We start from the raw sequence: 57,671 nt of genomic DNA, 5'->3' as shown, positions 1-57,671 counted from the left end.
CTGAAGCGCCAGCAGGTCTGATGATATTTCGCCACGCTGTTGCGGTGCGCCACGCTGACCAGCGTCACCTCCGGCAATTCGTCTACCAGCAGGCAATACATCAGTTGCTCGGTTTCATCATCCAGTGCGCTGGTGGCCTCATCCAGGAACAACACATCAGGGCGGGTCAGGATAGCGCGAGCAAACGCCAGCCGCTGCTGCTCGCCCGGTGAAAGGCGATGGCTCCAGTTGGCACTGGTATCCAGCCAGCGTTGCAGATGTTTCAACCGGCAGTTTTCCAGCACTTTCAGCAACTGCTCATCACTGTAGTTTTTGTCCTGATGCGGATAACTGAGGGCTTCACGCAATGTACCTATTGGAATATAGCTGCGCTGCGGCAGGAACAGCGTGGAGAGCTGGCCGTTCAGGCCGATCTCACCGGAACCGTAAGGCCAGATCCCGGCGATGGCGCGTAACAGCGTAGATTTGCCACAGCCGGAAGGGCCGACGACCAGTACGCGTTCACCGCGTTTCAGCGTCATGGTTGCGGCACTGAGCAGCGGTTGCCCATCGGGCAACGTCAGGCCAACATCGCGCAGTATCAGTGGGGAACGCTCTTCCTGTTGCAGACTGATACCGCGAGTCTGGTTATGCACTTCGTCTACCGCGGCGTTAAAGCCAGCCAGACGGTTAACGCAGGCTTTCCAGGTGGCCAGATTGGTAAATGCGTCGATAAACCACGACAGCGACCCTTGCACCTGGCCGAACGCGGAGGAGATCTGCATTAGTCCCCCCATCTGGATCGCCCCGGAGAAATAGCGCGGTGCCGCCACCAGCAGCGGAAAGATAATGGCAAACTGGCTGTAGAAGTTGCTGGCGATATTCAACCGCCGGGTGATGCGCATGATTGACCACCAGTTACTGCGGATGGACTCAAAGCGGTTACTAAGCTGTTGTTTTTCTCGCGGCTCACCGTGATACAGCGCGATGGCATCGTTATTTTCACGGATACGGATTAGCCCGAAACGAAAGTTTGCCTCATAGCGTTCCTGGTTAAAGCCGAGCATTACCAGCGGCTTGCCGACCCACCAGATCAGCAACGATCCCAGCACCGCGTACAGCAGGGCAAACCACACCATATAGCCGGGCAGGGTGATGGTATGTTGGGCGATCACGAAGGTCATCGGCCCGCTGATATGCCAGAGAATGGTAATAAACGAACAGAGCGTCACCAGGCTGGAGAGCAGACCCAGCGACAAAGACAAGGTGTACTGGGTCAGGACGTTGAGATCGTCGGATATACGCTGATCGGGGTTATCGATAATCTGCTGTTGTTCGGTATGGTAATAGGCCTGGTGCGCCAGCCACTTAGCCATAAACTTTTCCGTCATCCAGCGCCGCCAGCGCATCTGTAGCCCCTGGGTCAGGTAGATCTTGTAGACCGCCAGTACGATGAAGGACAACGCCAGATAGGTAAATCTCCACAGTTGAGCTTTGAATACCGGGTAGTTTTTATTCTGCAGGGCATCGTAGAACACCTGGTTCCACTGGTTGATCAGCACGCTGATATAGACCAGCCCCAGGGAGAGGCCAACGATGGCGATCAGCATCGCCCAGGCGCGCCATTTTTCTTCCGAAACCCAAAAGGGTTTGATCAACTGCCAGACGGCCTGTTTTTGGGTGGTGCTCGTGTTCATAATAATCCAGAAGGTATCGTTTTCTTCAAGCATGGGCGAGACACGGGTAACAAACAAACCACCACATGTAAGCAGTTTTGACGCCGCTCATGGTTTGAAATACCGCTGGGGATGAAGGAGCAGCCTTTTATGGGCGATGCCATAGCAATCGGGCGATTGCGGTTTTGGCCAAAACGTACGGGACGAGGGGCGTTTTGTTCGGGGGGAATAAAGGTTGATACGTGCGCTTACGCGCACGCATCATTTCAGTTTACGGACGCTTTCAGCAACGTCTGCCAGCCTGCGACATTCCCCAGATATTCCTCTACGGGGATCTGGGTCAGCCGTCCCTGACTATCCTGCAAGGCAAAGGTTGGGAAGCCGTGCCCACGGACTTTGGCAAGCAGTGCGCGGCTGTCAGCAATATGCTGTGCCGTTGGCGCACCGCTGTTGAGCCGCATCTCGGCAATAAAAGCGGCAGAGGCCAGGCCCAACTCTTTGGCCAGCGCTTCCAACACCGGCGTATCGGCGATACGCCGCCCTTCCCGGTAATGGGCTTCCTGAATGCGATGCAGCATATCCAGACCCCGCCCGGCAAGCCGTTCAGCGGCCAGGATCGCGGTGATCGGTGGCTCGGAGTCCATCACTGCCGTCGTGTCCCGCAGCAGGCCGTTAAAATAGCCTTCGCCAAAGGGAAGGCCTGTGAGTTCGGCAATCCGTTTGTCATGCGGCATCACGTAATTGCGCCATTCCTCGCTGATGGTACGGCGGCTATTGCCGGTCATCATGCCGCCAGCGTGCAGGACAACGGTCAAACCCGGGATAGTCTGTGCTGCCTTGGCTAGCGGTGCTGCGCCGTAGCACCAGCCGCACAGTGGATCAAAAATATAATGCAAAGTGCTCATGGTTCGGTTCCCCGTGCAGGCTATTGCGGCCACTTCATTTCACCTTTCAGCACCTTGGCGCTCAGTTCCAGGCTGGAACCGTCTTGCAACTTGGGATAGTGCTGTTTCATTACCGCGATCAGTTCAGCGGAATCCCTGGTCTTTGGCAACTCACCTTCAAGCGTGGTCAGGTAATTGTGGGTAAACGTCACCGACTCCAGCGTTTGCGCTGCTCCCGGCAGGAAATGCCCCGGTACAACGACCTCTGGCTTCAGTGCTTTAATGCTTTCCAGCGTTTGCTGCCAATGGGCGCGTGACTCGACCGTCTGAGTATCCGCAAGCCATGGGTGAATATTATCACCGGCGACCGGGACGCCACCGACTACGGCTTTCAGCTCAGGGATCCATACAAAGGTGCGATCCGGCGTTGGGCCATTGAGCCCTTTTACTTCAACCTGCTGGCCGTCGATGGTAAAGCTGCTGCCCTGTAAGGGTTGCGGCACGATCACGGCCTGCGGAGCATTGTCTTTCAGGATCGGCCCCCAATAGGCCAGTTTACCCGCCTGGGTGGCGTTGATCGCCTTGATCGTTGCCGGTGACGCGATGATTTTTGCCTGCGGGAAGGCGGCTTTAATCACGTCCAGGCCGAAATAGAAATCCGGGTCCGAATGGCTGATATACACCGTGGTCAGCTTTTTGCCGGTGGCCTTGATCTTTTTTACCAGTTCCTGCGCGTCGTTACGTTGGAATTGGGCGTCGATCAGGGCGACTTCGTGTGGACCGCTGACAATCTCGGAAGAGACGGGGAAAACGCTCTTGTCGCCAGGGTTATACACTTCCATCGTCAGCGTGTTGGCTGCGTTGGCAAAGGTGCTGAATGAAACGAAGCCGGTCACGGCCAGAGTCAGTAATGATTGCTTAAACATTTGCAGGTGCCTTTTACAGGTTTGTTGTCGTTGGCCAGATGATAGGTTGCATGAAACGGGAGAAAAACCGGATAATAAGCAATTATTCATTGCGTAAATCGAGCGAATCATGGATCGCATTACCGCAGCAGAGGTTTTTGTCACCATCGTGGAGCGTGGCAGCATGATTGCCGCCGCCGACTCTTTGGCGATGTCGCGGGCTATGGTGACGCGCTATCTGGCGCAGATGGAACAGTGGGCGGGAGCGCGACTGCTGCACCGCACTACGCGCAGGCTCAGCTTGACCGATGCCGGAGAGCGCACTCTGGAACGCTGCCGCCAGATGCTGGCGGTGGCGAAAGACATCGATCTGGTGGAAAACCAGCAGAGTGATGAACTGCGTGGCTTGCTGCGTATCACCTGCTCGCAATCACTCGGCCAAACAGCGTTGGTGGGGGCGGTGGCGCAGTACCTGAAGCGCCATCCTCAGGTCGCAGTGGATCTGCAAATGGACAACCGCGCGGTCAATCTGGTGGAAGAGCGGATCGATCTGGCACTGCGCATCACCAATGAGTTGGATCCCAATCTGATTGCCCGGCCGCTTTCCACCTGCGCCTCGGTGGTCTGCGCGTCACCGGCCTATCTGGCCGCTCATGGCACTCCGCGTCACCCGCAGGATTTAGCCTTGCACAATTGCCTGACCTATTCCTACTTTGGTAAAAGCCTGTGGCACTTTGATGAGCAAGGCGTGAAGTCGGCAGTCGCGGTCAGCGGCAACCTCAGCGCCAACGAGTCGGTGGTGCTGTTGGCGGGGACGCTGCAAGGGGCGGGGATCTCGATGCAGCCTTACTATTCCGCTGCGCCGCTGTTGGCAAAGGGGGAATTGGTGGAACTGTTGCCGGACTATCTGTCGCAAACGATGGGGATCTACGGCATTTACACCTCGCGCCGCCAAATGCCCGCCACCTTGCGCACCATGCTGGACTTCCTGGTGGAATGGTTTGCCACCGATCCCGGCTGGCGGGCCACGCTGCGCTAGCGTTGTATCACCGCAGCCAGTCGGGCAGGCAACTGCTGCGCCTGTTGTTGCAGGTGCTGTACAAAGGCGGTGACCAGTGCGGAAGAAGGGCGGTGCAACGGGCGGATCAGGCTAACGGTAAACGGCACCTCAACGCTGAAAGGCCGCACATGGACGCCATTATTGGCGTAGTCCAGCGCGGTCAGCGGGTTGACGATCGAAATGCCAACTCCGGCTTTGACCATCGCACAGACCGAGGCGGCGCTGTGGGTTTCCATCACCATCCGGCGCTCGATACCCTGTTCGTGGAACAACGCATCCAGCAGTTGCCGATAGCTGTCGGTGCTAGACAGGCTGATAAAGTTTTCTGCGTTGAAGTCCTGCGGTGTCAGTTCGCTTTTGGTGAGCAATGGATGTCCGGCGGGCAGCACACACACCTCATTCATTGTCATCAGCGTCATGCGTTCGGTGCCTGCGGGCGTCAGGGTATTTTCCGTCAGGCCCAAATCGTGGCGCTGCGCTGACAGCCACTCTTCCAGCAATGGCGATTCCTGCGGGATCACGCTGAAACTGACTTCCGGATAACGATCGACAAAAGGTTTGCACACGGCGGGTAGCAGCGACTGAGAAAAGACCGGCAGACAGGCGATGGAAAGCTGCGCCTGCTGGAATTGCCGGATCCCGGCGGCCGCATTCTTGATGCGATCCAGCCCGTAATAGGAGCGCTGCACTTCTTCAAACAGCCGCAAGCCCTGCACCGTGGGGTAAAGACGGCCACGTACGCGGTCAAACAGTTGCAGTTGGATCAGTTTCTCGAAACGGGCCAGTTCGCGGCTGACGGTGGGCTGTGAAGTTTGCAGCAGCGCCGCCGCTTCGGTCAGATTGCCGGTGGTCATTACCGCGTGGAAAATCTCAATCTGGCGTAGGGTAATGGCGTACATGGCGGAACTCCACGGAGAGACAAAGCTATATCATAAATGAATAGACTATGGCGAAATAGATATTTTTCACACCGGAGTTGCTGCGGCATGATAGTGGAAAATTGACTTATGGAAGCCGACCCATGCCACGCGCCCTGAACGACACCTCTACCGCCCTGAACGCCGCCAATCTGCTGGCATTGCCGCAACGCTTTGGTTGCCCGGTCTGGGCCTACGATGCCGATATCATCAGTCAACGTATCGGCCAGTTGCAGCATTTTGACGTGATCCGCTTTGCCCAGAAAGCCTGCTCGAACATTCATATACTACGCCTGATGCGTGAGCAGGGCGTTAAGGTGGACTCGGTATCGTTGGGGGAGATTGAACGTGCGCTAAAAGCCGGTTTTGAGCCGGGCGGCGAAGATATTGTGTTTACCGCCGACGTACTGGATCACGCCACACTGGCGCGCGTCAGCGAATTGAAAATCCCGGTGAACGCCGGTTCTATCGATATGCTGGAACAGCTTGGCCAGGTGTCTGCCGGGCATCCGGTGTGGCTACGCATCAACCCCGGTTTCGGTCACGGCCATAGCCAGAAGACCAATACCGGCGGCGAAAACAGCAAACATGGCATCTGGTATGCCGATCTGCCGCAGGCGGTGGCCAAGGTTCAGCAATACGGCCTGAAACTGATTGGTCTGCATATGCATATCGGCTCCGGGGTGGACTATCAGCACCTGGAGCGCGTGTGCGACGCGATGGTACAGCAGGTGATTGCCCTGGGGCAGGATATCACGGCAATTTCCGCCGGTGGTGGCCTGTCCATCCCTTATCAGCAAGGGGAAGAGGCGATTAATACCGAGCACTATTACGGCCTGTGGAACCGCGCACGTGAGCGAGTTGCCGCACATCTGGGTCATCCGGTGAAGTTGGAAATCGAACCTGGGCGTTTCCTGATGGCGGAAGCGGGCGTGCTGGTGGCCGAAGTGCGTTCGGTAAAACAGATGGGTAGCCGCCACTTTGTGCTGGTCGATGCGGGTTTTAACGATCTGATGCGTCCGGCGATGTACGGCAGCTATCACCATATTTCCCTGCTGCCTGCCGATGGGCGCAATACCGATGATCAACCGCTGCAAGACACCGTGATCGCCGGGCCGCTGTGTGAGTCTGGTGATGTGTTTACCCAGCAGGCGGGCGGCGGCATTGAAACCCGTCCGTTGCCGCAGGTGCGGGTCGGAGATTATCTGGTGTTCCATGATACCGGGGCCTATGGTTCGTCGATGTCCTCCAACTACAACAGCCGTCCGCTGCTGCCTGAAGTGCTGTTTGAAAACGGTGAACCGCGCCTGATCCGTCGTCGTCAGACGATTGAAGAATTGATCGGGCTGGAACTTATTTAAGCGTAGGGGCCTGGCACCACGGATTCCCGCAGTTTTAACTCACCGACAAACGGCGTAAGCGGTTGTAGCGCTTCGCCGTTGATCAGACGCAGAGCCTGGCTGATGGCCGCTTCGATCATCGCGTCGATCGGCAGGTAGATGGTAGACAGGGCCGGTTGCAGATAGGCCGCACTGGGTTCATCGTCAAAGCCAAACAGCGAAACGTCCTCAGGCAGGCGTTTGCCCGCCTGATGCAGGGCCTTCATCGCACCGATGGCCATATCATCATTGCTGGCAAACAGCGCGCTGAACGGGCTGCCGCCAGCCAGCAAGGCATTACAGCTGTGATATCCGCCAGGGACGCTGCTGTCACCGTTGGTGATCAGAGCATCGTTGAACGTAATCTGGTGGTGTTCCAACGCCTGACGATAACCCGCCAGGCGCGATTGGGCAGTGGGTGTGTCGATCGGCCCGGTGATGCAGGCGATCTCACGGTGCCCTTGGCCAATCAGATAATCCACCGCGTTGAAAGCGGCCTGCTGCTGTTCGAAGAACACACAGCGTTCACGGGCCTGCGGCAGATCGCGGTTAATCACCATCACCGGCAGGCTCTCCAGCAGCTCCATCAGGGCGCTTTCGCTCATAAAACGGGTATACAGGATAATGGCGTCGCAGCGGCGATCGGCCAGCAGCCGTACTGCCTGTAATTCATCTTCTGGCGTGTCGTGACCATCGGTGACGATCAGGTGCTTGCCGCTGGCCTCGATCAGTTTGGCAGCCTGGCGCAGCAAGCGGCCAAAGTAGGGGCCGTCAAAGTTGGACACCACCAGCCCAATACTATTGGAGCTTTTGTTAGCCAGCGACTGAGCGAGAAAGTTTGGCCGGTAGCCCAGCTCGTCCATTGCCTTGAACACCGCATCCCGCGTGCTCTTCTTCACCTGGCCGGTGCCATTTAAAACGCGGGAAACCGTGGCTTTGGAAACGCCCGCGCGAATGGAGACATCCAACATGGTGATCATCAATCGCTAACCCCTTCAACGCCCGTTGCGGCAAATATCGCTCAGTTTAGCATAGGGCTAAACATGTTCGACCCCTACAAATTCAGCAACCTATGTTGTTGGGGCACCCGTCCAGTGTTTCGCGTAAACTGAGGGGGCTGCTGGCAGGATGAGCGGCGGGAGAGTTTAAGCTGTTTTTCGAGGATATCAGCGTGTACCGAATCGTCCATTTGGCGGACTATCCGCAGCATCAACAACAGGTTATCGAGTGGCAATGGCAGGCGTTCGGCAGTGAAAACAGCCGGGCATTCTTTGCCAGCGTAGTGGCCAGCAGCCTGCGTCATGAAGGTCTGCCCATCACTTTCATCGCGCTGTTGGATGACCAGCCGGTTGGCACCGTGGGGCTGTGGCGCTGTGATTTGATCAGCCGCCAGGATTTAACGCCATGGCTGGCCGCGCTTTATGTTGCAGAGAGCCAACGCGGCAGCGGGCTGGGGCTGAAATTACAGCAATACGTCCAGGAATACAGCCTGCGGGCCGGGTTCAAGGAGCTGTACCTGTATGCCGACTTTAGCGGCTATTACGAACGCCATGGCTGGCAGCACATTGGTGAGGCGTTAGACTATCCAGACCGCCCAGTACGCCTCTACCACCGCTCGCTAGGCTAATTCTGCTCGAAAACGTTATTGATGCTGGCGACCGAATGGCGGCGTACCAGCGTCGGGCTGAACATGTTGGTGATCTCCGGCAGCGGCTGGTCGTTGGCCAACGCTAGAGCCAGCTCAGCCGCCTGCGTAGCCATCGCGACGACCGGATAGCGGATAGTGGTCAGGCGTGGGCGCAAATAGCGGGAAATCAGCACGTCATCAAACCCAATCAGTGAGATCTGGCCCGGCACATCCACGCTGTTATCACTGAGTACCGAAAGCGCCCCGGCGGCCATCGGATCGTTATAGCAGGTGATGGCGGTAAACTGTTTGCCACGGCCCAGCAGCTCGGTCATGGCCTGCTCGCCACCCACCTCATCCGGTTTACCGTAGGCAATCAGTTTCTCATCCACTGCAATACCATGTTCTTCCAGGGCATCCAGATAGCCTTGCAGCCGATCGGTCGCGTCTGAAATCTGATGGGTGGAGCAGATGATGGCGATCCGCTGATGCCCCTGCTGGATCAGATGGCGGGTTGCCAACCAGGCGCCGTAACGGTCATCCAGCGCCACGCAGCGGGACTCAAACCCCGGCAGTGTACGGTTGATCAGCACCATTCCGGGTATCTGGCGCATCCAGACGGTCAGTTCATCATCGGTCAGTTTCTTGGCATGCACAACTAATGCGGCACAGCGATGGCGTACCAGTTGCTCAATGGCCTGGCGCTCTTTTTCGGCATTGTGGTAACCGTTACCAATCAGCAGAAAGTTATGGGTGGCGTAGGCCACTTGTTCCACGGCTTTTACCATGGCACCGAAGAAGGGATCGGAAACGTCAGAGACAATCAGGCCCAGGGTTTCGGTGGATTGCTGTGCCAGCGCTCGGGCATTGGCGTTGGGGTGATACTGCAATCCCTCCATCGCGGCCAGCACGGCGGTACGTGAACTTTCGCTGGCTTTCGGGGAGTTATTTATTACGCGGGACACCGTGGCGACGGAAACACCCGCCAGCCTGGCAACATCCTTAATCGTGGCCATATCTGCAACACTTCCTGGGTAATCGCTTACATTCCTCAGTTTTGCGGAAAAAACCGCGCGCCGCAAGGGGGGGGATAGATAACTTGTGGTGGCCGTAGCAGAAATACCCGTCAAGCTTGCCTGGGAGCCAAAAGAATAACCATGTCTATCAAGGGCAAAACTACATCGCTGGTTACACTTTGCGCCTGACTGTTGCGATTAGCCGCTGGCGAGAGTTTGGCGAGGCGGGGTAAATTGACTGTCCCAGAGGTATTGATTGGTGAGCAATCGACATACTCTGTATGTTGAAGCCATTTTCAATTGCACCAACCTACGCGGATGCGTAGGTTTTTTTTTGCCCGCCGTATAGTATCCTTCCTCAGACAATTTTTAAGGTCATCAACCCCGAGGGAGAGTGGGATGATATATTCCGTGTTACGTGCGCTGTTTCGCCTGTTGTTTCGTGTTCGTGTCGAAGGTGATGCACGGCACTTTGATCAGCAGAAACTGCTGATCACCCCGAATCACGTTTCTTTCATGGATGGCGCGCTGCTGGCGTTGTTCCTACCGATCAAACCGGTGTTTGCTGTTTACTCCAGCATTTCCGAACGCTGGTTTATGCGCAGGTTGAAGCCTTATATCGATTTCGTGCCACTGGATCCCACCAAACCGATGGCCATCAAGCACCTGGTGCGCATGGTTGAGCAGGGCAGGCCGATCGTGGTATTCCCCGAAGGGCGCATCACGGTGACCGGCTCGTTGATGAAAATTTATGACGGGGCGGCCTTTATCGCGGCCAAATCGGGTGCCACCATCGTACCGGTACGGATCGATGGTCCTGAATTCAGCGTGTTTGGTCGTATGGCTGGCGTGTTTAAACTCCGGGCTTTCCCACAGACCACCATCAGCATCCTGCCGCCAACCACCTTGCCGATGCCGGATGCGCCGCGCGCCAGCAAACGCCGGGAACTGGCCGGTGACAGGCTGCATCAGATCATGATGCAGGCACGTATGGATACCCTCAAGCCGCAAACCTTGTTTGGGGCACTGTTAGCCGCACAGCATCGCTATGGTCGCTTCAAACCCTGTATCGAAGACGTGGGCTTTAAAGAAGACAGCTATCATACCTTGCTCAAAAAGTCGTTGGGCGTCAGCCGCATCCTGGAGCGCTTTACCGCGCCGAAAGAGCATGTTGGCCTGTTATTACCCAATGCCACCATTACCGCTGCCGCCATCTTTGGCGCATCATTGCGGGGCCGGATTCCTGCGATGCTCAATTACACCGCCGGTGTGAACGGGCTGAAAAGCGCGATGACGGCGGCCAGTATTAAAACCATCGTTACCTCGCGCCAATTCCTGGAGAAGGGCAAACTCTTGCATCTGCCAGAGCAGGTACCTGAAGCCAATTGGGTCTATCTGGAAGATTTGAAAGATACCGTGACCCGGGACGACAAGCTGTGGATCCTGCGTCATCTGTTCCAGCCACAGCGGGCGATGGTGCCACAGCAGCCGGACGATGCGGCGCTGATCCTGTTTACCTCCGGCTCGGAAGGCCATCCGAAGGGCGTAGTGCATTCACATGCCAGCCTGCTGGCCAACGTGGAGCAGATCCGTACCATTGCGGATTTCACCCCACGCGATCGCTTTATGTCTTCGCTGCCGCTGTTCCACTCGTTCGGCCTCACGGTTGGATTGATTACCCCGTTAATGACCGGGAGCCGGGTATTCCTCTACCCAAGCCCGTTGCATTATCGCGTGGTGCCGGAGCTGGTGTATGACCGTAACTGCACCGTGCTGTTTGGTACCGCGACCTTCCTCAACAACTACGCGCGTTTCGCTCATCCTTACGATTTTGCCCGCCTGCGCTATGTGGTTGCCGGGGCCGAGAAGCTGGCCGAAAGCACCAAACAGATCTATCAGGACAAATACGGCATCCGTATTTTGGAAGGCTATGGCGTCACGGAGTGCGCTCCGGTGGTGTCGATCAACGTCCCCCTGGCGGCCAAAGTGGGCACCGTAGGCCGCATTATGCCGAAGATGGAAGCGCGGTTGATCAAGATGGCCGGGATCGACAACGGCGGCCGTCTGCAACTGAAAGGCCCGAACATTATGAAGGGCTACCTGCGGGTTGAGCGGCCAGGCGAACTAGAAGCACCGGCAGCCGAGGACGAAAACGGCGTGCTGCAAGCTGGCTGGTACGATACCGGTGATATTGTCAGCTTTGACGAACAGGGTTACTGCACCATTCGTGGCCGCGTGAAACGCTTTGCCAAACTGGCCGGGGAAATGATCTCGCTGGAGAGCGTGGAACAGCTGGCGGTGCGCCTGTCACCGGAAGGGCTACATGCCGCCACGGTGAAAAGTGACAGCAGCAAAGGCGAAGCGCTGGTGCTGTTCACCAACGACGCCAACATTACCCGTGATGCCTTGTTACGGGTCGCTCGCGAACAGGGTACTCCAGAGCTGGCAGTGCCGCGTGATATTCGCCTGGTGAAGGCGCTGCCGTTACTGGGCAGCGGCAAACCGGATTTCGTTACCTTGCGTCAAATGGCTGAACAGCCGGAGAGTGCATCATGAGTGCCACCGATTCCCCACTGCTGTCGCGTTCGATGATCGCGGTGATCTGCGCCCAGTTTCTCTCGGCCTTTGGCGATAACGCCTTGCTGTTTGCTACCCTGGCGCTGATCAAGCAGCAGATGTACCCCGATTGGAGCCAACCGATTCTGCAAATGGCCTTTGTTGCTACCTATATCATCCTGGCTCCGTTTGTGGGGCAGATCGCCGACAGCTTCTCCAAAGGGCGGGTGATGATGGTAGCCAACGGCTTGAAGCTGGCGGGTGCGCTGGTGATCTGCTTTGGGCTGAACCCATTCCTGGGTTATACCCTGGTCGGTATCGGCGCTGCGGCTTATTCACCGGCGAAGTATGGCATCCTGGGTGAGATCACCAGCGGCGACAAGCTGGTGAAGGCCAACGGTCTGATGGAAGCCTCTACCATTGCCGCCATCCTGGTGGGATCGGTAGCGGGTGGTTTGCTGGCAGACTGGCATATTGTGGCCGCATTGGCGGTGTGTGCCGTAGTGTACGCGGCGGCAGTCGTCGCCAACCTCTACATCCCGCGTTTGCCTGCCGCACATAAGGTGGTTTCCTGGCATCCACGCGCGATGGGGAGCACTTTCTTCAACGCTTGCATCGTACTGTGGCGCGATGGCCAAACCCGCTTCTCGCTTATCGGTACCAGCCTGTTCTGGGGCGCCGGGGTTACCCTGCGCTTCCTGTTGGTGCTGTGGGTGCCGGTAGCGCTTGGTATTAGCGATAACGCGACGCCAACCATGCTCAACGCCATGGTGGCAATAGGTATCGTGGTCGGGGCCGGGGCAGCGGCCCGCTTTGTGACGTTGGAAACGGTCAAGCGCTGTATGCCTGCCGGGATCCTGATCGGTATCGCCGTGGCCTTCTTCGCCGTGCAAACCAGTATGCTGAATGCCTATGGCGTACTGCTGGTGATCGGTGTGCTGGGTGGCTTCTTTGTGGTGCCGCTGAATGCGCTGTTGCAAGAGCGTGGCAAACGTTCTGTTGGGGCGGGGAATGCGATCGCAGTACAAAATCTGGGTGAGAACACTGCCATGCTGCTGATGCTTGGCCTCTACTCTCTGGTGGTCAAATTGGGCGTGCCGGTGATTGGCGTCGGGATTGGCTTTGGCGTGGTGTTTGGTATCGCGATCACCGTGCTGTGGGTCTCTCAGTTCCGTTCAAAGGCCTAGCAATAGCCCCTCACCCATAGTTACTGGGTAGACGTTGAGGATGAATACCGTCGTTAAATGGTGGCACATTCGGTTCCCTCTCCCTGTGGGAGAGGGCTAGAGTGAGGGGGATTTATGGCGCTGGAATGGTGAAGCGGCTGTGGATCTCCTCAAGCCCCTGCAACACTTCCTCGTTCAGTACCACATCAAAACTGTCGATATTGATCTTCAACTGCTCCAGCGTGGTGGCTCCCAGCAGGGTGCTGGCGACGAACGGCTGCTGACGCACGAACGCCAATGCCATCTGTGAAGGATCCAGGCCGTGCTTTTTCGCCAGCGCCACGTATTCGGCAATCGCCGCCTGGCTCTGGGCGGAAGAGTAGCGGGTAAAGCGGCTGAACAGGGTGTTGCGTGCTCCGGCCGGTTTGGCTCCGTTGAGGTATTTACCCGACAGCGTACCAAAGGCCAGGCTCGAATAAGCCAGCAGTTCGATGCCCTCATGTTGGCTGATCTCTGCCAACCCAATCTCAAAGCTGCGGTTTAACAGGCTGTAGGGGTTCTGGATCGATACGATGCGCGGTAGCTCGTGTTTTTCTGCCAGTTGCAGGTAACGCATCACGCCCCAAGGGGTTTCGTTAGAGACGCCGATATAGCGAATCTTGCCGGCACGAACCTGCTCGGTCAGCGCTTCCAGGGTTTCCAATAGCGGGATGGTGGCATTTTCATTGCTGTATTGATAATTCAGCTTGCCGAAACAGTTGGTGGTGCGCTGCGGCCAGTGTAGCTGGTAAAGATCCAGATAATCGGTGTTTAAGCGTTTCAGGCTGGCGTCCAGTGCGGCGCGGATATTCTTGCGATCCAAAGCCTGCTGTGGGCGAATGCCAGCGTCATTACCCCGGATAGGCCCTGAAACCTTGCTCGCCAACACGATTTTATCGCGGTTGCCGCGTGCCTTGATCCAACTGCCGATGTACTGCTCCGTCAGCCCCTGCGTTTCCGGGCGCGGTGGCACCGGATACATCTCTGCGGTATCAATCAGATTGATACCCGCGGCTAATGCATAATCCAGCTGTGCGTGGGCATCGGCTTCGCTGTTTTGTTCGCCAAAGGTCATGGTGCCCAGTCCCAGCACGCTCACTTCTAAAGAACTGTGGGGAATACGGTGGTATTGCATTAACGGCCTTCCTTTCATGTTAGCGCTTACGGGCGTGACGCCCGGTAAAACACAAGCCAGAGATCCAACGGCGTAAAACGCCTTGCTTGACTATAACCAAGCAAAGAAGAGGGGGGAAGAGGATTTATCGGCCGCAGAATACTGTGGCTTTGGCAAGGCTAAGCCCCTGATTGTTAATCTGTCAGGGGCATAGAACCGGGATTAACGCTCGATAACCTGCGTAACCTGATCGCCGTTGATCTGGCGTTCGTTGCCTTGCTCATCCTGGTAGCTGATCAGGCCGGTATCTTTATCGATTTTAGGCTTGCCCTGCGTGAGGATCATATTGCCGTCTTTGGTGGCCATCACATAGTCGCTGGAACAGCCCGCTAATCCGGCGACCATTATCAGGGCGGAAATAGCCATTACCCACTTTTGCATGCCTTGCACCTTGGTGACATTAATAATTGTCCTAATAGAGTAGCAAACTCTGCCAAAGATGGCCTTCGGACGTATCCCATCTATGTAAGGAAAAATAACCGGAAAAACAGACGCGGGTGGCGGTAGTTAATCAAACCGTAAAGTGCCTGGCCAGCAGCGCCCTGGTAAAGTTTTTCTTCAGATAGAAGCCGCGCGGCAGGGTAAGGATCGGCTGGCCCTGTTCGCCAATGGCTTCGGTCAGCGCCTTGTTGTTGGCCGCTTTGGGTCGCAGCTGTAACACTTCGCCATGGCGGGCGGTGATCCGCTCAACCTGGCCGAGGACGATAAGATCCATCAACTCTTCCCAATCCCGGCGTAGCGTTTCCGTCTCTTCCTCATTGGGTTGCCACAGCAACGGCGAGCCGACGCGGCGCTGCGCCAAAGGAATTTGCCGCTCACCTTCAACCGGGATCCACAGTACGCGTGACAGTTTGTGGCGTACGTGGCTGCTTTCCCAGGTGACGCCGCTATTGCCGGTGAGCGGTGCTACACAGACGAAAGTGGTTTCCAGCGGGTTGCCGACGGCGTCGACCGGGATGGTTTTCAATTCTATACCCAGCTCGGGGAAATCCTGCTCAGGCTTGCTGCCCGCCATGGCCCCCAGATACAACTCCAGCAGCATGCCGACCCAACCTTTATCCCGTTTGAGATCCTTGGGAATGCTGACCTGCGCACGTGCGGCCAGTTCACCAAGGTTAAAGCCAGCCAGCGCCTGAGCACGGGCTAATAATTGCTGCTCGTTTTCTGGTGGCAGCGGGGATAAACATGCCATAAATCAGACCTATGAATTCTGGTTAAAAAACGTACCGAAATTACTCACAGCCTTAAAAGGTAAAAGCAGGCTGGGGAAAACAACAATAGTAGCATGATTTTGCATGACTTTTTTGCCAACAAAGGGGGGCTTGAAATTTTCAGTGCCGGGTTGTGCACCTGTAGCCACCGACAATAAACAGGATCTTACACCTATTTATCCACAGATTTCTGGGATAACCCAACTTTTTAGCGATCACTGGTTTGATTTACAGCCTTGACGCGGGGCGTTTTTTGCGAATTTGGCGGTTTTATAGGTCACTGGGTATAATAATCTGTGGATAAAATCCGCATTGGTGGATCTTTCGCCAGCCAAAGATCCAAAGCGTGCATAGATCACATTTTTACCCTGTTCATAACTCGATTTAAGCTGTTATTTTATTGTATTTAAAGGATTAAATAAAAAATAAAAATATGGCAGTTTTTAAGTTCAATTGAGTTTTCCCGGCTTATCCCTAGAGTTCTTCACACACCTATCCACAGAAAAAGTGAATAAAAACCCCCTCGCGCCGTGCAACATGTTTATAACTTTGCCATTATCTGTGAGTTATCCCAATGTTATCCGAGCGACGACGCTGCAAAGCAGTGGTTTACCGCCTGTGGCTTGTGTGAAACAATCAGGTTATCAATACGAATTTATGCTTATCGAGGTAGTCCGGTGATCGATGATGATGGCTACCGCCCGAATGTTGGTATCGTAATCTGTAATCGTCAGGGGCAGGTCCTATGGGCCCGCCGTTACGGTCAGCACTCCTGGCAGTTTCCCCAAGGGGGAATAAACCCTGGCGAAACGCCTGAGCAGGCGATGTACCGTGAGCTGTTCGAAGAAGTGGGGCTGAGTAAAAAGGATGTACGTATCCTGGCCTCAACCCGCAACTGGTTGCGCTATAAATTGCCAAAACGTTTGGTGCGTTGGGACACAAAGCCGGTTTGTATCGGCCAAAAGCAGAAATGGTTTCTGCTGCAGTTAATGTGCAATGACGCGGATATCAACATGCAACGCAGCAGCACGCCGGAGTTTGACGGCTGGCGTTGGGTGAGCTTCTGGTATCCGGTGCGCCAGGTGGTGTCGTTTAAACGCGACGTATACCGCCGGGTTATGAAAGAGTTTGCCACCACCGTCATGCCAATGCAGGAACTGGCAGCGCAGCGGCAACCTCCTGCTTATCGCCGAAAGAGAGGTTAAGTCAAACCGACTATGCTCACGCGCTTGCGAGAAATTGTTGAGAAAGTGGCCGCGGCGGCCAGTCTGACAGATGCGCTGGATCTTTTGGTCAATGAAACCTGTCTGGCGATGGATACCGAAGTCTGCTCCATCTACCTGGCAGACAACGACCGCCGCTGTTATTACCTGATGGCGACGCGTGGGTTGAAGAAACCCCGTGGGCGAACTATTGCCCTGGCCTTTGACGAGGGTGTGGTTGGCCTGGTCGGCCGCCTGGCTGAGCCGATCAACCTGGCGGATGCGCAAAGCCACCCCAGCTTCAAATATATTCCGCAGGTCAAAGAGGATCGTTTCCGATCCTTCCTTGGTGTGCCGATCATTCATCGCCGCCAGTTGCTTGGCGTGTTGGTGGTGCAGCAGCGTGAACTGCGCCAGTTTGACGAAAGCGAAGAATCCTTCATGGTTACCCTGGCCACCCAAATGGCCGGGATCCTGTCGCTATCACAGCTCAACGCCATTTTTGGCCAGTATCGCCAGACCCGTATCCGGGCGCTGGCCGCGGCCCCTGGTGTGGCGGTGGCGGAGGGGTGGCTTGATAGCAGCCAGCCTTCTCTCGATCAGGTGTATAAAGCCTCCACGCTGGACACCGTCAGCGAACGCGAACGCCTGACGCAGGCCTTGGAAGAGGCTGGGGCCGAGTTCCGCCGTTTCAGTAAGCGTTTTAGCGCCAGCTCGCAAAAAGAGAGCGCGGCGATCTTCGATCTCTATTCCCACCTGCTCAACGATGCCCGCCTCAAACGCGAGCTTTACGCGGAGATCGATGCCGGTTCGGTGGCCGAATGGGCGGTAAAACAGGTGATTGAAGCCTTCGCGGCCCAGTTTGCGACCTTGCAAGATACCTATATGCGCGAGCGTGCCAGCGATCTGCGTGCGCTTGGCCAACGTCTGCTATTCCACCTCGACGATACTACCCAAGGGGCCAGCCAATGGCCTGCCCGTTTTGTGCTGGTCGCCGATGAGCTGACGGCTACCCTGCTGGCCGAAGTGCCGCAGGATCGTCTGGCTGGCGTAGTGGTGCGAGACGGTGCCGCCAACTCTCACGCCGCGATCCTGGTACGGGCTATGGGCGTGCCAACGGTGATGGGCGCCGATATCCAGCCATCGCTGTTGGCTCAGCGGATGCTGATTGTTGATGGCTATCGTGGCGAGCTGCTGGTCGATCCGGAACCGGTGTTAGTGAAAGAGTATCAACGCCTGATCAGCGAAGAGCTGGAACTCAGCAAGCTGGCAGAAGATGACGTTGAACAGCCCGCAGAGCTGAAAAGCGGTGAGCGGATCCAGGTGATGTTGAACGCTGGCCTTAGCCCGGAACATGAACAACTGCTCGGCGGGCGGGTGGACGGCGTTGGCCTCTACCGCACCGAGATCCCGTTTATGCTGCAAAGTGGCTTCCCGTCGGAAGAGGAGCAGGTGGCGCAATATCAGGGCATGCTGCAACTCTATCCGCATAAGCCGGTAACGCTGCGTACGTTGGATATCGGCGCAGATAAACAATTGCCTTACATGCCAATCAGCGAGGAAAACCCGTGCCTGGGCTGGCGGGGGATCCGCATTACGCTGGATCAGCCGGAAATCTTTCTGATCCAGGTGCGCGCCATGCTGCGTGCCAATGCGGGCACCGGCAATCTGGGGATCCTGCTGCCGATGATCACCAGCCTGGAGGAGATCGACGAGGCCAAACGCCTGATCGATCGCGCCGGGCGGGAAGTGGAAGAGATGCTGGGTTACGACATTCCCAAGCCGCGCATCGGTGTCATGCTGGAAGTCCCGTCGATGATCTTCCTGATCCCTTATCTGGCTACTCGCGTCGATTTTATCTCAGTGGGAACTAATGATTTAACCCAGTATCTGCTGGCAGTGGATCGTAATAATACCCGCGTTGCCTCGTTGTACGACAGCCTGCACCCTGCCATGTTGCAGGTGTTGAAACTGATCGTCGAGCAGGGGACGGCGGCCGGGTTGCAGGTCAGTCTGTGTGGGGAACTGGCAGGGGATCCGATGGGCGCTCTGCTGCTGGTGGGGATGGGTTACCGTAACCTGAGCATGAACGGACGTAGTGTGGCACGTATCAAGTATCTGTTGCGCCATATTGAGCTGGAAGATGCGCAAGGGCTGGCCCAGCGGGTATTGAGCGCCCAGATGACGACCGAGGTTCGCCACCAGGTGGCGGCATTCATGGAACGGCGTGGCATGGGCGGGCTGATCCGCGGTGGCCGTTAATGGGGGCTGTGCAGCCCGTTAAGAGCAGACCGATTTTTTTACAGAACTTTTCCCTACCGGCAAGCCCGGACGTGGTTAAGCCTATGTTATGATGCGCCATCTCAATGCGGTGCTCCCGTTGCACGGGCTTTGCACCGCGTTTGGCACCTGCCGCCCCCGCTTGGGGATGAATAACAGACATATTGTGGTGATAGATGAGCACTAGCTATCTGGCGTTTCCAAAATTTGATCCGGTGATTTTCTCTATCGGCCCGGTCTCTTTGCACTGGTACGGTTTGATGTACCTGGTTGGCTTTGTGTTTGCCATGTGGTTGGCAGTACGCCGTGCCAACAAGCCCGGCAGCGGCTGGACCAAAGACGAAGTGGAAAACATGCTGTATGCCGGTTTCCTTGGGGTCTTTATCGGTGGGCGTGTCGGCTATGTGCTGTTCTATAACCTGCCATTGTTCCTGGATAACCCGCTTTACTTGTTCAAAGTCTGGGATGGCGGTATGTCATTCCACGGCGGCCTGATCGGCGTGATCGCGGTGATGCTGTGGTTTGCTCGCCGCACCAAGCGAAATTTCTTCCAGGTGTCTGATTTTATTGCTCCCCTGATCCCGTTTGGTCTGGGTGCTGGCCGTCTGGGTAACTTCATTAACGGTGAGCTGTGGGGTCGTGTCACCACGAATACCCCTTGGGCGATGCTGTTCCCAAGCTCGCGGCCAGAAGATATCGCCATCGCTGCTGCCAATCCTCAGTTGATGCCGCTGCTCAACCAATATGGTGTGTTGCCACGTCACCCTTCGCAGCTGTATGAGATGGTGCTGGAAGGCATCGTGCTGTTTATCATCCTGAACCTGTTTATCCGCAAGCCGCGTCCGATGGGGGCCGTATCGGGCCTGTTCCTGATTGGCTATGGCACATTCCGTATTATCGTTGAAGCGTTCCGCCAGCCGGATGCCCAGCTTGGCCTGTTTGACGGGGTGATCAGCATGGGGCAGATCCTGTCCGTGCCGATGGTACTTGCCGGTATTATTATGATGATCTGGGCGTATCGTCGTCGCCCACAGCAACAACAGTCGTGAGGAAAAATGAAACAGTATCTGGATTTGATGAACAAAGTGCTCGCCGAGGGCACCCCTAAAGCCGACCGTACCGGCACTGGCACGCTGTCGATTTTCGGCCACCAGATGCGTTTCAACCTGCAGGAAGGCTTCCCGTTGGTGACCACCAAGAAATGCCACCTGCGGTCGATTATTCATGAGTTGCTGTGGTTCCTGAACGGCGATACCAACGTGGCGTATCTGCGTGAGAATAACGTCAGCATCTGGGACGAGTGGGCCGATGAAAACGGCGATCTTGGCCCGGTCTATGGCAAGCAATGGCGTGCCTGGGGTGCTGCTGATGGTCGCCAGATTGACCAGCTAAGCACCGTGCTGCAACAGCTGAAACAGGATCCGGACTCGCGCCGTATTATTGTTTCTGCCTGGAACGTGGGTGAACTGGATCAGATGGCCCTGGCTCCGTGCCATGCCTTCTTCCAGTTCTATGTGGCAGACGGCAAACTCTCTTGCCAGCTGTATCAGCGTTCGTGCGACGTGTTCCTGGGCCTGCCGTTCAATATTGCCAGCTATGCCTTGCTGGTACATATGATGGCGCAGCAGTGCGATCTGGAAGTGGGCGATTTCGTCTGGACCGGCGGTGACACGCATCTGTACAGCAACCATATGGAACAGACGCAGTTGCAATTAACCCGTGAGCCGCGTGCGTTGCCGAAGCTGGTGATCAAACGTAAGCCAGCCTCGCTGTTTGACTACCGCTTCGAAGACTTTGAGATTGAAGGCTACGATCCGCACCCGCCGATCAAGGCTCCCGTCGCTATCTGATTTTTTGAGGGCCGAGTCCGGCCCTCACTCAACTGCTTTTCTCTTCCGATGTATGCAGGAGCGCCGCATGCTGCGCCCGTTTAACCGCGTATCTTGGTGCCGGTGCTGTATTGCCAAAAATGCGAAGTCTTGCTCAATTCCCCCCTGCTCGTTACCTGCTAACTAAAAATTCTGCGCATCATTTTCCAGCCTGAGCAAAACTGCCTTTCAACGTGCTTCTGGCCGATTACACTCGCCGTATGAACCGATTTAAAAATAACGCTGCACACCAGCAAGGCCTGACGCTGATCGAACTGCTGATCGTGATGATACTGGCGGGGATGCTGACCTCCTGGGGGGTTAGCCAATGGCATCATTACCAACAGGCGCTGCGGCTGGAACAGACCGCCCAGCAACTGCTGGCGTTTTTAACGCGCTTGCAGGCTGACGCCAACTGGCATAACCGCAACGCTTTACTGTGGTTTCAGCCAGGGAAAGCCTGGTGCGTGGGCAGTGGCCCGCTGGCGGTATCTTGTGCTGCGGCAACTGGCCGGGCCTTTAGCCCGGAATACCCGGATGTAGAGTTACAAGGTTTTACCCAAAAGGAGATGGGATTCTATGGGGTGCGCAACAATGCCCAGGCCGGGCATATCCGGCTGGGGAATCAGGCTGGCCGCATACGTCTGGTGTTGTCTGCCAAAGGGCGGCTGCGGCTGTGCAGCGAAGAAGCCGCGATCCGGAGCCTGCCCTTATGCCAACCTTAGCGCGAGGCTTCACTCTGCCAGAGGTGCTGCTGGCGATGACTTTCGGCAGCCTGATTGCGTTGGCGGCAGCGAAAACCTTACCGATACTGCGTCAGCAGACGGTTGATGTGGGCCGTCATTATCGGTTGGAGTTGGTGTTACGCCAGCTGGCTTTTGCTATTGAAAAGGACCTGCGCCGCAGCGGGTTTTGCGCCGGGGAGTGTCAGGGGCGTTCGCTGCTGATTGGCCATGCGGCAGGTGAAGCTCCGGGGAGCTGTGTGATCGTGGCCTACGATCTGAACCGCAATGGCCGTTGGGAAAGCAGCGGCGATGCCGAGTATTTTGGCTACCGTCTGCGGGCCGGCGGGTTGGAGGGGCAAAGCGGCGTAACACAATGCCAGGGGGGCGGCTGGGAACGCTTGCTCGATCAGGAAGAGGTTCGGATAGAGACTTTCTCTGTCAGCAACGTCGCTGGGAATGGGGGGAAGTCGCTAGTGTTGTTTAGCCTGAGTGGCCGCTCAACGGTGCGGGCAAACATAGCCCGCCACCTGGAGTGGGCCGTCAGCATGGAGGCGCTCTAGAGATGCATAGACAGCAAGGGGGCAGCACACTGGCTGCGGTGATGCTGTTGCTGGTGATGGGGTTGATGCTGCTCACCGCCCAGCAGCGGCAATTGGACGGTGCATTATTGCTGGCCGTCGATCAGCAACGTTATCTGCGGGCCTATAATCAGGCTGCCTCGGCATTAAGCTGGGGGCTGGCGCAGCCGTGGCCACGGGAGTCTCTACAGGCAACCCGTTGGTCTTGTCAGCAGATGAGCGGTGAGGCAATGCTCGCCTGTGCCCGTCTCTCAACCCTTAGCGGTTTGGTTATGGTGCGCGGGGCCGGGGATATTGCAGGGTCAGAACCTTTGTGGCTATACCAATTGGCTACGCAGAACACCGGGGCTGGCGGAAACAGGTTGCAAGCGCAAAAAGGTGGCTGGCTGGATTTTTGCCCGGAAAAACGAGAGAGCGATTGTGCTGAATAAACGGACCGACTGGCGGACTCAACGGGGTTTCAGCCTGCCTGAAGTGTTGATCGCCGCATTGTTGTTCGCCGTCTCGCTGCTCGGGCTGTTACAATATCATCAGGTGTTGTTGCAGGCTTTTCAACGACAATGGCAATACCGGCAGGCTTGGTCGCTGGCGCACCAACAACTGGAAATATTCAGTGCCGGTGCCGAAATAAACCGTACCATAACGCTACCCGCCAATTGGCAATACCAGGTTGAAACTCATCAGGCGCAGGGCTCATGCCTGCGGCGCACGGTGAAGATACAAACGCCGCTGCACCAACAGATTGCACTTAGCCGGTATTATTGCGTTGCCCCTCTGACGCCTGGTGGTTGATATATCCTCGAGCGGTACCTTCCCCCCTGTGGGAGAGGTTAGGGTGAGGGGAACAATCGCCGGTAATGCACTTTTTCGCTTCCAAGGAGCCTCATGTTTACGGTTTATCATTCCAATCAGTTGGACTTGCTGAAAACGCTGACCAGCGCGCTGATAGCCAGAGAACCTTTGACCGATCCGTTCCAACAGGAAGTGGTGCTGGTGCAAAGCCCAGGCATGGCGCAGTGGTTACAGATGCAACTGGCCGAACAGTTTGGTATTGCCGCGAATATTGTCTTCCCGCTACCGGCGACCTTTATCTGGAACATGTTCACCAAAGTACTGCCAGGTATTCCCAAAGAGAGCGCCTTTAGTAAAGATGCCATGACCTGGAAGCTGATGTGGCTGTTGCCAGAGATGCTGGCGCGGCCGGAATTTGCTCCTTTGCAGCATTACCTGACCGATGACGCAGACAAGCGCAAGATCCACCAGCTTGCCGGGCGAGTTGCCGATTTGTTTGACCAATATCTGGTTTATCGCCCGCAGTGGCTGGAGAGCTGGCAACGCGGGGAAGAGGTTGACGGACTGGCAGAGGCGCAAAGCTGGCAAGCTCCCCTGTGGCATCGGCTGGTGGAATATACCCATCAACTGGGCCAGCCAGAATGGCACCGTGCCAACTTGTATCGCCGCTTTATCAGCGCGTTGGAAAATACCACTCAATGCCCGGCGGGGCTGCCGCCACGGGTGTTTATCTGTGGGATTTCTGCCTTACCGCCCATCTACCTGGAAGCGTTACAGGCCTTGGGCAAACATATCGATATTCACCTGATGTTTACCAACCCTTGTCGCTATTACTGGGGCGATATTCAGGACTACGCCTTTCTGGCCCGCTTGCAGAGCCGCAAACGCCGCCATTATCACCAGGCACGGGAGCAAGGCTTGTTCCGTCAGCCGGAACAGGCAGCCCAGCTATTTGATGCCGAAGGTGAACAGCAACTGAGTAACCCGCTGTTGGCTTCCTGGGGAAAACTGGGACGCGATCATCTGTATTTACTGTCGCAGATGGAGGCGGTACAGGAAGTGGATGCCTTTGTGGAGATCCCGGCAGATAACCTGCTGCACGCCATTCAGCACGACATGCTGGAGCTGGAAGATCATGCACTGATTGGTACTACGCCGGAAACTCTGGAGCGTAGCGATAATAAACGCCAGCTCGATCCGCAGGATCGCTCCATCAGTCTGCATGCCTGCCATAGCCCGCAGCGCGAAGTTGAGGTGTTACACGATCAACTGCTGGCCATGCTGGCTGAAGATCCGCAGCTGACCGCGCGTGACATCATTGTGATGGTGGCGGATATCGACAGCTACACCCCGTATATTCAAGCGGTGTTTGGCAATGCTCCCGCCGGGCGCTACCTGCCGTTTGCCATTTCCGATCGCAAGGCCCGGCAGGCGCATCCGGCGTTGCAAGCCTTCATCTCCTTGCTGGATCTGCCGCAAAGCCGCTTTACCTCAGAGCAGGTACTGGCGCTGTTGGACGTGCCCGCGCTGGCGGCGCGATTCTCGATCCAGGAAGAGGGGCTGAGCCTGCTGCGTCACTGGACCGGCGAATCTGGGGTGCGTTGGGGTTTGGATGATGACAACGTGCGTGAGCTGGATCTGCCTGCAACCGGGCAACATACCTGGCGCTTCGGCCTGACGAGGATGCTGCTGGGTTACGCCATGGACAGTAACGCTGGGGATTGGCAGGGTGTATTACCTTATGATGAGTCCAGCGGGCTGGTGGCCGAATTGGCCGGGCAACTGGCCGATCTGTTGGCGCAGCTCAGCCGTTGGCGGCAGATCCTGAGTGAAGAGCGGCCGTTAGCCGAATGGTTGCCGCTGTGCCGTCAGTTGCTCAATAGTTTTTTTGCCACCGACAGCGAAACCGAGGAGGCGTTGGCGCTGATCGAAGAGCAGTGGCAGAAGGTAGCCAGTTTTGGCCTGGCGGCGCGCTATCCCGATGCCGTCCCGCTGACGCTGCTGCGTGATGAATTGGCCGCGCGGCTCGATCAGCAACGCATCAGCCAGCGTTTCCTGGCTGGCCAGATCAACTTCTGTACCCTGATGCCAATGCGCTCAATTCCGTTCAAGGTGGTCTGCCTGTTGGGGATGAACGATGGCGTTTATCCCCGTACTTTGCCGCCGTTGGGGTTTGACCTGATGGCACAGCAAATCAAGCGGGGCGATCGCAGCCGCCGTGACGATGACCGCTACCTGTTCCTGGAGGCGATCCTTTCCGCCCAGCAGCGGCTATATATCAGCTTTATCGGCCGCTCCATTCAGGATAACAGCGAGCGCTATCCTTCGGTGCTGGTCACCGAATTGTTGGAATATCTGCAACAAAGCTATTGCTTGCCCGGTGATGAGGGGCTTGATGCGGACGGTAGCGCGGACAGAGTCGGTGAGCACTTGCTTAAACGCCATGCCCGTATGCCGTTTGCGGCCGAAAACTTCCTGCCGGGGAGTGAAGATCAAAGCTATGCGGCAGAATGGCTCGCGGCAGCCGATGGCCGTGGTGCCGCGCATCCGCAGTTTAACCAACCGCTGATGGCTGAAGAGAAAACCCAACTAGCGCTTGATGAACTGTTACGCTTTTACCGCCATCCCATCCGTGCCTTCTTCCAGCTACGTCTGGGCGTTAACTTCGTGCTGGAAGAGACCGAGCTGCCGGAAGACGAACCTTTTACGCTGGATAATCTCAGCCGCTATCAGTTCAACAGCCAATTGCTGAACACGCTGATCGAGGGGGAGGATGAAAGTAAGTTATACCAACGGGTGCGCGCATCGGGGGGATTACCTTACGGCGCCTTTGGCGAGATTTATTGGCAAAAGCAGCAGGAAGAAATGGCAGAGCTGGCCGAGCGGGTGCGTGAACAGCGCCAGGAGAACGGCAGCCTGGAGTTGGACATCGACGTGGCGGGCATGCGTATCACCGGCTGGCTGCATCAGGTGCAGCAGGATGGCTTGCTACGCTGGCGGCCCGCAACGCTTTCGGCCGTCGACGGTATCTTGCTCTGGCTGGAACATCTGGTGTATTGCTGCGTTGGCGGGAGCGGGGAAAGCCGCATGTTTGGCAGCAAGAACTCCACCTGGCGTTTTGCCGCATTGCCAAGTGAGGAGGCCCACGCGCAGTTGGCCGAACTGGTGGCGGGTTACCGCCGCGGCCTGTCACAACCGCTGATGCTGCTCAATAAAAGCGGTTGGGCGTGGTTGAGCCAGTGTTATCAGGCACAAACGCAGCAGATTGACTGGGATGAAGAGGTACAGGTCAAGGCACGTGCCAAGCTGCTGCAAGCCTGGCAGGGCGATCAGCGTATCCCTGGCGAAGGGGCAGATCCATATACCCAGCGCGTTTTCCGGCAGATGGATAATGTTCGCCTTGAACAGATCCTGTCCGAAACCGAGCGTTATCTGCTGCCCATTGCCCGCCATAATCTGGGGTAACCATCCCTTGGTGGCACTGGTTGGCGGGAGATGGTAAAAATAAAATGGTTTTATGCTCAACCAATGGGGGCAAATCCGGTCTTACATAACGTATTACCCTATGGATTTCAAGTTGCAGCTAGGCGACAAGCTTACCCATCCCCAGGAGCTTACTTTTGGGTAAGTGACTGGGTGCAGGTAACAACGCTGCAGCTTGAAAGACGAAGGGTATCGGCATATACGTTGTAGAGCTGTGTACACTGCGCCCCAGCGATGTGGGCTATAGTTGGTTAAGCGTTTAGAACCGTAATGCTTTGAGTTAGAAATTGAATTTCATTGGGCATCACTTTCGGTTGTGTCATTTGCACCGTGCTGTCATCGTCAGGGAGTTGGCGTGATAGCCAGAGAACAGGGGTTTATTTTGGATATGCGCAGACTGTTGACCCGCGTTACCGGGTTGATGTTATTGATGATGTTTTGGGCACCGTTAAGCTGGGCCGCACAGGGATGGCAACCGCTGGCGGAAAAGATCAACAAAAGCGATCACGATCCGCGCGAGTACCAGGCGATCAAGCTGGATAACGGCATGATCGTGTTGCTGGTGTCCGACGCGTTGGCCCCCAAATCATTGGCTGCCCTGGCGCTGCCGGTAGGCTCGCTGGAAGATCCCAATAGCCAACTTGGCCTGGCTCATTACCTGGAACATATGGTGTTGATGGGCTCTAAGCGTTATCCAGAACCCGAAAACCTCTCCGAGTTTTTGAAAAAGCACGGTGGTAGCCATAATGCCAGCACCGCGTCTTATCGCACCGCTTATTATCTGGAAGTAGAAAACGACGCGTTGGAACCCGCCGTCGATCGTATGGCCGATGCCATTGCCGAACCCATTTTGGATCCGGGCAATGCGGACCGTGAACGCAATGCGGTGAATGCCGAACTGACGATGGCACGCTCCCGTGACGGTATGCGCATGGCGCAGGTCGGGGCAGAAACGCTCAATCCGGCTCACCCGAGCGCACGTTTTTCTGGTGGCAACCTCGAGACGTTGCAGGATAAGCCAGGCAGTAAGCTGCATGACGAACTCATCAGTTTTTATCAGCGTTACTATTCAGCCAACCTGATGAAAGGGGTGCTGTATAGCAACCAATCCTTGCCTGAGCTGCGTGCGTTGGCGGTCAAAACCTTCGGCCGCATCCCAAACCACGATGCGAAAGTGCCACCGATCACCGTTCCAGCGGTTACCGCAGAACAACAGGGCATCATCATTCATTATGTCCCGGCACAGCCGCGCAAGCAGCTGAAGGTCGAATTCCGTATCGATAACAACAGCGCCGAGTTCCGTAGCAAAACCGATACCTATATCAGTTATCTGATTGGCAATCGTAGCACCAACACGCTGTCAGACTGGCTACAGAAGCAGGGGTTGGCAGACGCCATCAATGCCGGTGCCGATCCGATGATCGATCGCAACGGTGGCGTGTTCTCAATCAGCGTTTCTCTGACCGACAAAGGGTTGGCGGAGCGCGATAAGGTGGTGGCAGCCATCTTCAGCTATCTGCAAATGCTGCGTGGTGAAGGGATCAAGCAAAGCTATTTTGACGAAATAGCCCATGTGCTGAACCTGGATTTCCGCTATCCGTCGATTACCCGCGACATGAACTACATCGAGTGGCTGGTGGACACCATGCTGCGCGTACCGGTGGAACATACGCTGGATGCGCCTTATCTGGCCGATCGCTACGATCCTAAAGCCATTGCTGAGCGGCTGGGTCAGATGACGCCGGAAAATGCGCGCATCTGGTTTGTCAGCCCGAATGAACCGCACAACAAAACGGCTTACTTTGTTGAGGCCCCTTATCAGGTAGAAAAAATCAGTGCACAACGCTTTGAGAAATGGCAGCAGTTGGGTAAAGGGATCGCGCTTTCGTTGCCGGGGCTGAACCCTTATATCCCGGATGAATTTACCCTCAACAAGCCCTCACATGAGTTCACCAAGCCAGAAATGGTGGTAAACCAGCCAGGGCTGCGGGTGCTGTATATGCCGAGCCGCTATTTTGCCGATGAACCCAAGGCCGATGTAACGGTAGCGCTGCGTAACGCCAAAACCATGGACTCCGCGCGTAATCAGGTATTGTTCTCGTTGATGGATTATCTGGCGGGGATCTCGCTCGATGAGTTGAGCTATCAGGCTTCTGTTGGTGGGATCAGCTTCTCGACTTCCCCGAATAACGGCCTGATGTTTAGCGCCAATGGTTTTACCCAGCGTTTGCCACAACTGCTGACTTCGCTGATTGAAGGCTATTCCAACTTTACCCCAACGCAAGAGCAGTTCGAGCAGGCTAAATCCTGGTATCTGGAGCAGCTGGATTCAGCCGAGAAAGGCAAAGCCTTTGAGCTGGCGATCCAGCCGGTACAGATGCTGTCCCGTGTGCCTTACTCCGAACGTAGCGAGCGTCGCGAAGTACTGAAAACCCTGACGTTGCAAGACGTGCTGGCCTACCGCAACAGCCTGATGGCCGAGGCCACGCCGGAGTTATTGGTCGTGGGCAATATGAGCAAGCAGCAGGTGGATACGCTGGCTTCCTCATTGAAACACAACCTGGGTTGTACCGGTGTGGAGTGGTGGCACGGTGAAAACGTGGTGATCGATAAAAACCAGTTTGCCAACCTGCAACGCCCTGGCAGCAGCACCGACTCGGCGCTGGCGGCGGTGTATGTCCCAACGGGGTATGATGAAGTGACCAGCATGGCGTATAGCTCATTGCTGGGGCAGATCATCCAGCCGTGGTTCTACAGCCAATTACGTACCCAGGAGCAGCTTGGCTATGCGGTATTCTCCTTTGCGATGCCGGTTGGCCGCCAGTGGGGCATCGGCTTCCTGTTGCAAAGCAACAGCAAGCAGCCAGCCTATCTCTATCAGCGCTACCAGGACTTCTATCCGAAGACGGAAAAGCGTCTGCGCGAGCTGAGTGATGCCGATTTCGCCCAATACAAACAGGCGATGATCAATGAACTGCAACAGCGTCCGCAAACTCTGGGCGAAGAAGCCGGGCGTTTCAGTAGCGATTTCGATCGCGGTAACTTTGCCTTCGATACCCGCGAGAAGCTGATCGCTCAGGTCCAGACTTTGACGCCTGCCAAACTGGCGGATTACTTCCATCAGGCGGTGATCAAGCCACAGGGGTTGGCACTACTGTCGCAGGTGAGTGGCAGCAGCCAGCAGAAAGCCGATTTTGCGGCACCGGGTGAGGGGTGGGTGACCTATCCTAATGCTTCGGCACTGCAAAAAACGCTGCCTCGTAAAGTGGCGCAGCCATGACGAAAGGGGTTCCTCAGCGGCTTGATCCACTGACGTTACCGCTGTTTGGTGAACGGCTGATCGAGGCCTCGGCAGGGACAGGGAAGACCTTCACCATCGGCGCGTTGTATCTGCGCTTGCTGCTTGGCTTAGGCCAGGCAGCGGCGTTTCCGCGGCCGCTCACGGTAGAAGAAATCCTGGTTGTAACCTTTACCGAAGCGGCCACGGAGGAACTTCGGGGCCGCATCCGCAGCAATATCCATGCATTACGAATTGCCTGTGTTCGCAGGCATAGCTCAGACCCGCTATTTAGCGCGTTGATGGCGGAAATTGATGATTTGTCGGAGGCGGCTGCGCAATTGTTGGCCGCCGAGCGCCAGATGGACGAAGCCGCGATCTACACTATTCACGGTTTTTGTCAGCGAATGCTTACTCACAACGCATTCGAGTCCGGCATTCTGTTCGAACAGACGCTGGTGCAGGATGAACTGCCGTTGCGCCGTCAGGCCTGCGCCGATTTTTGGCGGCGTCACTGCTACCCATTGCCATTGGGCGTTGCTCGCGCGGTTAGCCAGGAGTGGAGCGGTCCAGAGGCTCTGCTGAGCGACCTTGCTGGCTATCTGCACGGCGAGGCGCCCACCCTACGTCAGCCGCCAAAAGATGACGAAACGGTGTTGATGCGTCATGAACAGATCGTCGCACGCATTGATGCCCTCAAGGGGCAATGGCAGGCAGCGGCGGCCGATCTGGAAGCGCTCGTCAGTCAGTCTGGCGTCGACAAACGCAGCTACAGCAGCAAACATTTACCCAACTGGCTGAATAAGGTGGGGGAATGGGCCGGGCAGACCACCGAGGATTATCAGTTACCCAAAGAGCTGGAGAAGTTCCGCCAATCGGTGCTGTTGGAGAAGACCAAAAAAGGCGAGGCTCCGCGTCATCCGCTGTTTGTGGCCGTTGATGAGCTGTTTGCCGAGCCACTGACGCTGCGTGACCTGATCATGGCACGAGCATTGAGTGAAATACGCCTCTCTATTCAACAGGAAAAACGCCAGCGGGCCGAACTGGGGTTCGACGACCTGCTCAGCAGGCTGGATGCCGCGCTGCAAAGCGCCGGTGGTGAACAATTGGCGCAGGCGATCCGCCAGCGTTATCCGGTGGCGATGATCGATGAGTTTCAAGATACCGACCCACAGCAATATCGCATCTTCCAGACACTGTATGTCGGCCGGGAAGAGTGCGGCCTGTTGCTGATCGGCGATCCCAAGCAGGCCATTTACGCCTTCCGTGGGGCAGACATTTTTACCTATATGAAGGCTCGTTCAGAGGTAAGTGCCCACTATACCTTGGAGACCAACTGGCGCTCATCACCAGCGATGGTTAGCAGCGTGAACCGCCTGTTTGCCCAGGTGGAAAAGCCGTTCCTGTTTGGCCAAATCCCGTTTATTGAGGTGGCCGCCGCGCCGAAGAATCAACAACTGGTCTTCGAGTGGCACAACAAAGCGCAGCCGGCCATGCAATTCTGGTTACAGCCGGGGGATGGGGCGGGAGTAAGTGATTACCAACAATTAATGGCCCGCCGTTGTGCGGCGCAGATCCGTGACTGGCTGAGTGCCGGGCAAGCCGGTGAGGCCTGGCTGCTCAAGGGGAAGCAACGCCGCCCCGTTCAGGCATCGGATATCACCATTTTGGTGCGCAGCCGTGCCGAAGCGGCGTTGGTGCGTGATGCACTCAGTGCGTTAGCCATTCCCTCGGTTTACCTTTCCAACCGTGACAGCGTGTTTGATACACCAGAAGCCAAAGATTTGCTGTGGCTATTGCAGGCGGTGCTGGCTCCTGAACAGGAGCGAACCCTGCGTAGCGCTATGGCCACCGGGCTGTTAGGGCTGGATGCCCTGACGCTGGATGAGCTGAACCATGATGAACGGGCCTGGGATAATTTGGTCAACGAGTTTGATGATTATCGTAGCCATTGGTTGCGGCGTGGCGTGTTGCCGATGCTGCGCGAGGTGATGGCCAAGCGGCACCTGGCTGAAAATCTGCTGGCCAGTCCTGGGGGCGAGCGCCGTTTGACCGACGTCATGCACCTGGGGGAACTGTTGCAGGAAGCCACGGCGCAACTGGACGGCGAGCATGCGCTGGTGCGCTGGTTGGCACAGCAGATCGCGCAACCAAACCGCCAATCGGACAATCAGCAGTTGCGGCTGGAAAGCGATCGCCATCTGGTGCAGGTGATCACCATCCACAAATCGAAAGGGCTGGAATTCGATCTGGTGTGGCTGCCTTTTGTGGGGAATTTCCGCCAGCAGCAGCAGGTGTTGTACCACGATCGTCAGACCTTTAAAGCCCTGCTGGATCTTAATGCCAACGAAGAAAGCGTGGCCTGGGCGGAAGAGGAGCGCCTGGCGGAAGATTTACGCCTGCTGTATGTGGCCCTCACCCGTTCGGTCTACCACTGTAGTATCGGCATCGCGCCGTTGTTCCTCGGCACGCGCAAGAAGCAGGGCGATACGGATTTGCATCGCAGCGCGCTGGGCTATCTGGTGCAAGCGGGTCAAGCGGGTGATGCGGCCTATCTGCAAACCTGCCTACAGCAGCTGGCAACCCAAGGCATTGCGCTGTCGCTGGTGGATGCGCCGGGTGAACAGATCTGGCAGCCGCAGATGGTGGCAGCGGCTGAGTTGGCGGCCAATCAGTTTCCTCGCAGAATGCAGGACTTCTGGCGGGTAACCAGCTATACCGGCCTGCAACAGCACGGATCCAGCCGGATGCAGGAGCTGTTGCCGCGCCTGGACGTTGATGCTGTAGGTGAGCGCGATATGGCTAAACCACCGGCGTTGACCCCTCATACTTTCCCACGCGGCGCGGCCCCCGGCACTTTTCTGCACAGCCTGTTTGAGGAACTGGATTTTACCCAGCCGTTAGATGAACCGTGGTTGCTGGAGCAGTTACAGCATCAAGGGCTAGAGGATCATTGGTTGCCGGTATTATCTGGCTGGATGCAGGTGCTGCTGAATGCGCCACTTAATGACAGCGGTGTTGCGCTTTCTGCCTTACCGGTGGGAGCCAGGCAGGCCGAGTTGCAGTTCTATCTGCCGATCGGCGGCCTGCTGCAAGCGCGGCAGTTGGATGAACTGGTAAAACGCTACGATCCCCTGTCTGCAGGCTGCCCAGCGCTGGATTTCCAACAGGTGCAGGGCATGTTGAAAGGCTTTATCGATCTGGTGTTCTGCTGGCAGGGCAAATATTACCTGCTGGATTACAAGTCGAACTGGCTGGGCGAAGACAGCAGCGCCTACACCCAGGAAGCGATGGCGCGGGCGATGGCTGAGCACCGTTATGATCTGCAATACCAACTCTATACCTTGGCATTGCACCGCTACTTGGGACATCGCCTGGCCGATTACGATTACCAGCGCCATTTTGGTGGCGTGATCTATCTGTTTTTACGCGGGGTAGATGCCGAGCATGCGGGTAACGGTATTTTTACCTGTCGCCCGGAATTTGCCCTGATTGCAGGAATGGATCGTCTGTTTAGCGGTGAAACGGCCGAGGTTGAGGATGGGCAATGATTGAGATTTTGCATCAGGCGTTGGCACTGGGCGCTTTGCGCCCGCTGGACGTGCAATTTGCCCAGGTGGTGGCCAACGAAGATGAACCCGATATCCTGCTGGCCGCGGCCTGCCTGAGTGCGGAGGCCGGGGCGGGCCACGTTTGCCTGCTGCTCGAACAGCTGTTGCCGGAAAACCTGTTTGATGGCCGTCAGCCGGAGTTGGCCTTGGCCGCCTGGCAGGCCTGTGGGCAACCGGATGTAGCGAGTTGGCAGCAGCGTCTGGCTGTATCGCCAGCGATTAGCGATGGCAGTACGGCAACGCCGATGGTGCTGCAACAGCAACGGCTTTATCTGCAGCGCATGTGGCAGAGCGAAGGTGAAGTGGCCACGTTTATCAGTAGTGATAGCGTGCCAGAGGCACTTGAAGAGGCGCAATTACGCACCATTCTCGACCGATTATTTGGTGAGGCTACGGACGAAGCCGATTGGCAAAAGATTGCCGCAGCGGTAGCGGCCACGCGGCGCATCGCGATTATTTCCGGCGGCCCAGGCACCGGCAAAACCACCACCGTTGCCAAACTGTTGGCGGCGCTGGTGCAGTTGGCGGACGGAGAGCGTCTGCGCATTCAGCTTGCTGCACCTACCGGTAAAGCGGCGGCCCGTCTCACCGAATCCCTGGGCAGCGCCAGCCGCCGGTTGGAGTTGACCCCGGAGCAGCGGGCCTTATTCCCGACGGAGGCGGCGACGTTGCACCGCTTGCTGGGGGCTCAGCCCAACAGCCAGCGCATGCGCTATCACCGGGGAAATCCGCTGCATCTGGACGTGCTGGTAGTGGATGAGGCTTCGATGGTGGATTTACCCATGATGGCCAGGCTGATAGCTGCCTTACCCCCGAAGGCGCGAGTTATCTTCCTTGGCGACCGCGATCAACTTGCCTCGGTGGAGGCTGGAGCCGTGCTGGGGGATATCTGCCGGTTTGCCGAGCAGGGATATAGCGAGGCCCGTGCGGCACAGCTGGCGCGTTTGACCGGTTGCCCATTGCAAGGACAACCCGCGCAGGCCGAAGCCGCGGTACGCGATAGCCTTTGCCTGCTGCGCAAGAGCTATCGCTTTGATGCCAACTCCGGCATTGGTCAGTTGGCCTTGGCGGTGAATGCTGGCGACAGCAAGCGAGCCTTGGCATCATTGAAAGGCAGCTATGCCGACGTGGCGGGATACCCACTACAAGAAACGGAAGATTATCAACGGTTATTGGATAGCTGCGTTGTCGGTTATCGCGACTATCTGCGGCTGGTTGCTGAAGGAGCAGGGGCCGCGGCGATCCTGGATGCCTTTGGTCGATTCCAGTTACTGTGTGCCTTGCGTGAAGGGCCGTTCGGCGTTGCCGGGCTGAACGAACGTATCGAAACCGGCTTGCAGCGTGCGGGCTTGATTCGTCGCAATCCTGGCCCTGCCGGGCGTTGGTATTTAGGGCGGCCAGTGATGATTGGCCGCAACGATAGCGCGCTGGGGCTGTTTAACGGTGATATTGGCATTGCATTACCTGGAGAGGACGGCGATCTGCGCGTGCATTTCCAATTGCCGGACGGCAGCATCAAATCGGTACAGCCTAGCCGCTTACCGGCGCATGAAACCGCCTATGCGATGACGGTACATAAATCACAGGGTTCGGAGTTCGACCATACGGTGCTGGTGTTGCCGAACCATTTTCTGCCGGTGCTGACTCGCGAGCTGGTCTATACCGCCATTACCCGCGCACGCCAGCAGCTTTCGTTGTATGCGGTAGACAAGGTTCTGGTGAGCGCTATTCGCACCCCTACCCAACGCCGCAGTGGATTGGCGGAACGTTTGCAGATTGGTAAGTAGTCACCGATGGTCGCAGGGCGGCCATCAACTCTCTTGCTTATGCAGAACCCATGGCTCGGGTAAATCATTTTTTATCGCCTCGGCGTAGCTTATTACCAGCTCGCGGGCTTCCTCACTGTGTTGCATAAACTGTTTTAATGGACATATTGCGGTCTGCTCAAGAGTAAAGGTACTTGTTAGTGACTCAGGAATAAATTTTAGTGTTCTTCCCGTTAACGTCCGGCTAAAAAATTTCTTATTCAGTTTGAATTCGCTGTGATAAATATCTGCTGCAATTTCCAGTGTATTTTGTTGTGGGGAATAAGCAACGTGCCAATGCAGGCTATGCCAACGATCATCAGGTTCGTTGGAGCATAAGCTCTCAAGGTATCCAGCACCTTTGTTTTTCACCATTTTCACGCTATTGTTGAAGCGTTTTTTTCTTAGGAAATAGGTTGAAACCATGAAAATAATAATGACGAAGAAGTTTAAAAAATAAGACAGAACAAAAGCAGAAACACACCAGGGACCTGTCCCAAAGTCATAAATAAAAGAGGCGAACACCATGCTTGCTAGCAGGGATAATAGATATGCCATGATAGAATAACGTTTGTTATCACGTTTTATTTTTATAAAATTATAGATACCAAAACAGAGTATGAGGCCATAAAAAAAGATCAGTGAACGATCAAACATGATAGTTTTCCCTATCTATCAGCACGTAACGTAGCTTCCTAGTTTAGGCGAAATCCAGACGTGAGAAAACCGTCTGGTGAGGGAATGCTTGTCAATTAAGGCGAGTGCTTGCCCTCATCCTAAGCCAAGGGGGAGAGAGGACTGAATGTGCTACAAACTGACATCTGCACCTACCCGCAGCTCTGGACTCCCCCTCTTCCTCAACACTGTTCGTCGACTTCCCCTACAGACGTAAAAAAACCTGACTGGTGAGGTCAGGTTTTTTCAATGTTCCAGCATAGGATTGTGATCCTGGCCGAAAAGGGCGTCAATATCTAACGTTAACGATTGTAGCGTTGGTGTTCGGTAATGTCAAAAGCCAACAAATTATGTACAATTTTCTCGTTAGCTCTGTTGGCTGCTTTTTCTTCGGCATGCGCGTAAACGCTTTTTAAGTCCTGGCTGAAATACGGGTGGTGCCGGTTTTAGTACCTTGGCCGGGGTAAGGGCGTCAATATCTAACAGTATAGGCAGTTATCGTGACAGGCAGTGTAAGGGTAAACGGTAATCACCTTGCTCCATATGATGGAGAGACGGATGAAAACTTTGATCGATAAAGTTCTCATCGTTCTGAAAGCGCTAGTCGCGCTGCTGGAACTGATCCGCCGATTGATCGACTGATAGCGGAAACGTAGCTAAGGCCAGGGTTAACCATGCCCTGGCCTTTAACATTGACTCCGACTAAAGGTCGGCTAACAAGATTTTCGAGCGGCGCTGGTAGTTATATAAAGCCTGCTTCTGCATCGGCAGCACGTCGACTTCCGCCGGGGTGAAGCCGCGCTCCTGGAACCAATGAATGCTGCGGGTGGTCAGCACAAACAGCTTTTGTAGCCCCATCTGGCGCGCCTGGCTCTCTACCCGTTGCAACAGCATCTCACCCCGCGACGAACTGCGGTAATCCGGATGCACCGCCACGCAGGCCATTTCACCAATCTTCTCTTCCGGGAACGGATAGAGCGCCGCGCAGGCGATGGTCAGGTTATCGCGTTCGATAATCGTGAACTTGTCGATCTCCATTTCCAACTGTTCACGCGAACGACGTACTAATATCCCTTGCTGCTCAAGTGGGCGGATCAGCTCAAGTATGCCACCGATGTCGTTGATGGTTGCCCGGCGCACCTGCTCGGCACTCTCCATCACGATCTGGGTACCGATCCCGTCGCGTGAGAATAGCTCCTGTACCAGCGCCCCATCTTCCTGATAGCTGATCAGGTGGCTACGGCGTACCCCGCTGCGGCAGGCCTTTACCGCGCCGCGCAGGAAGCGCACGGTGCCGGAATGGTAATCACCGGCCTCTTCCAACTGCTCGATACGTTTTTGCGCATCGTTGGGGAACAGTTCGGAAAGGATATTGCCTTCCTCATCGGTCACCCCTTGTGATGAGCAGAAGCCGATCATTTTCTCGGCCTTCAGCTTGATCGCCAACTGGGTGGCGACTTCTTCCGAGGTCAGGTTAAAGCTTTCGCCGGTTACCGATACCGCCACCGGGCCAATCAGCACGATAGCCTTGCTGTCCAACTGGCGATGAATGGCTTCTTCATCAATACGGCGGATACGGCCGCTGTGGCAATAATCGACGCCGTCATCCACGCCCAGCGGTTGGGCGATGATGAAGTTGCCGCTGACCACGTTGATGTGGGCCCCTTGCAGCGGGGTGTTATTCAGGCTCATGGAAAGCCGGGCGGTAATATCCAGTTGTAACAAGCCGGCGGCCTGCTTGACCAGCTCCAACGTATGGGCGTCGGTGACACGGGTATGCTTGTGGTAAATCGGTTCGTAGTTATGCTGCGCCAGATTACTGTCAATCTGCGGTCGTGCGCCGTAGACCACCACCAGACGAATGCCCAGGCTATGTAACAGCCCAATATCGTTGACGATACTGGAAAAGTTTTCATGTTCAATAGCTTCGCCGCCCAGCATGACGACAAAGGTCTTGCCACGGTGAGTATTGATATAGGGAACCGAGTGACGAAATCCTTGCACCAGCTCTGTACTACGTTCCTTCACGGCAAGACCTCTTTTGCATATTTATACGGTATTTTTGTATTTTTATTCTTTTCTTGCGCCGAAGGCAAGCGGCAATTGCAGCGAATTTTAGCGCCCGATACGCTAACTGATTAATAAATTGAAAGATCATAAAAACATTTTCTGATGACAGCGCTGAATGTATTGGGTAAAGTTTTCGCCATTGTTTATTTTTGCTGTTTTTTTAGTCATTATTTTCACCGGAGGCGCATGCCTAACTCTAATCACAATCTGGGTCGCCGTCGTTTATTACAGGGGGTGGCCGCAACCTGGTTGCTGAGTGTGAGTCGCGTTGGTTTCGCCGCTGCTTCTCATGTGATTGCCGTACGTGTCTGGCCTTCCTCAACCTATACCCGAGTAACGCTGGAATCCAATATTCCACTGAAATACAAACAGTTTGCCCTGAGCAACCCAGACCGCATCGTGGTAGATGTGGAAGGGGTGCAGCTCAATAGCGTGCTTAAAGGTATTGCCGGGCAGGTGCGCAAAGAAGATCCCTATCTGCAACAGGCGCGGGTCGGGCAGTTCGACAAGAATACCGTCAGGCTGGTGCTGGAACTCAAGCAAAGCGTCAGCCCGAATATGTTTACCCTGGCACCCGTTGCCGAATATCGTAACCGCCTGGTGATGGATCTCTATCCCACCAAGGGCGGCAGCGGTGAAGAGTATGATCCGCTGCTGGCATTGCTGGAAGATTACAACAAGGGCGATGTGGCGCGGACGTTACCGGCAGAAGCGCCGCAGGCTGGTAAGGCGGGGCGCGATAGGCCGATTGTGATCATGCTCGATCCTGGGCATGGCGGTGAAGATCCCGGAGCCATCGGCAAAAATAAAACCCGTGAAAAAGATATCGTGTTGCAGATCGCCCGGCGTCTCAGCGCGTTGATTAAACGCGAGCCAAACATGAAAGTGTTTATGACGCGTAATGAAGACGTGTTTATTCCATTAAAGGTACGGGTAGCCAAAGCGCGTAAGCAGCGGGCGGATCTGTTTGTCTCGATCCATGCCGATGCCTTTACCAACCGTGCAGCACGGGGGTCGTCGGTGTTTGCGCTTTCCACCAAAGGGGCAACCAGCAACGCCGCCAAGTTTCTGGCGCAAACCCAGAACGCCGCCGATGACATTGGCGGGGTCAGCAAGAGTGGCGATCGCTACCTGGATCACACTATGTTCGATCTGTTGCAGACCGCCACTGTCAACGACAGCCTGAAATTCGGTAAGGAAGTGCTGAACCGGATGGGGAAAATTAACCGCCTGCACAAGAATCGCGTCGATCAGGCCGGTTTTGCGGTATTGAAAGCGCCAGATATCCCGTCGATCCTGGTGGAAACGGCATTTATCAGCAATCTGGAAGAAGAGCGCAAGCTGCGCACCAGCCATTTTCAGCAGCAGGTGGCGGAATCGATTCTGGCGGGGATCAAAGCCTATTTCGCCAACGGCGGGGCTTTGGCACGCAGTTAACACTCACGTCGCCCAAGGAAGGGCTCGTGGTCTGACTAAGGAAGAGGGGAAATTCAGATACAAAAAAACACCCGTTAAGGTGCTTGTCTGATGTTATCAAGATTGGTTGCGGGGGCCAGATTTGAACTGACGACCTTCGGGTTATGAGCCCGACGAGCTACCGGGCTGCTCCACCCCGCGTCCGTCTTGATATTGATATTATCGAACCAACCCTTCATGTGATACCGCCATTGCCGTATCGGTTGGTTGCGGGGGCCGGATTTGAACCGACGACCTTCGGGTTATGAGCCCGACGAGCTACCAGGCTGCTCCACCCCGCGTCCGTATAATACCTTTTCTTTCATCGAAGCCAACATTTATTTGATACCGTCATCACAGTATCGGTTGGTTGCGGAGGCCGGATTTGAACCGACGACCTTCGGGTTATGAGCCCGACGAGCTACCAGGCTGCTCCACCCCGCGTCCGATGGAAGCGCACTATACTCTCCAGACGTTTTGATGCAATCCCTTTTTGCATATAATTCATCGAAAGCCATTTTTATGCTGCATTAGTCCCCAATTTGCGTTTTATTTCATCATAATCATCTAGCTGGGAATTTTTAGCGGTAGCGATTCCTTTATCTATGGCCGTTTGTTATCGTTCAGCCAGTTTACCCGCATCCATCGGGTATCGAACATATCAGTCTGAGAGAGTGTGCAATGAAAGGACGTTGGGGCAAATACCTGCTGGGTGGGGTAGTGATTGCGGTGCTGGCCGGTTGTTCGTCAAAACCGACCGACCGGGGGCAGCAGTATAAAGATGGTCATCTGGATCAGTCGCTGGAGTTGGTGAATCGCCCCAATGCCAGAGGAGCCCCGATCAACGGCCAGGATTACTCCAACCAACTGATGGAGATAAAATACGCGTCGCCGTCGCTGTTTAACCGAAACAACTCCACCTATCAGGCAGTACAGAGCTGGATGGCGTCAGGGGCGGATACGCGTCAACTGAGCCAGTTCGGCCTCAGCGCCTATCAGATGGAAGGTGTCGATAGCTATGGCAACGTCCAGTTCACTGGCTATTACACTCCGGTGTTACAGGCGCGTTATACCCAGCAGGGCGAATTCCGCTACCCGCTGTACAGCATGCCAGGTAAAGGTAAGCGCCGTCTGCCCGATCGTGCCGGTATTTACTCCGGGGCGCTGGATAGCCGCTACATCATCGCTTACACCAACTCCCTGATGGATAACTTTATGATGGAAGTGCAGGGCAGCGGTTATGTCGATTTCGGCAACGGCCAGCCGTTGGTGTTCTTTGGCTATAGCGGCAAGAACGGTCATGCCTACCGCAGTATCGGCAAGGTGTTGATCGATCGCGGTGAAGTGGCCAAGGCCGATATGTCGATGCAGGCCATTCGCCATTGGGCGGATACCCATAGCGAAGCCGAAGTGCGTGAACTGCTGGAACAAAACCCGTCGTTCGTGTTCTTCCACCCGGTGCCATTCGCTCCGGTGAAAGGGGCCAGCGCGGTGCCGCTGATTGCCAAAGCCTCCGTGGCTTCCGATCGCTCTCTGATCCCGGCAGGTACGACGTTGCTGGCAGAAGTCCCGTTACTGGACAATAAGGGTAAATTCACGGGAAAATATGAGATGCGCCTGATGGTCGCGCTCGACGTGGGTGGGGCCATTAAAGGCCAGCACTTTGATATGTACCAGGGGATCGGCCCGGAAGCCGGTCACTCGGCGGGGTTCTATAACCACTATGGCCGGGTCTGGGTCTTGAAAGGCGGCAACGCCGGGGCGCAGTTGTTCAGCACCAATCAACCCCTGTCTGCCTCGAGTGGTTCCCAACTGGTTACTCGCTGAGTACCATGGCATCAAGTTTGACCCGCAGGGCCGGATCTTCCGGCCCTGACTATTTAGCAACCAAGGTAAGTAAAACAACATGAGCACAGCCTATTCAGAGGCCTATTTGCAGCGTTTTGGCGGCACGGCACGCCTGTATGGCCAGTCGGCATTGGCGTTGTTTGCCCAGGCACACGTTTGTGTGATCGGCATTGGTGGCGTCGGCTCATGGGCAGCAGAAGCACTGGCAAGAACCGGCATTGGCGCGATCACCCTGATCGACATGGATGACGTATGCGTCACCAACACCAACCGGCAGATCCATGCCCTGCGCCAGCATGTTGGCCAGTCGAAAACCGAAGTCATGGCGGAGCGGATCCTGGCGATTAACCCGGAATGCCAGGTAACCTGCGTGGATGATTTTATTACCCCGGATAACGTCGCCGAGTTGCTGAACCATAACTTCAGCTATGTGATTGATGCCATCGACAGCGTGCGGCCAAAAGCGGCGTTGTTGGCCTATTGCCGCCGCTTCAAGATCCCGGTGGTGACGACTGGCGGTGCCGGTGGGCAGATCGATCCTACGCAGATCGCCGTGGCCGATCTGGCTAAAACCATTCAGGATCCGCTGGCAGCCAAACTGCGCGAAAGGTTGAAGAACGACTTTAACGTGGTGAAAAACAGCAAGGGCAAGCTGGGCATTGATTGTGTCTTCTCTACCGAGCCATTGGTATATCCACAGCCTGATGGTTCTGTGTGCGCCTCTCGCAGTACCGCAGAAGGGCCGAAGAAAATGGATTGCAGCGCCGGTTTTGGTGCGGCGACCATGGTCACCGCGACCTTTGGCTTTATTGCCGTCTCCCACGCGCTGAAGAAGATGGTGGCAAAGGCGGCGCGTCAGGCATAGCTGGCAGCGATGGTGTGCACCCTGGCGGCCAAGGCTGCCAGGCCGCTGGCTCGGGTGGCGCTGAGTTGAGCACGTAGTGCCAACTGATCGAACAAGGCCAGGGGATCGGTGGCCAATACCTGTTGCGGCGTTTTGCCTTCGACAGCAGTCAGCAAGATCGCCAGCAGGCCGCGCACAATGCGCCCTTCGCTGTCGCCATAAAAATGCAGTGTTCCATCAGCCAGCAATTGATGCCCCAGCCAGACACGGTTTTCACAACCGCTCAGTTCCATCTCCTCATGCCGTAACTCTGCTGCCAGTGGCGGCAAGCGTTTTGCCAGCATGATCAGTTGGCGGTAACGATCTTCCCACTGTTTTAGCGCGCTGAACGTTGCTATCAGCGTTGGCGCGGTAATTTCACGGCCAAAAGGGTGTGGGGCAAACATAGGTTCTTGGTTTTGCATCTTATTCGGCCAGTAGTTCGATGGCGTTGGTTAACGCCAGCACCAGGGCATCGACATCTTCTGGCGTATTGTAAGGCGCAAATGACGCGCGCAGTGTTCCGCTCACTCCTAATGCGGCGATCAGGGGCTGGGCACAGTGTTGGCCCGCGCGTAGCGCGATATTTTGTTCGGCTAGCAGGGTGACGATATCGCTGTGGTGGATCCCGGCAATATCAAATGCCAGTACGCTGGAGCCGGAACTGCGGAAGCTGCGAAATCCTGGTAGCTGCTGCAAGCGCTGCTCGGCATTTTGCGCCAGGGCGCGGCTGTACTGTTCAGCGGCGGCCATATCCTGTGTTTCCAGCCAGCTCAATGCGGCACCCAGCCCAAGCACGCCGGCAATATTCGGCGTACCGGCCTCAAAGCAGTGCGGTGGTTTTTGTGGCGTAAAGCCGCTGAAAGAAGCCTGAGTCAGCATTTTACCCCCGCCTTGCCACGGCCCCATTTGAGCCAGTAACGCGGTCTTGCCATATAACGCGCCAATACCGGTTGGGCCATAGAGTTTATGCGCGGAGAAGGCGTAGAAATCGATATCGAGCTGCTGGACGTCGGCTGGGCAATGCACAATGCCTTGCGCGCCGTCAATCATTACCACCGCGTTCACCGCGTGGGCCAGCTTGATGGCTAGTGCGATATCCGGGCATCCGCCGGTGACGTTAGACATTTGCCCCAGGGCTAGAATGCGGGTTTTTTCGCACAACAGGGCAGGGAGCAGCGACAAATCCGGCAGGCGATCGGCACCTATCGGCAGCTTCACCACCTGAGCACCGGTCTGTTCCGCTACCATCAGCCATGGGATCAGGTTGGCATGATGCTCGGCCTCGCTGACCAGGATTTGATCTCCCGGCTGCAGGCGTGGGCGAGCATAGCTTTGTGCGACCAGATTGATCGCTTCCGTTGTACCGCGTGTCCAAACGATATCGTCCGAGCTTGGGGCATTAACCAATGTAGCGACCTGTTGGCGTGCCTGCTCAAAACGCTGAGTCAGATCCTGCGCCGCGCGATGCTGGCTGCGGTGTACGGTGGCGGCGTCAGCGCGGTAAAACTGCTGCGTCGCTTCGATCACCGCCTGCGGTTTTAGCGCGGTAGCGGCACTGTCCAGATAAATTCCTGCCTGTTGAAGGGCCGGAAACTGGCTGCGGAACAAGGTGGGCTCAAAAGGCGTCATCGGCTGATTATCAGTGGCTTTGTCAGCCATTGATCCTGTCCTATTTTCGCGCCAGAGACAAGTTATGCCGAACAATTGTCGCGGTTTCCTGGAAATCTGACGAAAGTTTGTTATGCTGAATATTGGCGCGGGAATGAGTTCCTTAAATAACAGAAATGAGTTTTACAGCATTTTTATCTACAAGGAGTCAAGAATGAAGAAGACAGCCGCAGTTATCTCTGCACTGATGCTCACGTTTACCTTAGCAGCCTGCTCAAGCAACTACGTCATGCATACCAGCGATGGGCGCACCATTGTCGCCGATGGGAAACCCAAGGTAGATGACGATACCGGGATGATCAGCTACAAAGACGCCAACGGTGTTGAACAGCAGATTAACCGTGCCGATGTGAAAGAGATGGTCGAGGGTGACCAGTAAGCATCAGGCAAAAAAAAGCACCGCAAAGTTTGCGGTGCTACATAAAATCACTATGGACAGACAGGGTAAATGTACAGGAAGTGAAAAACAGTAGCCTAGCTACCATGTCCGAATTGGCGGACAAATTGCAAACACAACATCACAACCACAAAGCCAAAAGTTCATCGGCGTCCTCGACACCCAATCCCTTTTCGTTCCGGCTCGGGAAGTGCCGCCACTATAGGTATTTACTGGCGCATCCTCAACGGACAATTTATAATGGCTCGGATTAAAAAAACTAATGGCAATAGTCCACATGGATGGACTACTGGCGTTATGTATCTTGCGGCCTGATCCTGTTTGCGAAACCCGTCGGCCAGTTGTTACATAAATGTAACTAAAGCCGAGGAGTGACCTGGTGGTCGCTGTTGTGCATTCAACTGACAACGCCGTAGTTTGCAATACACAAGGGTCAATTCATGTCTAAACGTCTCCCTCCTCTCAACGCACTGCGGGTTTTTGACGCGGCAGCCCGCCATTTGAGCTTTACCAAGGCGGCGGAGGAGCTGTTTGTTACCCAGGCGGCGGTGAGCCATCAGATCAAGTCACTGGAGGATTTTCTGGGGCTGAAGCTGTTTCGGCGGCGTAACCGTTCGCTGTTGCTGACCGAAGAGGGGCAAAGTTACTACCTCGATATCAAAGAGATTTTCTCTTCGATCAACGAGGCAACGCGCAAGTTGCAGGCACGCAGCGCCAAAGGGGCATTGACGGTCAGCCTGCCGCCCAGTTTCGCCATTCAGTGGCTGGTGCCACGCCTTTCCAGCTTTAACTCAGCTTATCCGGGGATTGATGTGCGCATCCAGGCCATTGACCGCGAAGAAGAAAAACTGGCGGATGACGTTGACGTAGCGATCTTTTATGGCCGTGGCAACTGGCCGGGAGTGCGCACCGAGCGTTTATACGCCGAATATCTGCTGCCGGTTTGCTCTCCCAGCCTGTTAATGGGCGATCATGCGCTGAAAGTGCCGGGAGATCTGGCTTATCATACGCTTCTGCATGATACTTCACGCCGCGACTGGCTGGCATACACCCGTCAACTGGGGTTACAGCATATCAACGTGCAGCAAGGGCCGATCTTCAGCCATAGCGCTATGGTGGTTCAGGCCGCCGTGCATGGCCAGGGGATTGCGCTGGTGAATAACGTGATGGCGCAAACCGAGATCGAAGCCGGTCGGTTGGTGTGCCCGTTTAACGACGTGCTGGTAAGTAAAAACGCTTTTTATCTGGTATGTCATGACAGCCAGGCAGAACTGGGTAAAATAGCCGCCTTCCGCCAATGGATCTTGGCGCGTGCGGCCAGCGAACAGGAAAAGTTCCGCTTTCGCTACGAACAATAGGGCCGGCTGCCGTGATGCTGTGGCTGGTTAATCTCGACTAAGGTGAATAACGATGAGTAGCCGTTCTATGCTGATTTTTGCTGCTATCAGTGGTTTTGTATTTGTTGCTCTGGGCGCGTTTGGTGCGCACGTATTGAGTAGTGCACTCGGGGTCAATGAAATGGCCTGGATCCGCACCGGGCTGGAATATCAGGGTTTCCATACTCTGGCGATCCTGGGACTGGCCGTTGCCATGCAGCGCCAGGTCAACCTGTGGTTTTATTGGAGCGGAGCGCTGTTGGCGCTCGGCACCGTGTTGTTCAGCGGCAGTTTGTACTGTCTGGCGCTGTCTCACCAAAAGGTTTGGGTTTATGTCACGCCAGTAGGCGGGACCTGCTTCCTGATCGGTTGGGCATTGATGTTGATTGGCGCTTTGCGTCTGAGGAAAAAGGCCGAGCGCCATGAATAAAATCGCGTTGTACTGCCGCCAGGGGTTTGAAAAAGAGTGTGCGGCAGAGATCACCGACAAGGCCGCCCAGTTGGAAGTGTTTGGTTTTGCCAGGGTCAAAGACAACAGCGGCTATGTGCTGTTTGAGTGCTATCAGCCGGATGATGCCGATCGTCTGGCGAAAGAGATCCCGTTCCGCGAACTGATCTTTGCCCGTCAGATGTTGGTGGTGGGTGAGTTGCTGCGCGATTTGCCGCCGGAGGATCGGGTTTCACCGATTGTCGGTATGCTGATGGGCGTGGTCGATCGCGGCGGTGAATTACGGGTCGAAGTGCCGGATACCAACGAAAGCAAAGAGCTGCTGAAGTTCTGCCGCAAGCTGACCGTGCCGCTGCGCAGCGCCATGCGCGAGCAGAAAGTGTTGATGGCTCGTGAGAACGCTTCTCGCCCGGTGGTGCACGTATTCTTCATCGCACCGGGTTGTTGCTATGTGGGCTATTCCTACAGCAACAACAACTCCCCGTTCTATATGGGGATCCCACGCCTGAAGTTTCCGTCCGATGCTCCAAGCCGCTCTACGTTGAAGCTGGAAGAGGCTTTCCACGTCTTCATCCCGGCGGACGAATGGGACGAGCGTTTAGGCAGCGGGATGTTTGCGGTCGATCTGGGGGCGTGCCCTGGCGGTTGGACCTACCAACTGGTCAAACGCAGCATGATGGTGCATTCGGTGGACAATGGCCTGATGGCCCAGAGCCTGATGGATACCGGGCAGGTAACCCATCACCGTGCCGATGGCTTCCGGTTCGAACCGACCACCAGCAAAAACTACTGGGTAGTGTGCGATATGGTAGAGAAGCCGGCCAAGGTCACCAGCCTGATGATCCAATGGCTGCTCAAAGGTTGGTGCCGTGAGGCGATCTTTAACCTGAAGCTGCCGATGAAAAAGCGTTATGAAGAGGTCGCTCAGAACCTGCAAAGCATCCACGAGGCCTTGGCCAACGAAGGGATTAGTGCAGAGATCCACGCCAAGCAGCTGTACCATGACCGGGAAGAGGTCACCGTGCATGTGCGCCGCATGTGGTCGGCCATTCCTGGCCGCCGCGACGAGCGCGAGTAAGACGATAGGGCGCTGCCGTGGGTAGCGCCCTTAATGTGTTGGCAAACGTAACTGTTGCAGATTACCGTCCAGCGTCAGATCGGTACGTAAGGTAGCGACCTGCTTGCTGACATAAGCCAGCTCACGGTGTTCTAACAGCCTGCTGTGCCATTTTTCCGGCACCTGTTCCAGGTGTTGATACAAAGCATCCAGACTCCCCATCTGTTGCAGCAACAATACCGCCGTCTTGGGGCCGATACCGGCAACGCCTGGGATCTTGCTGCTGCCAATTCCCGCCAGCCCCCAATAATCCGTTAGCTGCTGTGGCAACACGCCAAACTCTTGCTGGACAAACGGCATATCCAACCAGCGTTTCTGGAAGTAGTCACGGATCTGCACGCTGGGTGCCAGCAACTGGCAGTAGCCTTTATCGGTGGAGACAATCGTCACCTGGTGACCGCCAGCGGCAAGCTTTGCCGTCAGGGTGGCGGCCAGGTCGTCCGCTTCGTTGCCCGCTGAATGCCAACTGGCCACCCCGAGTTCGGCAAACGCCTGACGCAGCTGCGGCATTTCCTGATGCAGGTTGTCCGGCATCGGTGACCGCCCGGCTTTGTAATCGGGTAGAATTTGATGACGCCAGCTTTCGCTACGGTCGTCCTCGTCGAACACTGCGACGGCGTGGGTGGGTTGGCTGTGCTGGATCAACTGCAAAAGCGCATGCTTGCAAGCGTTAACACAGGGGGAGCCTTGCACGGCATGAATGCGGCGGATCAGGTTCAGGGCATCGACAATCAGTAAATGAATAGGCATAGGCAAGACAACAACGTCAAAAAATAAGGGCGGAGATTACGCCGCCCTGGGTGAGGGTTACGCTACGATCTCATAGCAAGGTACGTAGGCGGTTCCCGGCAGTTTCATACGATGCTGGGCGACAAAGCCCTGCAACAGGCTATCCATCTGCTTCATCATCAACGGATCGCCATGCAGCTTGTACGGGCCGAATTGTTCGATGGCATGAATACCGTTCTCCTTTACGTTACCTGCCACGATCCCTGAGAACGCTCGGCGCAATGCTGCCGCCAACTGTTCCGCCGGTTGATTCGGGTACAGGTTGAGATTGGCCATGTTTTCATGGCTTGGCTCGAACGGAAGTTGCAGGTCCGGCGCAATGCGGATCGACCAGTTAAAGCTGTAAGCATCACCGGTATTGCGACGGTTCTCTTTCACCAGCGGCATGGCCTTTTTCATCTGACGGGCCACTTCGGCCGGATCGTCAATGATGATGGTGTAGTGACGGCGGGCTTTTTCGCCCAGCGTATTCATGATGAATTCGTCCAGCACGCGGAAATAATCGGCGCTTTCTTTCGGCCCGGTGAGGATCAGCGGCAGAACCTGCTCGCTGTTTTCCGGGTTCATCAAAATACCCAGCAGATATAGCAGCTCTTCCGCCGTACCGACCCCGCCAGGGAAAATGATGATGCCGTGCGCGATACGCACGAAGGCTTCCAGACGCTTTTCGATATCCGGCATGATCACCAGTTCGTTAACCAGCGGGTTCGGCGGTTCAGCGGCAATAATTGAAGGTTCGGTCATGCCGATAAAGCGGCTGTTGTGATAGCGCTGCTGCGCATGGCCGACGGCGGCCCCTTTCATCGGTGCTTCCATGGCCCCCGGCCCACAGCCGGTGCAGATATTCAGCTCGCGCAGGCCCAGTTGGCTACCGACCTTACGGGCATACAGGTATTCGTTTTCATTGATCGAGTGGCCACCCCAGCACACCACCATGTTCGGATCTTCGTCGAGGTGCAGGGTGCGGGCATTACGCAGGATCGAGAACACCAGGTTGGTGATATGCACGGAGTCTTCCAGATCCATATGTTGGAAGCGCCCGGCGTTGTCCATTTGGCCGTGGACAAACAGGATATCGCGCAGTACGGCAAACAGGTTGGCCTGTAGTGAGCGAATGATGCGGCCATCAACGAAGGCCTCTTCTGGCGGGTTCACCAGTTCCAGTTTTACGCCACGTTCGCGGCGCAGCACGTTGATATCGAAGTTTTCATAACGCGACAGCAGCTGTTTACTGTTGTCGGTTTGGCTGCCGGAGTTTAACACCGCCAGGGAGCAATTGCGGAATAAGCGGTACAGGTCGCTGCTGGCGGTACGCTTGAGCATGTCTACTTCCAGCTGCGACAACAGATCCATAGCGCCAAGTGGGCTGATATGTGTAATCAAGGTAACTCCTTTGCGCCCATTATGGGGCGATAATAATCCTTACCTGCTTGTGCGCGCTGCGGTAAGGATTTTGCAATGCCTGCCAGAATGCCTGGCTAAAAAGCGGGCATTCTTGATTTAACCTTACCGCCGTCACCGGATTTTTACCAATACAAACCGTCCGTTAGCTCAGTTGTTGAGCATTATTGGCGGGCCAGACGGCCATGGTCCGGTTCGAACGCCACATTACTGCGCCATGGGTTGATATCCAGGCCACCGCGGCGAGTATAGCGGGCGTAAACGCTCAACTGTTCCGGTTGGCAGAAACGCAGCAGATCGTTAAAGATCCGCTCAACGCATTGCTCATGGAATTCGTTGTGATGGCGGAACGAAACCAGATAGCGCAGCAGAGCTTCGCGGTTGATCTGTGGGCCGCGATAGCGGATTTGCACCGAGCCCCAATCGGGCTGATTGGTGATCAGGCAGTTGGATTTCAGTAAATGGCTGACCAGCGTTTCCTCAACGACCTGGCTGCCCGCAGCACCTTGCAGATAGCCCGTATCGAATTCGTAGCTATCAATACTGATGTCTTGCTGATCGAGGCATTCACCTGCCAGCCGGGCGATTGGGCTGCCTTCAATCTGATCGACGCTGAACAGGCTAACGCTGACATCCCCTTGCGCGCAGGCGGCAAGATCGCGTTGCAGCGTGCTGCGTACAGCCTCCCAGTCCGGGAAGTTGGTCTGGTTAAAACTGTTGAGATAGAGTTTGAAGCTTTTGGACTCGATCAGGTTGAGGCTGTTGGCATTCAGGCTGATTTCCCCAACCGCGACCTGCGGCAGGCCCTTGGCATTGAGCCAGGAAAGCTCATACAGCGTCCAGATATCCGCACCGTGGAACGGCAGGCTGTCGGGATAAAGCCCCAGCGGTTCCCGGTTCATGCTGCGCGGAACCGCCTGTAACAGCGAGGCATCGTAGCTGTCACGGTATGCGGTTGGTTTGCCTAGCGTCAGGCCTGCCAGAGCCTGATGATCTTGATAGGAGGACATGAGCTGTCACCTTGCTGTGAGATAGGTACAATAGGCACCAGTTTACCGTATGCGAGAAAAAATATGGACCATGATGTATCGCACGCCCTGCGTGAATTTACCCAGCGCTATGTTGACGTTTGGCAACAGCATTACGGCCATGCCCCGGCTAGCCAGGAACTTTACGGCGTGGCTTCACCTTGTACCGTCGAAAATCGCGATGACTCGGTGTTGTGGTTACCGCAGCCTTTTACGCCAGCGGCCAGCCTGGAAAAGGTTGAGCAGGCATTGGAACTGCAATTACAGCCGGATATCCACACCTTCTATACCCAACAATATGCCGGGGATATGAGTGCGCAGTTCGGTGACCACCCGTTGACACTGTTGCAAGTCTGGAGTGAAGACGACTTTATTCGGCTGCAGGAGAATCTGATTGGGCATCTGGTGACGCAAAAACGCCTGAAGCTCTCGCCGACATTATTCCTGGCGACCACGGAATCGGAAATGACGGTAGTGTCATTGTGTAACGTCAGCGGCAACGTGCTACTTGAACAATTTGGCAGCAAGAAACGTACGCTGTTAGCCGCCACTTTGGGCGATTTTCTTACTGCATTGCGCCCCAGGTTGAACTAATCGGCAATTTTGCGCTCGCCGTGTGTGAGAGATCTCTTACAAAAGCTGTGAGAGATCGCTTTTAATTTTTCACTTTAGTCGTTTTTTTTTACTCGTATTTATTTATATATCAATTAGTTATTTGTTTATAACAATGTGAGTTAAGTCAAATTCTGTGTAATCCGTCCTACATGCCCTTGTGAATGGGAAGGAAATAAGCGATCTTATGTCTACCGGAAGGAAGCCGGGTGGAGCAGGAAAGCGTCAGGATGATGCAGCTTCAGGAAGAAGAAAGGGATGCACTCAGGAAGAGTGGAAAGGATTGGTATCAGGATGATACTCAGGATGTTTCAGGATTGAAACCAAGGACACCTCCAGGATGGAGATAGAGAGCCAGCACAGGATTGTTGGTGGGTCAGGAAGGCCGAGGAACCGCGTCAGGATGATGCTAGAGGATTTTGCGAAGGATTGTTTTGGTCAGGATGGCCGAAAGGAAAAGTTTTCAAGGATTGAGCAGGGAGCACACTTGTAGCGGGATTAGCTATAAAACGAACCGGGGGCACTGTTAACGCAGTGCCCCCAACTTTTTGTCTGGAGAAAGACCAGACAGCAACTTCTGCCCGCCCCCTCTTACCAACCCTCTCCCACGATATCGATCCAGCACATCATGAACCTTTGATTCAGGGAGCGGTCCGTAGCCGCGGTTAGATACCGATACTAATTTGTAGCACGTTTAGTCCCCTCTCCTTTTGGGAGAGGGGGAGGGGGAGGGGGAGTATTACCCGATTGCCCCCAACGTATCACCCGTGGTCTGCTTCTTCGGCAGCAGGAACAGCGTGGCGAAAATATCCAGCAGGTAAATGGCCGCCAGCAGGCTGATCGCGGCGGTAAAGGAAACCTGGGTAACCAATGCGCCAATCACCAATGGCCCCAGCCCGCCGACGCCGCGTCCCAGGTTGAACAGGATATTCTGCGCCGTGGCGCGAGCCTGCACCGGGTAGGTATCAGAAATCAGCGCGCCGTAGCCACCAATCATCCCGTTAACAAATACGCCCATCAATGCGCCCGCGAACAGCATCATCACAGGGTCGGTGAGTTGTGCATAACTGATGACCATTACCACGGCACCTACCTGGTAAATCACGAAAATGATCCAGCGGGGAAAGCGATCGGCCAATACGCCGAACAGCCAGATGCCAAAGGTCATTCCGATCACCGTGACCCCCGTCCAGACGCCGGATTTGGTCAGCGAGAAACCAAAGTTTTTGGCCAGATAGGTCGGCATCCAGATCATCAGACCGTAATAGCCGAAGTTTTGCACCGAACAGAGGATAAAGATCCCCAGGCTGGCTTTGCCGGTGGCGCGATCTTTAAATAGCAGCTTTAATCGTTGAGTAAAGGAAAGCTGCTGTTCGCTGGTTTTTTGCTGCACAAACTCTTTAGGCTCACCCATGGTGCGGCGGATGAGGAAGGAAACCAGCGCTGGCAGTAAACCTACCAGGAACATGCCACGCCAGCCGATATAAGGCAGCAACAGCGGGGTAAGGAAGGCGGCGGCAAGCACGCCGAGCTGCCAGCCCATGCCCACATAGGCCGAAGCGCGGTTGCGTTTCTCTGCGGGCCAGGCTTCGGCGATCAACGCCATACCAATGCCGAATTCACCACCCAGCCCGATCCCTGCCAGGGTGCGATAGGCGAGCAGGTCCCAGTAGCCGACGGCAACGGCGCACAAACCGGTAAATAGCGAAAACATCAGGATGGTGATGGTCAGTATGCGGATACGGCCAAAACGATCGCTGAGATGGCCGAAGATCACGCCGCCAATCACTGCGCCGATCAAGGTCCAGGTCACCAGCGAACCGGCTTGTGATGAGGTAAGACCCAGTTCAGTGGTGATCACCGGCAGCATAAAGCCGAGGATCAACAGATCGAAACCGTCCATGGCATAGCCAGTCACCGAAGCCAGCATGGCTTTACCGGGGGTGGCGTGATTTTTAGTGAGTGATGTTGCAGGCATGTCTTTTATCATTGGTGATTTTTGGGTGCGCGTATTGTGCCGTGCCGGGCGGGGAGCCACCAGATAAAATTGGGTGCATTCGGCTTAAATGCTATGCTTTGGCGCTCTCAGCCACTGGCTGATTATCAAGCTTAAATACAGTTCAGGAATGCCGATGAGTACATCTATCCAGGTTCGCCACAGTTTACAGGCGATTGAACAGTCCATGCGTGAGCTGGCGTTGTGGCAGCTTACCCCGCCAGAAGCCGAAGCCTTTGCCAGCACGGAACCTTTTTGCATCGACAGCATGCTGGCCGAAGAGTGGTTGCAGTGGGTGCTGCTGCCGCGTATGCATGCATTACTGGATGCCAATGCGCCGTTGCCAACGCGCTTTGCTATCACGCCCTATTTTGAAGAAGCGCTGAAAGATAGACAGCCGAGCTGTCTGCCGCTGCTGGTGCTGCTACAACGGCTGGATTCGCTGCTCAACATTGAGCTTTGATCGTGCGGCGTGTTTGACCGCAGGGGCGCTCAGCCGTTTCCGAATTGTGCGTAGTAATACGCAATTTACGCGGGTTGGCTAAAATAGGGTTTCCGCGCCATTGTGGAAATAGTGGATAATGGCGCGCATAAACGCTTTATCGCGAGTAACCACGGAGGGTTTCTCATGCTCAGAAAAAATATATTCGGTTGGTCGGGGATCGCGCTAGGCGGCTTGGCGCTGCTATTGGCGATGATTCATTTCTATGGCGGGCCATTTACCCCGCAACAGACGCTGGAAAGCCTCGTCGCGGGCAAGGCGGCGGCCATCAAAGAATCACTGCTGGCCTCGCTGACAGGCCAGCAAATCCCTGAAAAGGTCTCGCGGCCTCACTTTAATGTCGATCGGATTTTGAAGATCGTCATTGCCGTATTGGCGGTGGGTGCCGTTATCCTGGGTACGATTGCCGGGGTATACAAAGAAAACCCACGCGCGGTCTCAGCTGCGGTAATGCTTGGCATGAGCACGCTGGCGTTTCAAATTGCCATGTTTGCTTTTAGCGTTGCTTTCAGCATTATCGTGGTGCTTATTGTTATTGCATTGGTGTCGTTGCTGATTTTTTGAATGGGTGCAGTCTGTTAACTGCTCGGCTTCCGGCGTCGGAAATATCGTCTCTCTGGGTGTCCTTCAAGGATTAAAAAGGTGCTGCAATCATGGATTTGCTGAAGTTTATCCTCCGTTTGCCTTTTACGTTGATAAAAGGCCTGTTCCGCCTGCTGGCCCTGATTTTTGGCCTGCTAGGGCGGCTGTTCAAGCCGGTGGTGGGCAACCTGAACTGGAACGCACCTGCCTGGTGGGCAGCGGTATCCGGCGGGGTGAAACGCGGTTTCCTGCGCCTGGAAGGTGGGGTAGATAAATACCCTAAAGCCATCAGCCTGTCGCTATTGCTGTTGTTGTGCGCGGCTGGCGGGGCTTTCTACGGATGGCACTGGTGGCAGAACCGGCCACAACCGATTGAACCGGCACCGATGGTGTATCAGGAAACCAGCGTGCGGGTCTCCGATCCTGAACCGGTTAACTATGCCGTGCAAAAATCTGCACCGCAGCAGGTCACTCTCACCTTCAGAAACTCCGTGGCACCGTTGACCGATGCCGGCAAGGTCGTGGAAAAAGGCATCTCCATCAGCCCGACCCTCGAAGGGCAATGGAAGTGGAATAACGCCTGGACTCTGGTCTTCACGCCGAAAAACCCATTGCCGATGGGCAGCAAATACGAGGTTAAGCTCGAACCTTCCGTGCTGCTGGCCCCGCAGATTAAGCTTGCCAACACCAACTACAGCTTTAGTGCTCCGGCTTTTAACTACCAGCTTGGGCAAGCCGAGTATTATCAGGACCCGCAAGATCCACAAAAGCGCAGCGCTATCTTCAACGTAAAATTCAATGCCCCGGTGGACGTTGCCAGCTTTGAAAAGCAGATTGCCATGGGGTTGATCGAGGCCGGTGCCAAATCTGAAAAGAAACTCAATTTCTCGTTGGTCTACGATGCCAAAAAACTGAACGCCTGGGTGCATTCTGAGCCGCTGAAAGCGCTGGATCACGGTGGTAAAGTGCATCTGGTATTGGGCAAAGGTATCAAGTCGGTGGTGTCTGCCAATGAGATCAGCCAATCGAATGACAGCTGGGTAACGGTGCCTACTTTGTATAGCCTTACGGTGAAGGATGCCAGCGCCCAGGTGGTCGATAGCGAGGGAACCAAAGGCCAGCGTGCGCTGATCGTCGCCTTCAGCGATGCGATAAAAGACAAAGATGCCGGGCGTGCGGTCAAGGCCTGGTTATTGCCGCAACATAACCCTAACGACTCCGAGGCCAGTAACGACCCTGATGATTTTTATCAGTGGGGCGGGACCGAGAGCATCGAAAACAGCGTGATGTCCCAGTCTACACCGTTGACGTTGACCCTGAATGAAGCGGAGGAGACCTACCAGCCGCAGTTCAGCTTCAAGTTTGACGCACCTGCCCACCGCTTCATGCTGCTGGAAATCAGCAACCTGATGACCTCCTCGGGCGGCTATAAAATGCCGGAGAAGGTCTATCGCATTGTCGAAGTACCGGACTTCCCGAAAACCTTGCAGTTTATGTCGCAGGGTTCGCTGCTGTCGGTAAACGGTGACAAGCAAATCAGCGTGGCGGCGCGTAACGTGCCTGGCCTGCGGCTGGATATCAAGCGGGTGATCCCAAGCCAGTTGCAGCATATCGTCTCTTTCAAGAGCAGCGAATACTCTTCGGCACAGTTCAACCAGCTCAACGATGAATATTTTACCGAACACTTTAAATATCAAACGGTTATCAATAACGATAAGCCGGGTGAAGTGAGCTATAAGGGCATCGACCTCTCGCGTTACCTGTCTACCAGCGCGGATTCCCACCGTGGCGTGTTCCTGCTGACGCTGTCAGAATGGCAGCCGGAAAAGAAAAAGACGCAGAACGCCGAAGATGAAGGTTATCAGGGCGAACAGGAAGAGGATGACTCGCCGAGCGTCGGGGATTCACGCTTTGTCGTCGTCACCGATCTGGGGATCATTGCCAAGCGTTCGCAGGATAAAACGCGTGACGTGTTTGTCCAATCCATCCACAGCGGTGCACCGGTCAGCAATGCCAAAGTCTCGGTGATCGCCAAAAACGGTGTGACGCTGCTCAGCCAGGTGACCGATGCCAATGGGCACGTGCGTTTCCCAGCGCTGGACGTGTATACCAACGAGCGCCAGCCGGTGATGTTCCTGGTGGAAAAAGAAGGCGATGTTTCCTTCTTGCCAACCACCAGCTATAACGACCGCGGGCTGGATTTCTCGCGTTTTGATATACAAGGCGAAGAAACCCCGATCGATCCACGTACGTTGAGCAGCTATCTGTTCTCCGATCGCGGCGTTTATCGTCCGGGCGATACCTTCAATATCGGTCTGATTACCCGTGCTGCAGATTGGGGCGTAGCCCTGGCTGGTGTACCGGTACGTGCCGAGATCCGCGATCCGCGTGACAAATTGATGACGACGATCCCGATCACTCTCGGTGGCAGCGGTTTCAACGAATTGAGTTACACCACCGATGAAAACGCACCAACGGGCGAGTGGAACGTCTATCTGTATCTGATCGGCAAGAATAACGACACTACCGCTTTGCTCGGCCACACCGCCGTCAACGTCAAAGAGTTTGAGCCAGACCAGTTGAAGGTCAAGCTTGAGCTGACGCCGAACCGCCAGCAAGGGTGGGTGAAACCTTCTGAGCTGCAGGCGAACATCGATGTGCAGAACCTGTTTGGTACGCCAGCGCAGGATCGCCGTGTTACCTCGAAGCTGACGCTGCGGCCGATGTATCCAAGCTTTGATCGCTTCCCGGATTACGCCTTCTTTGAAAACCGCCAGAACAGCGACGGATTTGAAACGGAGCTGGAAGACCGCACCACCAACGAGCAGGGCGTGGCAAATATTCCGCTGGATCTGAAGTCCTATGCGGATGCCACCTATCAACTGCAACTGCTGTCGGAAGCCTTTGTGGCCGGCGGTGGGCGTTCCGTTGCCGCTACGGCTCGGGTGCTGGTATCGCCGTATGACTATTTGGTAGGGGTGAAGCCAGACGGTGATTTAGGCTACATCAACCGGGGCTCAGCGCGGAATCTGAACGTGATTGCTGTCGATCCTTCCCTGAAACAGATTGCGCTCGCCGATCTGAAACAGGTGTTGATCGAGCAGAAATATATCTCGGTGCTGACCAAGCAGGATTCGGGCGTTTATAAATACCAGTCGAAGATGAAAGAAGTGCAACTGTCCGAGCAGCCGCTGGCGCTGAGCGAGCAAGGCACCAATCTGAGCCTGGCAACCGAAACCCCAGGCGATTTTGTGTTGGTGATCGAAGATGCGCAGGGCAAGGTGCTCAACCGTATCGCCTATAGCGTAGCGGGCAATGCCAACCTCAGCCGTTCGCTGGATCGCAATGCCGAACTGAAACTGAAACTGAACCAGGCAGAATATCAGCCGGGCGAAGAAATCGAAGTGGCGATCAACGCGCCTTACACCGGCAGCGGTTTGATCACCATCGAAAAAGACCGTGTCTATGCCTGGCAGTGGTTCCACACCGACACCACCAGCTCGGTACAGAAAATCCGGGTGCCAGCGGGGATGGAAGGTAACGGCTATATCAACGTGCAGTTTGTGCGCGACGTGAACTCCAGCGAAATCTTTATGAGCCCGCTGAGCTAT

At 55.6% G+C, this 57,671-nt stretch carries 46 protein-coding genes and 3 tRNA genes (2 of these 49 cut by a window edge); 29 read left to right on the top strand and 20 right to left on the bottom strand.

Features of this window, described 5'->3' with window-relative positions:
* From ACRDCA_RS01975 to ACRDCA_RS01965, 3 genes are all read right to left on the bottom strand, one after another.
* Nucleotides 1–1,676, bottom strand: the 5' portion of a protein-coding gene (locus ACRDCA_RS01975; RefSeq protein WP_438688076.1) for an ABC transporter ATP-binding protein/permease. 58 nt of this gene lie to the left of the window's left edge; only the first 1,676 of its 1,734 coding nucleotides appear in the window; it begins with the start codon at nucleotides 1,674–1,676; its stop codon lies off the left edge, out of view.
* Nucleotides 1,677–1,921: 245 nt separating this feature from the next.
* Nucleotides 1,922–2,560, bottom strand: a complete 639-nt coding sequence (locus ACRDCA_RS01970) for a DsbA family protein (protein WP_438688075.1) — start codon at nucleotides 2,558–2,560, stop codon at nucleotides 1,922–1,924.
* A 20-nt stretch (nucleotides 2,561–2,580) separates the two neighbouring features.
* Nucleotides 2,581–3,465 carry an MBL fold metallo-hydrolase gene (locus ACRDCA_RS01965; protein ID WP_438688074.1) on the bottom strand — a complete coding sequence of 295 codons (885 nt, stop codon included), beginning with the start codon at nucleotides 3,463–3,465 and terminating at the stop codon, nucleotides 2,581–2,583.
* Between the two features lie 109 nt (nucleotides 3,466–3,574).
* Between ACRDCA_RS01965 and ACRDCA_RS01960 the strand changes: the two genes are divergently transcribed.
* A complete protein-coding gene (locus ACRDCA_RS01960; protein ID WP_438688073.1) occupies nucleotides 3,575–4,483 on the top strand; it encodes a LysR family transcriptional regulator in 909 nt (302 codons plus the stop codon).
* Here the strand turns inward: ACRDCA_RS01960 and ACRDCA_RS01955 are convergent.
* Nucleotides 4,480–5,403, bottom strand: coding sequence for a LysR family transcriptional regulator (locus ACRDCA_RS01955; RefSeq protein WP_438688072.1), 924 nt, complete (start codon nucleotides 5,401–5,403; stop codon nucleotides 4,480–4,482). The genes ACRDCA_RS01960 and ACRDCA_RS01955 overlap by 4 nt on opposite strands.
* Nucleotides 5,404–5,525: 122 nt before the next feature.
* On the opposite strand from ACRDCA_RS01955, the gene lysA reads away from it, so the two are divergent.
* A complete protein-coding gene (gene lysA, locus ACRDCA_RS01950) occupies nucleotides 5,526–6,782 on the top strand; it encodes a diaminopimelate decarboxylase (RefSeq protein ID WP_438688071.1) in 1,257 nt (418 codons plus the stop codon).
* Here lysA and ACRDCA_RS01945 read toward each other — a convergent pair.
* Nucleotides 6,779–7,780: a LacI family DNA-binding transcriptional regulator gene (locus tag ACRDCA_RS01945; protein ID WP_438688070.1), complete on the bottom strand. Its 1,002-nt coding sequence runs from the start codon at nucleotides 7,778–7,780 to the stop codon at nucleotides 6,779–6,781. The two genes, lysA and ACRDCA_RS01945, sit on opposite strands and share 4 nt — an antisense overlap.
* A 191-nt stretch (nucleotides 7,781–7,971) precedes the next feature.
* On the opposite strand from ACRDCA_RS01945, the gene ACRDCA_RS01940 reads away from it, so the two are divergent.
* Nucleotides 7,972–8,427, top strand: coding sequence for a GNAT family N-acetyltransferase (locus tag ACRDCA_RS01940; protein ID WP_438688069.1), 456 nt, complete (start codon nucleotides 7,972–7,974; stop codon nucleotides 8,425–8,427).
* On the opposite strand, the gene galR is transcribed toward ACRDCA_RS01940, so the two are convergent.
* Nucleotides 8,424–9,443 carry an HTH-type transcriptional regulator GalR gene (galR, locus tag ACRDCA_RS01935; protein ID WP_438688068.1) on the bottom strand — a complete coding sequence of 340 codons (1,020 nt, stop codon included), beginning with the start codon at nucleotides 9,441–9,443 and terminating at the stop codon, nucleotides 8,424–8,426. The genes ACRDCA_RS01940 and galR overlap by 4 nt on opposite strands.
* A gap of 399 nt (nucleotides 9,444–9,842) precedes the next feature.
* Here galR and aas point away from each other — a divergent pair, with 399 nt between their 5' ends.
* Complete coding sequence (gene aas, locus ACRDCA_RS01930; protein WP_438688067.1) at nucleotides 9,843–11,999, top strand: bifunctional acyl-ACP--phospholipid O-acyltransferase/long-chain-fatty-acid--ACP ligase; 2,157 nt, start codon at nucleotides 9,843–9,845, stop codon at nucleotides 11,997–11,999.
* Nucleotides 11,996–13,186, top strand: coding sequence for a lysophospholipid transporter LplT (gene lplT / locus ACRDCA_RS01925; RefSeq protein ID WP_438688066.1), 1,191 nt, complete (start codon nucleotides 11,996–11,998; stop codon nucleotides 13,184–13,186). The genes aas and lplT overlap by 4 nt, the downstream gene beginning before the upstream one ends.
* 112 nt (nucleotides 13,187–13,298) lie before the next feature.
* Here the strand turns inward: lplT and ACRDCA_RS01920 are convergent, their stop codons facing one another.
* The 3 genes from ACRDCA_RS01920 to mutH form a co-directional block, all read right to left on the bottom strand.
* The gene (locus ACRDCA_RS01920) at nucleotides 13,299–14,339 is read right to left on the bottom strand and encodes an NADP(H)-dependent aldo-keto reductase (protein WP_438688065.1); all 1,041 of its coding nucleotides are present in this window, start codon (nucleotides 14,337–14,339) and stop codon (nucleotides 13,299–13,301) included.
* 201 nt (nucleotides 14,340–14,540) lie between these two features.
* Nucleotides 14,541–14,759: a YgdI/YgdR family lipoprotein gene (locus ACRDCA_RS01915; protein WP_438688064.1), complete on the bottom strand. Its 219-nt coding sequence runs from the start codon at nucleotides 14,757–14,759 to the stop codon at nucleotides 14,541–14,543.
* 130 nt (nucleotides 14,760–14,889) lie between these two features.
* Nucleotides 14,890–15,570 (bottom strand): DNA mismatch repair endonuclease MutH, encoded by a 681-nt coding sequence (mutH, locus tag ACRDCA_RS01910; protein WP_438688063.1) that lies wholly within the window; start codon nucleotides 15,568–15,570, stop codon nucleotides 14,890–14,892.
* A 696-nt stretch (nucleotides 15,571–16,266) separates the two neighbouring features.
* Between mutH and rppH the strand changes: the two genes are divergently transcribed.
* The 12 genes from rppH (at nucleotide 16,267) to recD (ending at nucleotide 35,192) form a co-directional block, all read left to right on the top strand.
* Nucleotides 16,267–16,794: an RNA pyrophosphohydrolase gene (gene rppH / locus ACRDCA_RS01905; RefSeq protein ID WP_025120841.1), complete on the top strand. Its 528-nt coding sequence runs from the start codon at nucleotides 16,267–16,269 to the stop codon at nucleotides 16,792–16,794.
* A gap of 12 nt (nucleotides 16,795–16,806) precedes the next feature.
* The gene (gene ptsP, locus ACRDCA_RS01900; protein WP_438688062.1) at nucleotides 16,807–19,053 is read left to right on the top strand and encodes a phosphoenolpyruvate--protein phosphotransferase; all 2,247 of its coding nucleotides are present in this window, start codon (nucleotides 16,807–16,809) and stop codon (nucleotides 19,051–19,053) included.
* A gap of 194 nt (nucleotides 19,054–19,247) precedes the next feature.
* A complete protein-coding gene (gene lgt / locus ACRDCA_RS01895; protein WP_438688061.1) occupies nucleotides 19,248–20,120 on the top strand; it encodes a prolipoprotein diacylglyceryl transferase in 873 nt (290 codons plus the stop codon).
* 6 nt (nucleotides 20,121–20,126) lie between these two features.
* A complete protein-coding gene (gene thyA / locus ACRDCA_RS01890) occupies nucleotides 20,127–20,921 on the top strand; it encodes a thymidylate synthase (RefSeq protein ID WP_248947147.1) in 795 nt (264 codons plus the stop codon).
* Nucleotides 20,922–21,160: 239 nt separating this feature from the next.
* A complete protein-coding gene (locus ACRDCA_RS01885) occupies nucleotides 21,161–21,664 on the top strand; it encodes a prepilin peptidase-dependent protein (RefSeq protein ID WP_438688060.1) in 504 nt (167 codons plus the stop codon).
* Entirely contained in the window at nucleotides 21,652–22,224 is a 573-nt protein-coding gene (locus ACRDCA_RS01880; protein WP_438688059.1) for a prepilin peptidase-dependent protein, read from the top strand. The genes ACRDCA_RS01885 and ACRDCA_RS01880 overlap by 13 nt, the downstream gene beginning before the upstream one ends.
* Before the next feature lie 2 nt (nucleotides 22,225–22,226).
* Nucleotides 22,227–22,673, top strand: coding sequence for a YgdB family protein (locus ACRDCA_RS01875; protein ID WP_438688058.1), 447 nt, complete (start codon nucleotides 22,227–22,229; stop codon nucleotides 22,671–22,673).
* A complete protein-coding gene (locus ACRDCA_RS01870) occupies nucleotides 22,663–23,034 on the top strand; it encodes a prepilin-type N-terminal cleavage/methylation domain-containing protein (protein WP_438688057.1) in 372 nt (123 codons plus the stop codon). Before ACRDCA_RS01875 ends, ACRDCA_RS01870 begins: the two co-directional genes overlap by 11 nt.
* Before the next feature lie 93 nt (nucleotides 23,035–23,127).
* Nucleotides 23,128–26,499: an exodeoxyribonuclease V subunit gamma gene (recC, locus tag ACRDCA_RS01865; RefSeq protein ID WP_438688056.1), complete on the top strand. Its 3,372-nt coding sequence runs from the start codon at nucleotides 23,128–23,130 to the stop codon at nucleotides 26,497–26,499.
* A 406-nt stretch (nucleotides 26,500–26,905) separates the two neighbouring features.
* Nucleotides 26,906–29,797, top strand: a complete 2,892-nt coding sequence (gene ptrA / locus ACRDCA_RS01860; protein WP_438688055.1) for a pitrilysin — start codon at nucleotides 26,906–26,908, stop codon at nucleotides 29,795–29,797.
* Nucleotides 29,794–33,345: an exodeoxyribonuclease V subunit beta gene (gene recB, locus ACRDCA_RS01855; protein ID WP_438688054.1), complete on the top strand. Its 3,552-nt coding sequence runs from the start codon at nucleotides 29,794–29,796 to the stop codon at nucleotides 33,343–33,345. The genes ptrA and recB overlap by 4 nt, the downstream gene beginning before the upstream one ends.
* The gene (gene recD, locus ACRDCA_RS01850) at nucleotides 33,342–35,192 is read left to right on the top strand and encodes an exodeoxyribonuclease V subunit alpha (RefSeq protein ID WP_438688053.1); all 1,851 of its coding nucleotides are present in this window, start codon (nucleotides 33,342–33,344) and stop codon (nucleotides 35,190–35,192) included. Before recB ends, recD begins: the two co-directional genes overlap by 4 nt.
* 24 nt (nucleotides 35,193–35,216) lie before the next feature.
* On the opposite strand, the gene ACRDCA_RS01845 is transcribed toward recD, so the two are convergent.
* A complete protein-coding gene (locus ACRDCA_RS01845; protein ID WP_438688052.1) occupies nucleotides 35,217–35,867 on the bottom strand; it encodes a hypothetical protein in 651 nt (216 codons plus the stop codon).
* Nucleotides 35,868–36,428: 561 nt separating this feature from the next.
* Here ACRDCA_RS01845 and dinQ point away from each other — a divergent pair.
* Nucleotides 36,429–36,527, top strand: coding sequence for a damage-inducible type I toxin DinQ (gene dinQ / locus ACRDCA_RS01840; protein ID WP_371822059.1), 99 nt, complete (start codon nucleotides 36,429–36,431; stop codon nucleotides 36,525–36,527).
* A gap of 60 nt (nucleotides 36,528–36,587) precedes the next feature.
* Here the strand turns inward: dinQ and argA are convergent, their stop codons facing one another.
* The gene (argA, locus tag ACRDCA_RS01835) at nucleotides 36,588–37,913 is read right to left on the bottom strand and encodes an amino-acid N-acetyltransferase (RefSeq protein WP_438688051.1); all 1,326 of its coding nucleotides are present in this window, start codon (nucleotides 37,911–37,913) and stop codon (nucleotides 36,588–36,590) included.
* A gap of 228 nt (nucleotides 37,914–38,141) precedes the next feature.
* Between argA and amiC the strand changes: the two genes are divergently transcribed.
* Nucleotides 38,142–39,392: an N-acetylmuramoyl-L-alanine amidase AmiC gene (gene amiC / locus ACRDCA_RS01830; RefSeq protein ID WP_025120855.1), complete on the top strand. Its 1,251-nt coding sequence runs from the start codon at nucleotides 38,142–38,144 to the stop codon at nucleotides 39,390–39,392.
* A 103-nt stretch (nucleotides 39,393–39,495) separates the two neighbouring features.
* On the opposite strand, the gene ACRDCA_RS01825 is transcribed toward amiC, so the two are convergent.
* From ACRDCA_RS01825 to ACRDCA_RS01815, 3 genes are all read right to left on the bottom strand, one after another.
* Nucleotides 39,496–39,572 (bottom strand) — tRNA-Met (locus ACRDCA_RS01825).
* A 63-nt stretch (nucleotides 39,573–39,635) separates the two neighbouring features.
* Nucleotides 39,636–39,712, bottom strand: a tRNA-Met gene (locus tag ACRDCA_RS01820).
* 65 nt (nucleotides 39,713–39,777) lie between these two features.
* Nucleotides 39,778–39,854: transfer RNA gene (locus tag ACRDCA_RS01815), tRNA-Met, on the bottom strand.
* 237 nt (nucleotides 39,855–40,091) lie between these two features.
* Between ACRDCA_RS01815 and mltA the strand changes: the two genes are divergently transcribed.
* Entirely contained in the window at nucleotides 40,092–41,237 is a 1,146-nt protein-coding gene (gene mltA / locus ACRDCA_RS01810; protein WP_438688050.1) for a murein transglycosylase A, read from the top strand.
* 79 nt (nucleotides 41,238–41,316) lie between these two features.
* A complete protein-coding gene (gene tcdA / locus ACRDCA_RS01805; RefSeq protein ID WP_438688049.1) occupies nucleotides 41,317–42,123 on the top strand; it encodes a tRNA cyclic N6-threonylcarbamoyladenosine(37) synthase TcdA in 807 nt (268 codons plus the stop codon).
* On the opposite strand, the gene csdE is transcribed toward tcdA, so the two are convergent.
* Both csdE and csdA read right to left on the bottom strand, forming a co-directional pair.
* The gene (csdE, locus tag ACRDCA_RS01800) at nucleotides 42,114–42,548 is read right to left on the bottom strand and encodes a cysteine desulfurase sulfur acceptor subunit CsdE (RefSeq protein WP_438688097.1); all 435 of its coding nucleotides are present in this window, start codon (nucleotides 42,546–42,548) and stop codon (nucleotides 42,114–42,116) included. The genes tcdA and csdE overlap by 10 nt on opposite strands.
* Nucleotides 42,549–42,567: 19 nt before the next feature.
* The gene (csdA, locus tag ACRDCA_RS01795) at nucleotides 42,568–43,773 is read right to left on the bottom strand and encodes a cysteine desulfurase CsdA (protein ID WP_438688096.1); all 1,206 of its coding nucleotides are present in this window, start codon (nucleotides 43,771–43,773) and stop codon (nucleotides 42,568–42,570) included.
* 193 nt (nucleotides 43,774–43,966) lie between these two features.
* On the opposite strand from csdA, the gene ACRDCA_RS01790 reads away from it, so the two are divergent.
* The 4 genes from ACRDCA_RS01790 to rlmM all read left to right on the top strand — a co-directional run bounded on the left by ACRDCA_RS01790 (nucleotide 43,967) and on the right by rlmM (nucleotide 47,111).
* Nucleotides 43,967–44,191 (top strand): YgdI/YgdR family lipoprotein, encoded by a 225-nt coding sequence (locus tag ACRDCA_RS01790; protein WP_438688048.1) that lies wholly within the window; start codon nucleotides 43,967–43,969, stop codon nucleotides 44,189–44,191.
* Between the two features lie 458 nt (nucleotides 44,192–44,649).
* Complete coding sequence (locus tag ACRDCA_RS01785) at nucleotides 44,650–45,567, top strand: transcriptional regulator GcvA (RefSeq protein ID WP_024484298.1); 918 nt, start codon at nucleotides 44,650–44,652, stop codon at nucleotides 45,565–45,567.
* Between the two features lie 52 nt (nucleotides 45,568–45,619).
* Complete coding sequence (locus tag ACRDCA_RS01780; protein ID WP_438688047.1) at nucleotides 45,620–46,015, top strand: DUF423 domain-containing protein; 396 nt, start codon at nucleotides 45,620–45,622, stop codon at nucleotides 46,013–46,015.
* Nucleotides 46,008–47,111, top strand: a complete 1,104-nt coding sequence (gene rlmM / locus ACRDCA_RS01775; RefSeq protein WP_025120863.1) for a 23S rRNA (cytidine(2498)-2'-O)-methyltransferase RlmM — start codon at nucleotides 46,008–46,010, stop codon at nucleotides 47,109–47,111. Before ACRDCA_RS01780 ends, rlmM begins: the two co-directional genes overlap by 8 nt.
* Nucleotides 47,112–47,141: 30 nt before the next feature.
* On the opposite strand, the gene xni is transcribed toward rlmM, so the two are convergent.
* The 3 genes from xni to queF form a co-directional block, all read right to left on the bottom strand.
* The gene (xni, locus tag ACRDCA_RS01770) at nucleotides 47,142–47,900 is read right to left on the bottom strand and encodes a flap endonuclease Xni (RefSeq protein ID WP_438688046.1); all 759 of its coding nucleotides are present in this window, start codon (nucleotides 47,898–47,900) and stop codon (nucleotides 47,142–47,144) included.
* 57 nt (nucleotides 47,901–47,957) lie between these two features.
* Nucleotides 47,958–49,322 (bottom strand): nucleotide 5'-monophosphate nucleosidase PpnN, encoded by a 1,365-nt coding sequence (gene ppnN, locus ACRDCA_RS01765; RefSeq protein WP_025120865.1) that lies wholly within the window; start codon nucleotides 49,320–49,322, stop codon nucleotides 47,958–47,960.
* 182 nt (nucleotides 49,323–49,504) lie between these two features.
* A complete protein-coding gene (gene queF, locus ACRDCA_RS01760) occupies nucleotides 49,505–50,350 on the bottom strand; it encodes an NADPH-dependent 7-cyano-7-deazaguanine reductase QueF (protein ID WP_438688045.1) in 846 nt (281 codons plus the stop codon).
* A gap of 63 nt (nucleotides 50,351–50,413) precedes the next feature.
* Between queF and syd the strand changes: the two genes are divergently transcribed.
* Nucleotides 50,414–50,962 carry a SecY-interacting protein gene (syd, locus tag ACRDCA_RS01755; protein WP_438688044.1) on the top strand — a complete coding sequence of 183 codons (549 nt, stop codon included), beginning with the start codon at nucleotides 50,414–50,416 and terminating at the stop codon, nucleotides 50,960–50,962.
* A gap of 757 nt (nucleotides 50,963–51,719) precedes the next feature.
* Here the strand turns inward: syd and ACRDCA_RS01750 are convergent.
* On the bottom strand, nucleotides 51,720–52,958 hold the full coding sequence (locus ACRDCA_RS01750; RefSeq protein ID WP_438688043.1) for an MFS transporter: 1,239 nt from the start codon (nucleotides 52,956–52,958) through the stop codon (nucleotides 51,720–51,722).
* A gap of 154 nt (nucleotides 52,959–53,112) precedes the next feature.
* Between ACRDCA_RS01750 and ACRDCA_RS01745 the strand changes: the two genes are divergently transcribed.
* The 3 genes from ACRDCA_RS01745 to ACRDCA_RS01735 form a co-directional block, all read left to right on the top strand.
* Entirely contained in the window at nucleotides 53,113–53,439 is a 327-nt protein-coding gene (locus ACRDCA_RS01745; protein WP_438688042.1) for a YqcC family protein, read from the top strand.
* A 165-nt stretch (nucleotides 53,440–53,604) separates the two neighbouring features.
* Nucleotides 53,605–54,042: a hypothetical protein gene (locus tag ACRDCA_RS01740; RefSeq protein WP_438688041.1), complete on the top strand. Its 438-nt coding sequence runs from the start codon at nucleotides 53,605–53,607 to the stop codon at nucleotides 54,040–54,042.
* A gap of 89 nt (nucleotides 54,043–54,131) precedes the next feature.
* Nucleotides 54,132–57,671: the 5' portion of an MG2 domain-containing protein gene (locus ACRDCA_RS01735; RefSeq protein WP_438688040.1), read on the top strand. It continues 2,454 nt past the right edge of the window; 3,540 of the gene's 5,994 nt are visible here — the first part of the coding sequence; it begins with the start codon at nucleotides 54,132–54,134; its stop codon lies off the right edge, out of view.

Origin of the sequence: Serratia sp. (in: enterobacteria), from assembly GCF_051654945.1 — a bacterium.
Classification (GTDB): Bacteria; Pseudomonadota; Gammaproteobacteria; order Enterobacterales; family Enterobacteriaceae; genus Chania.
Note: the sequence above shows the minus strand (reverse complement) of the source record. Positions and strands in the feature narration are given on the sequence as shown.

Bases quoted from the DNA above. Each gene is read 5' to 3' on its own strand.
- ACRDCA_RS01970 (WP_438688075.1), bottom strand. From the start codon at position 2,560: ATGAGCACTTTGCATTATATTTTTGATCCACTGTGCGGCTGGTGCTAC.
- ACRDCA_RS01965 (WP_438688074.1), bottom strand. From the start codon at position 3,465: ATGTTTAAGCAATCATTACTGACTCTGGCCGTGACCGGCTTCGTTTCA.
- ACRDCA_RS01960 (WP_438688073.1), top strand. From the start codon at position 3,575: ATGGATCGCATTACCGCAGCAGAGGTTTTTGTCACCATCGTGGAGCGT.
- ACRDCA_RS01955 (WP_438688072.1), bottom strand. From the start codon at position 5,403: ATGTACGCCATTACCCTACGCCAGATTGAGATTTTCCACGCGGTAATG.
- lysA (WP_438688071.1), top strand. From the start codon at position 5,526: ATGCCACGCGCCCTGAACGACACCTCTACCGCCCTGAACGCCGCCAAT.
- ACRDCA_RS01945 (WP_438688070.1), bottom strand. From the start codon at position 7,780: ATGATCACCATGTTGGATGTCTCCATTCGCGCGGGCGTTTCCAAAGCC.
- galR (WP_438688068.1), bottom strand. From the start codon at position 9,443: ATGGCCACGATTAAGGATGTTGCCAGGCTGGCGGGTGTTTCCGTCGCC.
- aas (WP_438688067.1), top strand. From the start codon at position 9,843: ATGATATATTCCGTGTTACGTGCGCTGTTTCGCCTGTTGTTTCGTGTT.
- lplT (WP_438688066.1), top strand. From the start codon at position 11,996: ATGAGTGCCACCGATTCCCCACTGCTGTCGCGTTCGATGATCGCGGTG.
- ACRDCA_RS01920 (WP_438688065.1), bottom strand. From the start codon at position 14,339: ATGCAATACCACCGTATTCCCCACAGTTCTTTAGAAGTGAGCGTGCTG.
- ACRDCA_RS01915 (WP_438688064.1), bottom strand. From the start codon at position 14,759: ATGCAAAAGTGGGTAATGGCTATTTCCGCCCTGATAATGGTCGCCGGA.
- mutH (WP_438688063.1), bottom strand. From the start codon at position 15,570: ATGGCATGTTTATCCCCGCTGCCACCAGAAAACGAGCAGCAATTATTA.
- ptsP (WP_438688062.1), top strand. From the start codon at position 16,807: ATGCTCACGCGCTTGCGAGAAATTGTTGAGAAAGTGGCCGCGGCGGCC.
- lgt (WP_438688061.1), top strand. From the start codon at position 19,248: ATGAGCACTAGCTATCTGGCGTTTCCAAAATTTGATCCGGTGATTTTC.
- thyA (WP_248947147.1), top strand. From the start codon at position 20,127: ATGAAACAGTATCTGGATTTGATGAACAAAGTGCTCGCCGAGGGCACC.
- ACRDCA_RS01885 (WP_438688060.1), top strand. From the start codon at position 21,161: ATGAACCGATTTAAAAATAACGCTGCACACCAGCAAGGCCTGACGCTG.
- ACRDCA_RS01880 (WP_438688059.1), top strand. From the start codon at position 21,652: ATGCCAACCTTAGCGCGAGGCTTCACTCTGCCAGAGGTGCTGCTGGCG.
- ACRDCA_RS01875 (WP_438688058.1), top strand. From the start codon at position 22,227: ATGCATAGACAGCAAGGGGGCAGCACACTGGCTGCGGTGATGCTGTTG.
- recC (WP_438688056.1), top strand. From the start codon at position 23,128: ATGTTTACGGTTTATCATTCCAATCAGTTGGACTTGCTGAAAACGCTG.
- ptrA (WP_438688055.1), top strand. From the start codon at position 26,906: ATGCGCAGACTGTTGACCCGCGTTACCGGGTTGATGTTATTGATGATG.
- recB (WP_438688054.1), top strand. From the start codon at position 29,794: ATGACGAAAGGGGTTCCTCAGCGGCTTGATCCACTGACGTTACCGCTG.
- recD (WP_438688053.1), top strand. From the start codon at position 33,342: ATGATTGAGATTTTGCATCAGGCGTTGGCACTGGGCGCTTTGCGCCCG.
- ACRDCA_RS01845 (WP_438688052.1), bottom strand. From the start codon at position 35,867: ATGTTTGATCGTTCACTGATCTTTTTTTATGGCCTCATACTCTGTTTT.
- dinQ (WP_371822059.1), top strand. From the start codon at position 36,429: ATGATGGAGAGACGGATGAAAACTTTGATCGATAAAGTTCTCATCGTT.
- amiC (WP_025120855.1), top strand. From the start codon at position 38,142: ATGCCTAACTCTAATCACAATCTGGGTCGCCGTCGTTTATTACAGGGG.
- mltA (WP_438688050.1), top strand. From the start codon at position 40,092: ATGAAAGGACGTTGGGGCAAATACCTGCTGGGTGGGGTAGTGATTGCG.
- tcdA (WP_438688049.1), top strand. From the start codon at position 41,317: ATGAGCACAGCCTATTCAGAGGCCTATTTGCAGCGTTTTGGCGGCACG.
- csdE (WP_438688097.1), bottom strand. From the start codon at position 42,548: ATGTTTGCCCCACACCCTTTTGGCCGTGAAATTACCGCGCCAACGCTG.
- csdA (WP_438688096.1), bottom strand. From the start codon at position 43,773: ATGACGCCTTTTGAGCCCACCTTGTTCCGCAGCCAGTTTCCGGCCCTT.
- ACRDCA_RS01790 (WP_438688048.1), top strand. From the start codon at position 43,967: ATGAAGAAGACAGCCGCAGTTATCTCTGCACTGATGCTCACGTTTACC.
- ACRDCA_RS01785 (WP_024484298.1), top strand. From the start codon at position 44,650: ATGTCTAAACGTCTCCCTCCTCTCAACGCACTGCGGGTTTTTGACGCG.
- ACRDCA_RS01780 (WP_438688047.1), top strand. From the start codon at position 45,620: ATGAGTAGCCGTTCTATGCTGATTTTTGCTGCTATCAGTGGTTTTGTA.
- rlmM (WP_025120863.1), top strand. From the start codon at position 46,008: ATGAATAAAATCGCGTTGTACTGCCGCCAGGGGTTTGAAAAAGAGTGT.
- xni (WP_438688046.1), bottom strand. From the start codon at position 47,900: ATGCCTATTCATTTACTGATTGTCGATGCCCTGAACCTGATCCGCCGC.
- queF (WP_438688045.1), bottom strand. From the start codon at position 50,350: ATGTCCTCCTATCAAGATCATCAGGCTCTGGCAGGCCTGACGCTAGGC.
- syd (WP_438688044.1), top strand. From the start codon at position 50,414: ATGGACCATGATGTATCGCACGCCCTGCGTGAATTTACCCAGCGCTAT.
- ACRDCA_RS01750 (WP_438688043.1), bottom strand. From the start codon at position 52,958: ATGCCTGCAACATCACTCACTAAAAATCACGCCACCCCCGGTAAAGCC.
- ACRDCA_RS01745 (WP_438688042.1), top strand. From the start codon at position 53,113: ATGAGTACATCTATCCAGGTTCGCCACAGTTTACAGGCGATTGAACAG.
- ACRDCA_RS01740 (WP_438688041.1), top strand. From the start codon at position 53,605: ATGCTCAGAAAAAATATATTCGGTTGGTCGGGGATCGCGCTAGGCGGC.